This window comes from Halarcobacter mediterraneus, from assembly GCF_004116625.1.
GTDB lineage: Bacteria > Campylobacterota > Campylobacteria > Campylobacterales > Arcobacteraceae > Halarcobacter > Halarcobacter mediterraneus.
Genome location: NZ_NXIE01000002.1, coordinates 403,700 through 461,370, shown reverse-complemented (window position 1 = coordinate 461,370; position 57,671 = coordinate 403,700). Strand labels below are relative to the sequence as shown.

Below are 57,671 nucleotides of genomic sequence, written 5' to 3'. Positions count from 1 at the left end.
AATACTTTTAAATATAAAAATAATAAACCAATTGACTTAGAGCTTAAACTTGAAAAAGAACTCACTTCAAACTTATATGAAGAGTTTACTAAAATAATTGATTAGTATTTTATATTTATAGTAAACTTTGCTCCATTTTTTGTATTAGATACTTCTAAATAACCATTTAAATGTTTTTCCACAATATTTTTACTCATATATAAACCTAGACCAGTACCATGAAATTGATGTTTTGTAGTAAAGTATGGATCAAAGATTTTTGGTAAAATCTCTTTTTCTATACCTCCAGCATTATCTTCAATACTTATGGAAAAGTTATTTTTATCTTCAAATAAATTTAAAGTTATTGAAGCATTCTCTATTTCTCTTTCTACTAATACATCTTTTGCATTATTAATTACATTTATTAAAACTTGGGCTAATTCTTCTGCAATTGTTTTTACTTTTAAAGGTTTAGAATAATCAATATTATTAATTAATTTTATATGATGATTTTCCAAACTTGCTTTTACAATTTTTATAGTTTCATCAATTTTCTCTTGAAGTATTATTTCTTTTTCTTCATTATCTTCTTTTATAAAGTCTCTAAAAGTATCGATTGTTTCAGATAAATATTTTGCATTATTTACAATTGTATCTGTATATTCTGGAATATCATTCTCTTCTATCATATTAAATTCATGTTTCATTTTTAGTCCACTAGCTGCAGTACTAATTGTAGACAGTGGCTGTCTCCATTGATGAGCAATGTTTCCAATCATTTCCCCCATTTGGGCAAGTTTCATTTGTTCAAGTAGTTGTTTATCTTTTTGAATTATTTTATTTAAATTATCTTTTTGGATTAAAGATTTTGCAATTTGAAAATATATTGCAAATAAAGTCGTAGCAAGTAGAAAAATAACTAATACTAAAATAAGTTTATAAGTATAATTAAGATTTGAAATTATTTTTTCTTTACTTAAAATTGCTAAAAAAGCTTCTTGCTCTTGAGTTATAGTATTTATAATTGGGATTGTAGTTACAATAGTATCTTCTTTTTCAATTATAGTAGAATTTATTTTTTGATTCATTGCCTTTAAATATATTTTTTCTGAAACCTCTTTTTTAGGTTTTATTTCCATAATATCTTTTCTTGAAATTTTTTCTAGCTCTTTTAATATATTTTTATTGTGTAAATAGCCTTTAAAATTTGCTTCTTTATATAAAGAATCATATTTTAAAAACTCTTTTGAAAAACTATCTTCTTTGATAATAAAATTACTTAAAACATAATATTGTTTCATTAAAGATGATGTAAGACCTTGTTCACTAAAAGTAATATTCAAAAAACCTACAAAATCGTCTTCTACCATAATAGGGTAGATAAATTGAAAACCTGTATTTTTATTATTGACAATAAAAGAGTCAATAGGTTTTTTTGTTTTCTTTACTTTTTCCAAGGCTTTACTTTTCACTTCTCTTAGTTTTTCATTTGATGAGGAAGTCATATTCAAGAAAATAGTTTTATTTGGAAGAATAAATTCAATATTTGTAAGATGCTTCTTTTTTAAAGTTTTGAATCTTTCTAAAGTCTGTAAATATAACTCTTTTTTTATTTCTTGTTTTTCTTTTAGAGTTCGCTTGTTTAAATGATGAAATTTGTAATTTACATCTGTTAATTTTATAAGCCCTGTATAGATTACATAGGACAACTCTTTATATTGAGTATAAATAGTTTGGTAAGCCTTCTCATAATTGGCTGCTTTTTGTTGTAAATGATAACTTTTAGTTTTATTTGAAATGAAATCAAAAATGAAATAACTAACTATAGATAATAGAATAAATAAAAAAAAGAACTTTATTTTTAAAATAAAAAAGTCTTTATTATAAGAGTTTGAAATAATATATCCTTTATAATAACTTATATTATGTATTATACAAAAAAAGAAAAAAATTAATCTAAATTCTGTAATACATTTTCAAAATTTCCTATAATAATTTTTTCAACACTGCAAGCTAACATTAAATTTACAGGATAGTCAAAGTTTTCAATAATTCTACCATTTAAATCAACAAAGCCATCTTTACTTGACATTTTTTCATCATATGAAAATTGACCTTGATAAGAGCTTGTTCTCTTTAAATAAGCATAAACTTTTTTACCTAAAGCACTAGCATAACCACATTCCCAAGCTGTGCCACTATCACACTCTTTCCCTCTAAAAGAGTTTAAGTTTGCAATTACAATATCGCATGAGTCGATAAGTTTTTTATTTGCAATAAAAATATCTTGTGCAATTTTCTTTTTTTCTTGTTTGAAGTTAATTACATTATCCAATGGGTATAAACCTTCATATCCATATTTTTTACATAGTTCTGTGTATTCTTCTCCAATTTGTATTGAATCTTGCTCAAAAACATCTGGACCAGCAATGTAAATCTTTTTCATTAATTTTTTTTCCCATATAAAATTTTTTGACCATATTCATCAGTTAAAGGATATTTTTTTTCATTTTTTTTCATTTTCTCTATAATAGCTTCTTCTAAATTGATATTAAATTTCATACATAATCTTATTAGATAAACTGCAATATCTGCAAGTTCTTCTTTTGTATGCTGCTTTTTTTCTTCTGATAAGTTTTCTGCTTCTTTTAAATCAAGCCATTGAAAAATTTCTACTAATTCAGAGGCTTCAACACTAAGTGCCATTGCCAAGTTTTTTGGATTATGAAACTTTTCCCAGTCTCTTTGAGTGGAAAAATTTTTAATAATATCTTCTATTTGTTGCATATCCATAAATTAAACCTTTGTAAGTAATAATTATTATATAATACCAAAATTTTAAAAAAAGATACTAAATGATAAAAAGAGAATATATACAAAAACATAAACCAATAAAGTTTAAATTCTATCAGAATATTGATGATTTTATAGTTGAAGAAAATCCTATAAGATTTACACAACGTGGAAATTTTATTGTTATGAAAATAAAAAAACAAGAGTTAGGTACTTGGGATTTACTTGATACTCTAGCTAGAAATCTTAAAATTTATGAAAATGAAATTGGTTATGCTGGATTAAAAGATAAAAATGCAACTACAACACAATATATCTCTATTCCTAAAAAATATTCAAAAGAATTAAAAAAATTCAAACATAAAAAAGTGACTATTTTAGATACAGTTTTACACTCAAATAAATTAAGTATTGGTGATTTAGAGTCAAATAGTTTTACTATAAATTTACATGAAGTGCAACTAGAAGATTTAGGAAAGATTGAAAAAATATTGAAGCAAATTTCTAAAATTGGAATGCCAAATTACTTTGGATATCAAAGATTTGGAATAGATGCAGAAGAAAATTTTGAAAAAGCAAAAAATCTTATATATGGAGATCTAATAATAAAAGATAGAAAATTATCTAAAATGTTAATTTCTATGTATCAAAGTTATTTTTTTAATTCATGGTTAGTTGAACGATTAAAGTTAAGTGACGATGAATATAAACTTTTAGATGGCGATGTTTTTAAACAATATTCAAATAATAAATTTTTTACTCCAAAAAGTTTAAATGATTCTATTATTAAGGACTTTACAAATAAAAAAATTATGTTTACAGGATTACTTCCTGGAAGAAAAGTTTTTAGAAGTCTTAGTAAAGCAAGACAAATAGAAGAGAAGTTTGATGATTTGTATATTCAAGAAAAAGGATTAAGACGTGATGCTCTTGTTTATCCTAAAGATATTAGTGTAAATTATAATAAAGAAAATAAAGTTTGTACTCTAAGGTTTACTTTGCCCAAAGGCTCTTATGCAACAGTATTGATTGAGAATATTGCTAATAGGAATTTAAGAGTATAAAAAGCTTCTATTGAAGCTTTTTATGTGAATAAAGTATTTTATTTTAAAGTGATAAATTCATCATTATAATAAATTGTATCTTCTAAGGCAATTACTTTCTCTTCATTGTCAAAGTCAAAATCATATATTGCATCTGTCTTAAAATCTTTAGAGATTTTTATTAAAAAACCTTGAGACTCTAAAGCATATAATGATTCTCCATAAGCTAAAGCATAAAATTTTGCAAATTTATATTTCTTTCTATGCATAATATTTAAAGAAATATCCGTTTGGATAATTTGACCATCAATAGTTGCAATAAAAATCTCTCTATCTTTAGTTATAATATCTCTAATATTATAATCCTTTAAATTTAAAACACCATCTCCAACAGAGATAACTTTATTCCCTGTAGCAGCAACTAGAGTATCATCAATAACATCTAAAAAGATAATATTATTAAATTGTCCATTTGCATCAACAACAATATTTCTAACTACTTTATTTGTTTCATTTGCCACAACAACAATTTTCCCATCTAGAGTAGGGAAAAGAATAATATTACTCATAAAATAAGGATTTGCAATTCTAGTGTCATTTACAAAAGAGTGATTAAAATACTCTTTTAAAATAGCTTTTTCTTCATTCATATCATAAAGCATAATTGAATTATCAGAAAATAAAAGTGCAAGTTTATTTTCATTTAAACTTGCTGCTACTACAACTGCTCCGAGGTTGATTTTTTTGTCTCCAACTAAAACAGTATCTTTATAGTTTGAAGAAATAACAGTATCATTAACTATATTTAAAAATTGATAACCCTCTGGAATTTTGAAATTAGATACACCTCTTTTTGTAATAATTTCCTGATTATCTAGTGTTGCCCCATCTTTATTAAAAGAAAGGATATCTCCATTTAAAGAAGAAGATAAAGTTTGTTTATAATCTCCTAATGTATCCTCTGGTTCAAAGTACTCTTTTGATGAACAACCTACAAATATAAAAATTAAACTTATAAAAAATATTAAGTGCTTCACTTGTTATCCTTATTTTGTTACTAAAAAATGTTTTAATGAAGTAGCTAAATCATTAACTTGTGAATCTTCAGGAATTAATTTTAAAGTTGCTTTTGCATCTTCATATTTTCCTTCTTTAGCTTGCAGTAGAGCTTTATTAAAAATTGCGAACTCTTTTAATAAAAAATCTTTTTCCATAGAAACAGCATTTAATTTATCAATACTATTTTCATCTAAAGCTTTTTGATAAGCTGCAATTTCTTTAAAAAACTTAACTTCAATATCATAAGTTTTATTTTCTTTTTTAGCTTGAATATATTTTGCAATTTGAAAAAGCTGTTTATTGTTTTCTTCTAAAGTTTTTAATGCATCTTTATCTTGATTATTTTCAAGAAATTGATTGAATGCAATATTTGCTTCTTTTTTTTGTTTTTCTTGAATAGTTTTTGTAGTATATAAACCAATTGCAAGACCTAAAATAACAACAACTGCTAAAATAATTAACATTTTATATTTTTTATAAATTCTTTCAACTTTTACAAAGCTTTCCAGAAACTTCTCTTCACTACTTAGTTCTTCTTTTACATAGTCAACATTATCTTTAAGACTCATTTAAAACCTTCTACTAAATTTAGGTAATATAATACAAAAAAATTTATAAAACCTTACTTTTATAAATTTTTTTATATAATCGTACTCTTATTAAAAGAATGAAGGTTAATTTATGAATAGATTTTTATTAGTTTTATCAATAGTTATATTATTATCTCAAAGCATTTTTGCAAATGAGAAAAAAGAGGATGATTCAAATCAAACAAGATTCGAATCTTTATCAAAATTGACACAAGTTATAGGTACTGTTGAAAAGTATTATGTTGATGATATAAAACTTCAAGAAATAGTAGATAAGGCTTTAAAAGGACTTATGCAAGAATTAGATGCACACTCTACTTATTTAGATAAAAAGTCATCAAAAGAAATGGATATTCAAACTCAAGGAGAGTTTGGTGGTTTAGGTATTACTGTTGGAATGAGAGATGGTGCTTTGACAATCATTGCACCAATCGATGATACACCAGCATATAAAGCAGGTGTTAAATCAGGTGATATTATTTTGAAAATTGATGATAATTCTACTTTAAATATGACTTTAGATGAAGCAGTTGCTTTAATGAGGGGAAAACCAAAAACACCAATAGCTTTAACTTTAGTTAGAAAAGGTGAAAATAAACCAATCAAAATTGATATAGTAAGAGACATTATTAAGATAGAATCAGTTTTTGCAAAAAATATAGAAAATGAAAATTTATTATATTTAAGAGTTTCAAGTTTTGATAGAAATGTTACCAAAAAATTAGAAGAGGCAATTGAAGCTAACCCTAAAACGAAAGGAATCATTTTAGACCTAAGAAACAATCCTGGTGGATTATTAACGCAAGCAATAGGAGTTGTTGACTTATTTGTAAATGAAGGTATTATAGTTTCTCAAAAAGGAAGAAATACAGAAGAAGAAGAGAAGTTTGAGGCGAAAGCTTCTCAAACTATGACAGACGTACCTTTAGTAGTTTTAGTTAATGGTGGTTCAGCTTCAGCTTCTGAAATTGTAAGTGGTTCTTTACAAGATCATAAAAGAGCTATTGTAATTGGAGAAAAAACTTTTGGAAAAGGTTCAGTTCAAGCAATTTTACCAATTACACAAGATAGAAGTGAAAATATTAAAATAACAATTGCAAAATATTATCTTCCAAGTGGTAGAACTATTCAAGCAACAGGAATAACTCCAGATGTAATATCTCATGCAGGAGAAGTGGTTGCAGAAAAAAATGCAGAGTTTAAATTAAAAGAAGCAGATTTAAAGAAACATTTAGAAAGTGAATTAACTAAAGAAGATAAAGAGAAAAAAGATAAAGAAGAAGATACTAAAGAAAAAGAAGATAAAAAAACTATAACAGAAGAAGATATTTTAAAAGATAATCAACTTAATACAGCAATTGGTATATTAAAATCATTAATAATTATTAACAAATAATGGGAGAAATAGTCGATGAATATAAGTGAGATTGTAGCACTTGGTCTATGGCCTGAATCAAAAAAAACTACAAATAAAAAAGGACTTCCTGAGTTAGAAAACCTTGGGTATAATCTTTTTTATATAGGAAAAAATGCAGATTTATATACTTGTCCTGGAAATGAACCAAAAGTATTATTAGTAAGAAGTGACAGATGTTCTGTTTTTGATATTCCTTTAAACCTTGAAATAGAAGGAAAAGGTATATATCAAACTTCAATTTCAAATAATGGTGCAGAGTTTGCAAAAAAATCTGGAATAAAAACAGCTATTTTAGATGAAAAGATAGATGACTCTTTAGATATTTCTCCAAGATGCCAAGTAATGGAACTTTGTAAACCTCTGGAAGCTGAAATAGATGGTGATATTGTTCAGTTTGAGTTTATTTTTAGAAACTATTTGACAGGTTCTTTATATGAAGCATGTCAAAATGGAAAAGATCCATATGGATTAGAATTAGCACCTAATTTAAAACAATGGTACAAATTTGAAACACCAATTTTTACTCCTACTACAAAAGGGGTAAAAGATGAACCTTTAAACTCTACAGAAGTTAGAAAGAGATTCCCTGAAATTATTTCTAATTTAGAAAAACTGTTTAAAGACTTTACTGTATTTGCAGAAGAGAATGGAATTATTGTAGTTGATACAAAGTTTGAGATTTTTATTAACTCAAAAGGTGAATGGGTTCTTGGTGATGAAGTTCTAACTCCTGAAAGTTCGAGATTTATTGCAAAAAAAGATTTTGAAGCTCAAAATTATATTTCAATGGATAAGCAAATTCTTAGAAATTTTGCAAAAGATAATAGCTGGAAAGAACAGGCAAAAAGTTTAGAAGCTGGTCAAAAATTAGATGTTATAGTTCCAGATTCTATTAAGAATGAAATTTTAAGTGGCTATAGCACTATTCAAAATAGCTTGATTAAGTAATTTTGAAGTAAATTGCTATAAGATAATTTTAGATATAATCGCAAAAATATAAATAGAAGGTAATAAATGAAAGCAATCATAAATGTAGCATTAAAGCAAGGTGTTCTTGATGATCAAGGAAAAGCAACTCATCATGCGTTAGATACGTTAGGTTTTAAAGATATTGTAAAAGATGTAAGAATTGGTAAACAAATTATTATGGAATTAAATTCATCAAATGAAGATGAAGCAAAAGAAGAAGTAACAAAAATGTGTGAAAAACTTTTAGCAAACACTGTAATTGAAGATTATCAAATTGAGATAGTAGGTTAAGACAATGAATGTATCTGTACTACAATTTCCTGGTACTAATTGTGAATATGACACAAAATATGCTTTTGAAAAATTGAATTGTGATGTTACAATAGTTTGGCATAAGGATAAAGAAATTCCTGAAAACACAGACCTTTTGGTAATACCTGGGGGATTTTCATATGGTGATTATCTAAGATCAGGAGCAATTGCAAGATTTGCAAATATTATGGAATCAGTTCAAGAATATGCTTCTAAAGGTGGAAAAATTTTAGGTATTTGTAATGGATTTCAGATTTTACTTGAAGCAGGACTTTTACCAGGTGCTATGAAAAGAAATGACTCTTTACATTTTATTTCTAAATATAATCATCTAAAAGTAATAAATAATGACAATATTTTTTTATCATTGTTAAAAAAAGGTGATGTTGTAAATATTCCTGTAGCTCATCATGATGGTAATTATTTTATTGATGAAAAAGGATTAAAAGAGCTTGAAGAAAATAATCAAATTCTTTTAAAATATTGTGATGAAAATGCTGAACTAAAAAATATCAATGGTTCTGTATCAAATATTGCAGGTATTTGTAATAAAGAAAAAAATGTATTTGGATTAATGCCTCATCCAGAAAGAGCAATTGAAACTCTATTAGGTTGTGATGATGGACTTAATATGCTAAAAGGATTTTTAAAATAGTGAAAAAAATATTAGTAATAATCCTTCTTTTCATTTCTTTTATTTTTGCAAATAATGATTTTGTAAAAAATGAATCTTCTGTGTTTACAGATGATAACTTAGAACATGAAATTATAACTAATAATAATTTTTCACAAAATAATCAGTCTGCTGAAGGTGAAAATATGGAACCTTCAGTGGTGACAAAAAATCTTTATCTTTCATATAAAAAATATCCTGAACAAATTTATAAAAATCAAAGATTTGAAGTAGATGTTAAAGCTTTAATTACAAGAACTAATTATGATAGAATAGAAACACACTTTATAGATGGAATTAATATGATTCCTTTAAATGCTGAAGATTCTTGGAATTTAGCTCAAGGAACAACAAATATATATGAAAATAAATATTATTTTAAAGCCTATGAACCAAACTTTTTACTTCCTACAATTGAAGTAAAACTTTTTGATAATGATGTTTTAGTAGAGAGTAGAAAACTACTTCCTCCTAAGATAAACTTTTCAGAAATAGCAAAAGGGGATAAAAGATTTTCAAATATAATTGCAAATGAAGTAACTTTATTAGGTTCAAAAGCAAAACAATATACAAATAAAGAAGCCTTAGTGATTATTGATTTACAAGGTAAGTATTCAAATTTTGAAGATTTTCTTATACAAGGAGTTGAAGAACAGGGAATTACTTTAATTGAAGATAATTATCCTGAACAACATATGATATATTATGTAGTTATTCCTATTCATCAAAAATCTATTTCATTTAATTATTATAATAGTACTAAAAATAGATTAGAAAATATTAGTATCCCAATTAAATTTGAAGAAGAACTAGTGAGCACTCAAACTGATTTAAACCCAAATAATTCAAGTTTTGAGTTTTATAAAAAACTTGCTATAGGAGCTTTATCTTTAGTATTTTTAATTCTTTTTATTTGGAAGAGAAACTATTTATATTTAATAGTATTTTTAATTTTAGCAATAGCTTTTATGCTATTTGCAATGCCAAATCAGAATATAAAATTAAAAGAAAATACGGTAATTTATATTTTGCCTACAAAGAATTCTACAATTTTTCAACAAATCCCATCTCAAACTACTGTAGAAGAAATGAAAAGAAGAAACAATTTTGTTAAAATTATGTTTCAAAAAGATGATAATAAATATATTGGTTGGGTAAAGGAAGAAGATGTTATCAAGAATTAGAGGTTTTATCGTTCTTATACAATTCTCAATTACTGTTGCAATAGTTGTAGTTGCTATGTATTTATTTAAAAATAAAACCCATGAAATAATTAAAATATGGATGAAAGTCCAAACTTATTTATTAGGTATAAAGTTTCAGATAGAAGGTGAGTTAGATGATTCTTGTGATATGGTTATTATGAATCATCAAAGCTTATTAGATATTATTGTTATGGAACATCTTCATAATAAGCACTTAGCTTGGGTTGCAAAAAAAGAAATTACTGATTTATTCTTTTTTGGACATATTATAAAAGCTCCACAAATGATATCTGTAGATAGAGAAAATAAAGCAGGAATTATTCATTTATTAAAAGAAGCAAAAGACAGATTATCAAAAGGTAGACCTATAGCTATGTTTCCTGAAGGAACAAGAAGTGATGGAAAACATATGTTAAAGTTTAAACCTGGTGCTAAAATGATTGCAAATAAATTAAATCTTCGAGTCCAGCCAGCAATAATTTTAAATACAAAAAAAATTCTAGACTCAAGACGAGTAAAGCAAGAACCAGGGATAGTAAAAGTCATCTATTTAAAACCTGTACAAGCTCAAAAAGGAACAACTTGGTTTGAAGACCTAGAAGAAGAAATGAATAGAGTTTTCAAAGAAGAGCTTGAAAAAAATGACTTTTAGTTGGCAAACAGTTTTAGCTATAGGATTAGGTGGTTTTTTAGGTGCTGTAGCAAGAGCTTATGTTGTTCATCTTACAAATAAGCATTTCCCCATAGATTTTCCAGTAGGAATACTTCTTGTAAATATTGTAGGTAGTTTTATTATAGGATGTTTATTTGCTTTCGTTACACATAATTTACTTTCAGATATTACAAAATCTTTTTTAATAACGGGATTTTTAGGTGCTTTAACTACATATTCTACCTTTGCTATAGAAAGCTTTTTTTTACTTCAAACTTCATTTTTTTTAGGACTAACTAATATGTTCTTAAATCTTTTTGGTACAATCTTAGCTGCTGCAAGTGGATATAAACTTCTTCATTTTTTTATAAAATAGTACATTTTAATAGTTTTGCTTGTCATGTAAAGCTTTTCATTTATTTTTATATAATTCTAATTATGATAATGTATCTCAAAAATACTATAAAAGGTTAGCTCCTTATGATTGAACACTATAATGAGTTAGTATATTATATTTATCGAATGGTTGGAGATAAAGAAAAAGCCAAAGATATCATTCAAGAAGCATATAGCAGAATGTTAGTTATTGATAAAAGAACCCCAGTAAAAAATAAAAGAGCTTTTTTATATAAATTAGCAAGAAATATTGCAATTGACCAAGCTAGAAGAGAAAAAAATGCTTCAAGTATTATTTATGAAGAGGAAGAACATAGTATACCGATTGAAGAACAACCTGAAGAACAGGTTTGTCAAGCAAATCAGCAAGAATTACTACTTCAAATATTAGCTACCTTACCTGAAAAAAATCAACAAGCTTTTACTTTACATATACTTGAAGGCTTTTCAAGAAAAGAAATCGCTGAAAAAATGGGAGTAAGTGTTGGAGCAGTTGAAAAACACATAATTCGGGCAAGTGAAAAGTTGAAAGAAAAGATGCAAAGAAAATTAGGAATTAAATAATGAAAAGTATAAATGAAGAAGCAATCTTATGGCTTATTAAAGAACAAGAAGGATTATCTACCTGTGAGAAAAAAGAGCTAGAACAATGGCTAAATGAAAGTAAAGAACATAAAGAAGCCTATGTAAGTAATAAACTTATAAGAGAGACTTTTAAGTCTTTACCAAGTAATAAAAAAGAAGAATTAAAAGAAAAAGCAAATACAGGTATAAAAAGAGCAAAGTTTATACAAAAAATTAGATACTTTTCTACAGCTGCAATATTTCTTTTGGCAGTAGGAATTGGCTCATATAATTACTATATAGATTTTATAAATCCAAGTTTTTCTAAAGCATTAATATCAAACAATAAAATAGAAGATAAGTATTTACTCCCTGATAATTCTAAAATTGTATTAGATGTAAATTCAACTATGAATATAGACTATTATAAAAATAGAAGAGAAGTGATTTTTCCAAAAGGAAAAGCTGTCTTTTATGTGGCAAAAGATAAAAGCAGACCCTTTATAATAAATGCAAGTAATGCCCAAATAGAAGTTTTAGGTACAAGTTTTGAAGTAAGTAATCTAAATGATAAAGTAAGCATAAAAGTAAAAGAAGGAACAGTAAAAATATCTAAAAAAGAGTATGATAAAATCAAAACAATAATCATTTTGACAAAAAAAGAACAACTTACTTTAAATAGAAATGGAAAAGTTTCAGACTATGGAAAAATTGAACTAGAAAAAATAGCAACTTGGGAAAAAGGTTTTTTATCTTTTTATGGAACACCACTTAAGACTGTAATTAAAGAATTCTCAAGATATGTAGATATTGATGTAAAGTATGAAAATGAAGATGTAGCATATACAGCTATTACAGGAAAGTTTGCAATAAATGAATTTAATAAATTTCTAGAAGCTTTACCTAAAATCTATCCTTTAAAATTAGATAAAAACAATAGAAATATAAAGATTTCTCAAAATTAGTGTCTGATTTTTAAAACTCAAACGTCTTACTAATAGAAAGAATGATTTCAATAATTGTTCTTAAAATAAAAGGAGACTAAATGATTAAACTAAAATCAAGATTTATTGCTCCTGCTTTAGCTTTTGTTTTATGCACAAATCTAAATGCAGAGCAATTATACACAGTAGAAGATAAATCTCTAAGCCAAGCAATAGAGCAAATCTCACAAAAAGCAAATATTCCTTATATGGTAGATGCAAAACTACTTGAAGGGAAAACTGCACCAAATATAAAAGATGTAGAAGGTGTACAAAAAGCTTTAGACAAAGTTTTAGAAGGAACAAAACTAAAAGCTATAATAGAAGATGGAACTATTTTAATAAGAAAAAAAGAATTAAATAACAGTTCTAATAATGGAAATGATTTAGGAAATGTAGAAATTCTAGCAAATAGTTCTACGACTGAAGGAACAAACTCATACACAACAGAAAGTATGAGTACAGCTACAAAACTAAACCTCTCAATAAGAGAAACTCCTCAATCAGTTAGTGTTATGACAAGACAGCAAATAGAAGATTTTGGATATACAACACTTGATGCTGCTATGCAAAATATGACAGGTATAGTTTTAGAAAAAGGTTATGATGCAGGAGATTCTGCAAGATTTAATGCTAGAGGATTTGAAATATCAAATATTTTGTTAGATGGTATACCAACCAGTACAGAATCAAATGGAACTTATAATGCAAATAATGATTCTTTAGATATCTATGATAGAGTTGAAGTAGTGAGGGGAGCAACGGGGTTAACAACTGGTACAGGAACACCATCAGCAACTGTAAATTTAGTAAGAAAAAGACCAACAAAAGAGTTAAAAGGCAATGCTAGTATAAGTTATGGAAGTTATGATAATTTTAGAGGAACTTTTGATATTGGTGGAGCTTTAAATGAAGATAAAACTATAAGAGCAAGAACTATAATAACAGCTCAAGATAGAGATATGTTTTATGATAATGCTGAACAAAAAAACTATCAATTTTATAGTATAGTTGAAGCTGATATAACTGATGATTTAATGGCTACAGTAGGTTTTCATTATAGAAAAGTTGATAATACAGGCGGATATAATAGATTGCCAACAAATGAAGATGGAAGTTTTTTAGATGTAAGTAGAAAAACAAATTTATCAAATGATTTTGACTATTGGAAGCAAACAGATAAAACAGTTTTTTCACAATTAGAATATATCTTTAATAATGATTGGAAAGTAAAACTAGCAGGAAATTGGAAAAGACCTGAACAAGATATATTATTTTCAACTTTAAGTAGGCATTCTGGTAATTTATATCAAGGTACTCAAGGATATAAACTTGATAATAAACAAGACTCTTATGATTTATATTTAAGTGGACCATACTCTTTATTTGGAAGAAATCATGAATTAATGCTTGGTGCAGATTATAGAAAATTTGAAAATAGAAATTGGGGAGGTTGGTCTGATTATGAATGGACAAGTAATGGTCCTTTAGTAAATCCCTATAATTGGAACTCTTCTCTTGTATCAAAACCAAATATTAATATGGATAAATGGAAATATAAATTTGATGTAACTCAAAAAAGTACATATTTAGTAACTAGATTGAATTTAACTGATTCTTTAAATCTTATTTTAGGTTCAAGATTGAGTTGGTATAAAAATAAAAACTTAGGAACAAATAGTACATATAAAGCTACTGCTGAAGTTGTTCCTTATGCTGGAATTGTTTATGATTTAGATGATAATCATTCTATTTATACAAGTTGGACAGAGATTTTTCAGCCACAAAGTAGTAAAGATATAAATGGGGATTTATTAGAACCAATAACTGGAACAAATTATGAAGCTGGTATAAAAGGTGAATATTTTGATGGGGCATTAAATGCGAATTTAGCAACATTTTTAATCAAACAACAAAATAGAGCAACCGATGATTTAACTGGACCAAATCCTTGCCCTGGAAGTACTTATGGCTATTGTAAAAGAGCTTCTGGAGAAGTTGAAAGCAAAGGTTTTGAAACAGAAATTAGTGGAGCAATTACTGATAATTGGCAGTTAGTTGCAGGATATACTTATTTGAAAACAGAATATACAAAAGATGTAGATAGTAGTAATATTGGTAAGACTTTTGACACAACTTTACCAAAACACCAATTTAAACTTTCAACTACTTATAGATTGCCTGCTGAGTTTAATAAATGGATCGTTGGAGCAAATATCTATGCTCAAAATGATATAAAATCAAATGATTATGATAAGATAAAACAAGGTGGATATTATACTGTTGGAGTTAATACCAAATATCAATATAGCAAAAATCTTGATTTTTTACTAAATGTATATAATCTATTAGATAAAGAATATTATCAAACTCTAGGTTGGGATACTGGTGGAAATGTGATAGGTGCTCCTAGAACATTTTTATTATCTATGAATATGAGATTCTAAATATAAAGAGACTTTTGTCTCTTTATAAACTTGTAATAAAAATATATTATTCTACTTTTAAGCTCTATTTTTATAATTAATGATTATAATTCTCATTATGTTTAATGAGAGCTTGTCCACTTATGATTAAAAAATACTATAAAGAAATTTATATATATATCAAGAAATCTGTTTTTGACAGAGATTTAGCTGAAGATATTACTCAAGAAGCATTTGCCAGAGTTATTAAAAAAGCAGATTCCAAGAATATTGAAAATGAAAGAGCTTTATTATATAGAATTGCCAAAAATATTATGGTTGATTTATATAGAGAAAAAAATAGAATTGATAAAATAGCTTTTAATGAAGAAGAGTTTTTCCAAGAAGAAAATACTATAGAAAATCAAATAATAGAAGCTGAACAAAGAAGTCAACTTATGGAAGAAATTGATAAACTCCCCAAAAAAAGAAGACAGGCTTTTACCTTACATATGATTGATGGTTATTCAAGACAAGAAGTAGCTGAGATAATGAATATATCTTTTAATGCAGTAGAACAACATATAGCAAGAGCTAGTAATCAATTAAAAGAAAACCTAAGTAAAAATGAGGAAGAAAGTTTTGAATAAAAAATTGATTTTAGAAGAAGCTAGACATTGGTTAAGTTCTGAGCAAGAAGGTTTAGAACTTTACTCAAATGAAGAATTTCTTTCTTGGCTAAACACCTCTTTAGAACATAAACAAATCTTTGAAGAGGAAAAAGAGTTTCGAAATAAAATTTTTTCTTTGTCTTCTAAAGAGAAAGAAAAACTTTCTGAGAAAACAAAACAAGAACTAAAAAGAGCAAGAGCTTTTAAAAATATAAAAATATTAATACCTTTAGCAGCATGTATTCTCATAACCTTTGTTTTTTTATTTAAACCAAAAGAAATATATACTCAAGAGTTTTTTACTGAAAATAAAATACAAAAATTGAAATTACCTGATAAATCAAAAATTCTTCTTGATGCAAAAACTAAGATAAAAGTAGCTTTTTCAGATGAGAAAAGAGAAGTATTTTTAGAAGAGGGGAGAGTTTTATTTAAAGTAAGTTCAAATAAAGATAGACCTTTTTTAGTAAGAAATAATTCTATTATAGTTCATGTTGTTGGAACAAAATTTGAAGTATCAAAAGAAAAAGAGAAAGTAAATATTTCAGTACTCGAAGGTGCTGTAGCAATTAGATATGGGGAAGATGAATACTCAAAAATAATAACGCATTTAGAGAAAGGAGATATCTTAGATATTTCAAATTTTGGAAAAGTTAATAGTATGAAGAAGGTTTCTTTGTCTAAAATAGCAAACTGGAAAGATGAAAAAGTAGTTTTCAATCAAACCTCTTTAACTAATGCTATAAAAGAGTTTTCAAAATATACTAATAAAGAAATAGATGTAAATCTTAATTCTTCAAATATTTACCCTATAACAGGAGAATTTAGTTTATATGGTATTGATAAGTTTTTGGAATACTTGCCTTTAATTTATCCTCTTAAAATAGAGAAAAATAAAAATAAGATAAAAATTTTAGAAAAAAAATCATAATTTTGTCAGTAATTAGAACTTTTTACGACTTCTATTATAGAGAATAATTCTCAAAATCATACTAAAAGGAAAAATAGTGAAGTTAAGAAAAATATTAATGGCTTCTTCTCTTTCTATAGCACTTTGTAGTTCATTACTTGCAAATGAATTTACTATAGAAAATAGTTCTTTAGAAGAGGCAATTAAACAAATCTCAAAAAAAGCAAATATGACTTACATGGTGGATGGAAGATTACTAGAAGGTAAAAAAGCACCTGCTTTACAAAATATAGATGGTCTTGAAAATGTATTAAAAGAAGTATTGAAAGATACCAATTTAGAAGGAATTATTAAAGACAAAACTATAATAATACGAGAAAAAAAGATCTCTACAAGTAGTAATAATTTAGGTGTTGTTGATGTAATTGATGATAGTGATAAATTTAAAAATTCTTATACTATCAAAAACTCTTCAGGTTCAACAAAAATGAACTTAAGTTTAAAAGAAACTCCACAATCTATTTCAGTAATTACTAGTAAACAAATTGAAGACCAAAATCTTCAAAATGTAAATGATATTTTATTACAAACTCCAGGTGTTGTTTCAACTCAGTATGGACAACTAGGTGCTGGATATACTTCTTATTATGCAAGAGGATTTGAAATAACAAATGTTTTAAGAGATGGTATTCCTATTTCAGAAACAAATTTTGGAAGGGGTGGAGATTTCTTAGGTTTAGAAGATTCTGCAGTTTATGAAAAAGTAGAAATAATAAAAGGTTCTACAGGCCTTACAAATGGTAGTGGTAATCCAAGTGCTAGTATAAATTATGTAAGAAAAAAACCTACAAAAGAGTTTCAAGGAAATGCAAAAATTTCTTATGGAAGTTGGGATACTTATAAGGGAACAATTGATATTTCAGGTGGATTAAATGAAGATAAAAGTTTAAGGGGAAGGTTAGTAGCTTCATATGGTGAAGGTGATAATCAGCAAGATAGATATCATCAAGAAAATAGTTTAATTTATGGTGCTTTAGATTATGATTTATCAGATAATACACTTTTAACTTCAGGATTAACTTATCAAAAAACAAATATTGATAATGCAACGGCACATGGATTTCCTTTAATAACAAAAGATAATCCAGTACAAAAACAAACTACTTTCGGAAGATATGATAATGCTGCAGGAGATTATACATATAGTGATACTGAAAAATTAAATTTATTTTTAGGTATAGAGCATCATTTTAATAATGATTGGAAAGGTATAGCAAACTATTCTTATACAAAAGCAAAAAGTGATAGAGTATATGGAGTTGCTGGTTCGGGTAATATTTCATATACTACAGGAAAAATGTCTGTAACTTCGGGTAGATATGAAAGTACTCCTGATACTCATTCAATTGATTTATATACAAGTGGTACTTTCACTACTTTTGAAAAAGAGCATACTTTATCTTTTGGAGTAAATGGTTATAGTATAAAGTCAGATGATCCATCTTATGGAAGAGTTATGGATACCGTTGATATAAATGGCTGGAATGGAAGTGTTGCAAATAGAACAGCTATAGTCCAAAATGGAAGATCAGAAGTAGATGAAAAACAAATAGGGGCATTTGCTGCAATAAACTTTCAATTGATTGATCCATTAAACTTAATAGTTGGAAGTAGAATAAGTAATTGGGAAAGAATAAACAATAAAGGAACTGCAAGTGAACAATCACAAAAATATAATGGTGAATTTACACCATATATAGGATTAGTTTATGATATAAATGAAAACTTTTCTACTTATACAAGTTATACTTCAATATTTAATCCTAGCACAAGAAAAGATGAAAATGGTACTTACTTAGATCCAGAAGAAGGAAATAGCCTAGAATTTGGTTTAAAATCAGAATTTTATGATGGTTTATTAAATGCAAGTATTGCATATTTTATAACGAATCAAGATAATAAAGCTGTTGCAGATGGTTCAAATCTAACACCAGATGGTGGACAGGCTTATAAAAGTATTGATGGAGCAGAAGTAAAAGGTTGGGATTTAATAGTTAGTGGTCAAATTTTACCTCAATGGAATATTTCAGGTGGATATACTTACACAGATGCTCAAGATGAAGAGGGAGAACCTTTAAATACTGCTCACCCAAAACAAACATTTAAAATATTTACTAGTTATAATTATAATAAATTGACTCTTGGTGGTGGTATAAATTGGCAGAGTGAAATTTATAATTCTTCTTCAACAGGGCTTGCAAAAAGTTTAAATAGACAAGAATCATATACATTGGTAAATATAATGGCAAAATATAAATTAAATAAAGATATTAATGTGAATCTTAATATTAATAATCTATTTGATGAAGAATATGTGTTAAATACAAGTGGTAGCACATGGGGAGCTGAAAGAAGTTTCACTATTTCATTAAATTATAAATTTTAGACTAAAGTTTTTTGATTTTTTTGCACTCCTTTTAGCTTCTAATAAGGAGTGCCCTTTCTCATTTTTTTTAAGCTTCAAAAAGATATAATATCTCAAAATTATACATTAAGGATTTAACATGGGTATGCCAGGTGGTATGGAATGGGTTTTAATCGCTCTAGTAGTACTTTTACTTTTTGGAGGTAAAAAAATACCAGAACTTGCTAAAGGTTTAGGAAGTGGAATTAAAAACTTCAAAAAAGCTGTTAAAGACGATGAAGAAGTAGCTTCAACTGATAAAAATGAAGAAATAGAAAAAAAAGAAGAAGCTAAAGTTGAAGAACCAAAAAACGAAAATAAAACTGTTTAGTGTGAGTGAATATTGCAAACTGTAGTTAAAAATCATATAGAAAAAGTTTTAGAAAAAGAGATTGTTTTAGAAAAACCTAAGGATATATCTTTAGGTCACTTTGCAACACCTGTTGCTTTTTCTTTAGCAAAAGAGTTTAGAAAATCACCAATGATAATTGCTGAAGAATTAGCTCAAAAGTTTTCAGACTCTGGAATTTTTGAAAAAGTTGAAGCTGTAAAAGGGTTTATTAACTTTACTCTTTCAAAAAAGTTTTTAGAAGATGAATCTAAGAAGGCTTTATTGGCAGAAGATACTTTTGCTAAAGAATCTTCAAAGAATGAAAAAATACTTTTAGAATATGTAAGTGCAAACCCGACTGGACCATTACATATAGGACATGCAAGAGGAGCCGTAACAGGTGACGCTTTATCTAGGCTTGGAAAACATTTAGGTTATGATATTATCACTGAGTATTATGTAAATGATGCCGGTGCACAAATGGATTTATTAGGACTTTCATTAGCCCTTGCAGGACAAGAAACTATTTTAAATCAAGAAGTTGAATATCCTGAAAAATATTATAGAGGTGATTACCTTTTTGATATTGCTAAAGAAGTTGAAAAAGAATTAGGAAGTGAAATCTTTACTGATGAATCAAGACAAATGGAATTAGCACTTTTTGCAAAAGAAAGAGTTCTTGAATTAATCAAAAAAGATATGGCTGATTTAGGCATTGTATTTGACAATTATGTTAGTGAAAAGTCTCTTTACTCATCTTGGGAAGATACAAAAGAAGTATTACAAAAAAATGGCTCACTTTATGAAAAAGATGACAAATTATGGATTAAATCTTCAGAATTAGGAGATGATATTGATAGAGTTGTTGTAAGAGATAATGGAATACCTACTTATCTTGCAGGTGATATTATTTATCATAAAAATAAATATGATAGAAATTTTGATAAATATATTAATATTTGGGGTGCAGATCATCACGGATATATTGCAAGAGTTAAAGCAGCAATTGAGTTTTTAGGAAATGATCCTAAAAAACTAGAAGTATTACTTGCCCAAATGGTTCAGTTACTAAAAGGTGGAGAACCTTATAAAATGAGTAAAAGAGCAGGAAATGTAATCTTAATGTCTGATATTGTTGAAGAAATAGGTTCTGACGCCCTAAGATTTGTTTTTTTAACAAAAAAGAGTGATACTCATTTAGATTTTGATATTGATAAATTAAAAAATCAAGATAGTTCAAATCCTATATTTTATATTAATTATGCATATGCAAGAATTAATCAAGTATTTAAAAAAGCAGAAAAATCTTTTGAAGATGTAATTGAAATTTCTTATGAAGATTTAAATAATGATAGTATAAACTTGGTTTATGAATCATTGTTATTACCTAATGTTTTAAATGAAGCTTTTAACAAAAGGGATATGCAAAAGATAACTGATTATTTATACTCTTTAGCTTCTTCAATACATAGGTTTTATAATGAATACAAAATTGTTGGTAATGAAAATGAAGATAAGTACTTAAAAGTATTAAGTCTTTGTTCTCTTTCTATTAAGACAAGTTTAAATTTATTAGGAATTACCCCTAAGGAGACTATGTAAAATGAAATGGTTTATAATAATTTTTGCAATAATAGTTGGAATAGCTTTAATCACTGGATATACCGGTGGGGCTAAAGATGCTGCAGGAAATTATAATAAAATTTTAACAGGTAAATAAAAGGGTAAGAAAAATTTCTTACTCTTTTTTAATTTCTTTCTTTTATTTCAGAAAGAAAATCTTCTAATGAGTATTTTTCTCGTGCTTTTTCACTCATTAAATTAATAAACATATCACCTAAATCACAGATTGTCCAATCATCATTTTCATCTACTCTTAAAAACTCTTCATTTAAAGGTTTAAGTTCTGTTTTTAAATGATTTAATAATGCAAATGCATGTTTAGGATTTAAAGTTGTTGCAATTACAACATAATCAACAATATAATCTTTTTCTTTTAAATCGATTACTTCGATATTCTCAGCTTTTTTGTCTTCTAGTACATTTTTAATTACTTCTATTCTTTTGTTCAAATTTTACCTCTTTTTCTCCAGATTTTTTTTACTTCATGTCTAATCTTTTTAGGGATGTATTCAATCTTAAAAGTATTTCTTAATTCAGTAGAACTAATTTTGATATTTACTTTTAATTTTTTAGCTTGTTCCTCAACTTTAAAATCATAACCCTCTCTTGTAACAACAACTAAAGTCACAAGCTCTTTAATCTCTTTATAACTATCCCATAAGTGGAAATTTTTATAATTGTCTGCACCAATAATTAAATATATTTTTGAAGGATTATATTTCTTTTTTATATATTTAATCGTTTCAATAGAATAAACAGGTCTGTTTTGTTTTATTTCATATTTTGAAACTTTTATATTTTCTTTATTTGAAAATAATTTTTTTAAAAGGTTAAATCTTGATTTTGCATTCAAAAAAGATTTGACTTTTAAAGGATTTAAAAATGCAGGAACAATAATTAATAGGTCTATATCAAGTTTTTTAATTGCTTTTTTTACAATAGTTTGATGACCAATATGTGGTGGGTCAAAACTTCCACCAAAAATAGCAATTTGCACCTATTCTTTCCCTTTGATTTATAATTAAATTTTATTATAGCAACTTTTGGATAAAATATCTACCAAAATATAATAAACAAAAGGGTAGATATGGCTGTTAAAGTTGCAATTAATGGTTTTGGAAGAATTGGAAGATGTGTCGCAAGAATTATTGCACAAAGAGAAGATGTGGAATTAGTTGCTATAAATGATACTGCAACGCCTGAGATGTTAGAATATATTACAAAATATGATACTGTACATGGTACATTTGATGGTGAAGTAAAAGTAGAAAATGGTTTTTTAAAAATGGGGAATATAAATGCAAAACTTTATTCAACTAGAGATGCAAAAGAGTTAACTTTTACAAGTGAGTGCGGTGCAGAAGTAGTTTTAGAATGTACAGGTGCATATTTAACTCAAGAAAAGTGTCAAGTTCATATTGATAATGGAGCTAAAAAAGTAGTAATGTCTGCTCCGGCAAAAGATGATACTCCAACATTTGTATTAGGTGTAAATGAAGCTTCTTACGAAGGTCAAACTATTATTTCAAATGCTTCTTGTACCACAAATTGTTTAGGACCTATTGCAAAAATTATTGATGATGCTTATGGTATAGAAAAAGGTTTAATGACTACAATTCACTCATATACGAATGATCAAAATATTTTAGATGTAAAACATAAAAAAGATAAAAGAAGAGCTAGAGCTGGTGCACAAAATATGATACCAACATCAACAGGTGCTGCAAAAGCTATGAAACTTATTATGCCACAATTAGATGGGAAGTTACATGGACAAAGTGTTAGAGTTCCTACACCAAATGTATCTATGGTAGATGTAAACTTTGTAGTAAATACAAAAACTACAAAAGAAGAAATAAATGCATTACTTGAGTCAAAAGCAAAAGAATTAGCAGGAATCGTAGCAGTTGATAATGATATGCTAGTATCTTCAGACTTAGTAGGAAATACAAACTCTACAATAGTTGCAAGTGATTTAACTCAAGTAATTGGTGATGATATGATTAAGGTAATGACTTGGTATGACAATGAGTGGGGATACTCTTCTAGACTTATTGACATGGCAGTTTTTGTTGCAAATAAATAAGGAAAAGAATGAAACTACAAGAAATTAGAAATATCGATATTGATGGGAAAAAAGTATTTATAAGATGTGATTTTAATGTTCCTATGGATGAATATAATAATATTACAGATGATAGAAGAATAAAATCAGCTTTAAATACTATTAGATATTGTATTGATAGAGATTGTTCTATTATTTTAGCTTCGCATTTTGGAAGACCAGAAAAACCAGGTGATGAAAAATATTCTCTAAAACCTGTGGCAAAGAGGTTACATACTTTATTAAAACAAGAAATAAAAATTGCAAAAAATGTAGTAGAAGATGATACTTTAGAATTAGCAAAAAACTTACAAGCAGGAGAAGTTTTACTTCTTGAAAATTTAAGATATCATTCTGGTGAAAAGAAAAATGATCCAGAATTTGCTGAAAAACTAGCTTCAATGGCTGATGTTTATGTAAATGATGCCTTTGGAGTGTCTCATAGAGCTCATGCATCGGTTCAAGCTATAACTGAGTACTTTGATATAAAACATAAAGCTGCAGGATTTCTATTAGCGAAAGAAATTAAATTTTTTCATAATATTGTACAAAATCCAAAAAGACCTTTTGTTTCTATTGTTGGTGGTTCAAAAGTATCAGGAAAACTTGAAGTTTTACATAATTTAATCACTAAAGTTGATAAAATACTTATTGGTGGAGGTATGGCTTTTACCTTCTTAAAAGCACAAGGATATGAAGTAGGAAAATCATTAGTAGAAGATGATTTAATTCCTGAGGCTTTAAAAATACTTGAAGAAGCAAGACAATTAGGTGTAAAACTTTATTTACCTGTAGATGTAGTCGCTGCAGAAGCTTTTGATGCAGAAGCAATGGCAAAACTTGTAACTACACAAGAAATACCTGAGTCTTGGATGGGACTTGATATTGGACCTGCTACAGCACAATTATTTAGACTTGCTTTAGGAGATGCAAATACAATTTTATGGAATGGACCAATGGGTGTTTATGAAATGGAAAAATTTGCAAAAGGTAGTACTAGGATTTCAAATACTGTAGCTCAATCATATGCAACGACTGTAGTTGGTGGTGGAGATACTGCTGACTTAGTAAGAGTTACAGGAGATGAAGAAGACATGACTTTTATTTCAACAGGTGGTGGAGCTTCTTTAGAGTTAATAGAAGGAAAAGTTTTACCAGGTGTTAAAGCTTTGGTTTTAGAGGATTAATTAATGGCAATAATTGCTTCAAATTTTAAAACAAACCATACAAGAGAAACAACAGTAGAGTTTATTGCTAAATTAAATGATTTTTTAACAGAAAAAAAAATAGATAATGAAGTATATGTTTTCCCTACAGCTACTTCATTAAACTCTTTTGAAACTTTAAGCACATTAAATATAGGCGTTCAAAATGCCTATCCTACAAAAAATGGTTCTTTTACAGGTGAAATAGGAACAGAACAATTAGATGAATTTAATATTAAAACAATTTTAATAGGGCATTCTGAAAGAAGACATGTTTTAGGAGAGTCACAAGAAGAAATCACAAAAAAGTTTAACTTTTACAAAGATTTAAATTATAAAATAGTTTATTGTATTGGAGAGCCTTTAGAAGTAAAAGAACAAGGTATTGAACAAACTTTAGAGTATCTTTATGAACAATTTGTTGGAATCGATGTTAATTATGAAAATTTAATTTTAGCATATGAACCAGTTTGGGCTATAGGAACAGGTGTAACTGCAACAAATGATGATATTAAAGCAGTACATAGTGTAATAAAAGAAAAAATTGATAAACCTTTACTTTATGGTGGTTCTGTAAAAGTAAATAATGTAAAAGAAATTTGTTCTCTTGATGGAGTTGATGGAGCATTAATAGGAACAGCTTCTTGGAATATTGATGATTTTAAACAAATTATAGAAAATACAAAGGATTTATAAGATGATAATGAAAGGTAAAAAAGGTGTAATTTTAGGTGTTGCAAATAACAAATCTATTGCTTATGGAATAGCAAAAGCTTGTGCAGATCAAGGAGCACAAATTGCATTTACTTATTTAAATGATTCTTTGAAAAAAAGAGTTGAACCAATTGCACAGGAGTTTGGAAGTGCTGATTATGTATATCCTTGTGATGTATCAAATCCAGATGAAATAAAAGCTTTAAAAGAGTCTATTGAAAAAGATTTAGGACAAATTGATTTTATTGTTCATTCAATTGCTTTTGCTCCTAAAGAAGGACTTTCTGGAAGATTCATGGACATTTCAAAAGAAGCTTTTGATATAGCAATGGATATTTCAGTTTATTCTTTGATTGAAGTAGTTAGAGAATTGAAACCTCTATTATCAGAAAACTCATCAATATTAACCTTGACTTATTATGGTGGTGCAAAATATATTCCAAACTATAATTTAATGGGAGTTGCAAAAGCAGCACTTGAAATGACTACTAAGTATTTAGCAGAAGATTTAGGAAAAGATGGAATTAGAGTAAATGCAATTTCAGCAGGACCTATTAAAACTTTAGCTGCTGCAGGAATTGGTGATTTTAGATTTATGCTTAAATGGAATGAAGCCCATTCTCCACTTAAAAAGAATGTAACTATTGATGAAGTTGGTAATTCAGGAATGTACTTATTAAGTGATTTAAGTTCTGCTGTAACGGGAGAAATTCATTATGTAGATTGTGGATATAATCTTATGGGGATGCCTGCAGTTGAGTTTGAAGATGGTAAGCCAAGGATTGCATGGAACGGTACAGATAAGTAGCTTATAAGCGTCAGCTTTTACTCAATACCTGCGTTGTCAAGTAAATTTTAAAGACTCACTTACAGAAGTAAGCTCCTCCTTAAAATTTACTTTCCGCCTTGGTCCAGAATAAAATCTAACACTTCTAACTTACTTATGTGAAAATAAACAAAATTTTAAATTTAAATTCCTAAGAATTTAGATTTAAAATTTTAAAAAAGTATAGGAAAATTATGAGTATAAATTTCAAAGAGTTAGCAAATAAATATCAAACACCTTATTATGTGTATGATTTTGATTATATTTCAGGGCAATACAATGAATTAAAAAGTGCATTTAAAGCAAGAAAATCTTTACTTGCATATGCAGTAAAAGCAAACTCAAATTTAAGCGTTATAAAGCATTTAGCAACTCTTGGTGCAGGTGCAGACTGTGTTTCTATAGGAGAAGTTAAAAGAGCTTTAAAAGTTGGAATTGAACCATATAAGATTATTTTTTCAGGTGTTGGAAAAATTGATTCTGAAATAAAAGAAGCTTTAGAACTTGGTATTTTAATGATAAATGTAGAAAGTGCTGCAGAACTTGATAGAGTAGAACTTATTGCAAAAGAATTAGGAAAAATTGCAAGAATTTCAATTAGAGTTAATCCAAATATTGATCCTCAAACACATCCATATATTTCAACTGGATTACATGAAAATAAATTTGGTGTAGATATAGATACAGCAAAAAGAATGTATATTCAATGTAAAAACTCGGAAAATCTTGAACCTACTGGAATACATTGTCATATTGGTTCTCAGTTAACACAACTTGAGCCTATAAAAGAGTCAGTTCAAATTGTTGCTGATTTAGTTAGAAATTTAAATGCAATCAAAATAGAATTATCTTTCTTTGATGTTGGTGGAGGCTTAGGAATTGTTTATGATGATGAAAAGTTAATTGATACAAATGAATATGCCCAAGCTATTTTAGAGTGTTTATTTGGACTTGATATTACTGTTGTTTGTGAGCCTGGAAGATTTTTAGTTGGAAATTCAGGGGTATTTATTACAAAAGTACTTTATGAAAAAGTAAATGGAGAAAAAAGGTTTGTAATTGTAGATGGGGCAATGAATGATTTAATTAGACCTGCTTTATATAATGCTTATCATAAAATTGAAGTATTAAATGATAATAAAGAGTTTAGTGATTGCAACTTAGTTGGTCCTGTGTGTGAAAGTGGAGATTTCTTTGCAAAAAATATTGAATTACCAAAAACAGAACATAATGATTTAGTTGCTATTTATTCAGCAGGTGCATACTGTTTTACAATGGCTAGTAACTATAATACAAGAGGAAAAGTTGCCGAAATTGCTGTTGAAAATGGACAAGATAGATTAATAAGAAAAAGAGAAACTTTCGAAGATATTATTGCTTTAGAAGAAGATTACCTAAAGTAAAAAGGAAAAATATGAGTGAAGCTGGTTTAGAAGAATTAAGAGATAAATTAGATTCTATTGATAATAAATTATTAGAATTAGTAAATGAAAGAATGGAAATAGTTCATCAAGTAGGACTTTTAAAAGCTCAAAGTGGTGGAGCAATTTATAGACCTGAAAGAGAAAAAGCTATTATAGATAGACTTGAATCTTTAAATAAAGGAAAATTAAATAGAACAGCTATAGAAGCACTATTTTTAGAAATATTTGCAATTTCAAGAAATCTTGAATTACCAGAAAATATAGCTTATTTAGGACCTGAAGGAAGTTTTACTCATCAAGCAGCAGAAGGAAGATTTGGTGCAATGAGTTCATATATTTCAATATCTTCCATCAAAGGAATTTTTAGAGAAGTTGATACTAAAAAAGCAAAATTTGGTGTTGTTCCTATTGAAAACTCTTCAAATGGTATTGTAACAGATACAATAAATTCTTTAAAAGAGTATAATTTAAAAATAGTTGCAGAAGTGGTTTTAGATATTCATCACACTTTAGCTTCAACTTGCGATAAAATAGAAAATATTAAAAGAATATATTCAAAAGATATTGCATTTGAACAATGTAGAAAGTTTTTAACAAACTTTGGACTTAATGAAGTAGAATTAATACCAATTGAATCTACAACAAAAGCTGCAAAAATAGCTTCGAAAGAACCTTTTAGTGCAGCAATTTGTCCTCATGTTGGAGCAAAATTACATAATTTGCCAATTCTTTTTGAAAATATTGAAGATAAAGATAATAACAAAACTAGATTCTTTATAATTAGTGATTTTGAGAATGCTCAAAGTGGAAATGATAAAACTTCAGTATTAGTAGAACTTCCTGATAAGCAAGGTTCTTTAGTAGAATTTTTAACAGATTTTAATAATGCAGGAATCAATTTAACAAAAATTAAGTCACATATAGTAGAAGGTAATTCAATCTTTTTTATAGATTTTGATGGACACCAAAAAGATGATAATGTTAAAGATGTTCTTGAAAAACACAAAGAAACTGTAAAAGTATTAGGTTCTTATGTAAAAGAGATAAAAGATATATAATTATAGGAAAAATAGAATGAAATTTAATAAAGTATTAGATAATTGTAAAATATATGAAGCAGGAAAACCAATTGAATTAGTAGTAAGAGATTATGGGGTTGATCCAAAAGATATTATAAAATTAGCTTCAAATGAAAACCCTTATGGAACATCACCTAAAGTAGTTGAAAAAATTGCTAACTTATCTAAAAATATGTTTATGTATCCAGATGATTCAATGTATGAATTAAAAGAAGCATTAGCTAAAAAATTTAATTTAACAAGTGAAAATTTTATTATTGGTTCAGGTAGTGACCAAGTAATTGATTTTTTAGTAAAAGCAAAATGTGATGAAAATTCTAAAATACTTGTTTCTAAAACAACATTTGCTATGTATGAAATATATGGAAGACAAGCAGGTGCTACAATTTTAAAAACTAAAGATGATGAACATAATCTTTCACAGTTTGAAGAACTATATAAAAAAGAAGGTGCTGATATTATCTTTTTATGTTTACCTAATAATCCTTTAGGTGAATGTTTAGATAAAGATGAAGTATATAAATTTTTAGCAAAAATTGATAAAGAAACTTTAGTAATAGTTGATGGTGCATATCAAGAGTATGCAAAATATAAAGATGTTAAAAAAGCAATTGATCCAGCAGATTTAATAGAACACTTTCCAAATACGGTATATCTAGGAACATTTTCAAAAGCTTATGCTTTGGGTGGAATGAGAGTTGGATATGGAATAGGGCAAATAAATATTATTAAAACTATGTATAAACTAAGACCTCCTTTTAATATTAGTACTTTATCTTTAGCAGCAGCAATTGAAGCTTTAAAAGATGAAGAATTTGTTCAAGAATGTATAGCTTTAAATTTTAGTGAAATGAAAAGATATGAAGAGTATGCTAAAAAAAGAGGTTTTTCTTATATTGAAAGTTTTACAAATTTTATCACTATTAAGTTTGATAGTGATTATATCTCATCGGAGGTTGCTCAAAAACTTCTTGAAAAAGGTATTATTGTTAGAGACTTGACAGGATATGGATTAAATGCTATAAGAATAACTATAGGTTCAAGAGAACAAAATACAAAAGTATTTAATACTTTAGATGAGGTTTTTAAAGATTTACAAAAGCAAGAGAATATATAAAATATTATGGAATTAGAAGATAAAAGTTTAGAGGAATTAGAAGAAGTTTGTTCTGATATTAGAGAACGAATTATAGATGTCGTATCAAGAAAGGGTGGACATTTTTCATCAACTTTAGGTGCAGTAGAATTAACTGTAGCTATGCATAAAGTTTTTGATGTAAAAAAAGACCCTTTCATTTATGATGTATCTCATCAATGTTATGCTCATAAACTTTTAAATGGAAGATGGGAAGAGTTTGAAACAATTAGACAGTATAAAGGCTTAAGTGGATTTACAAAGCCTAAAGAAAATGATGCTGACTACTTTGTTGCAGGACATAGTTCAACCTCTATTTCTTTAGCTGTTGGAGCTGCAAAATCAATAAAATTAAAAAATGAAGATAGAATGCCTGTAGTTATGATTGGTGATGGTTCTATGACTGCAGGTATGGTTTATGAAGCTTTAAATGAATTAGGTGATTTAAAACTTCCTGTTGTAATAATATTGAATGATAATGAAATGTCTATTGCTAAACCAATTGGAGCAATTTCAAAATATTTATCAAAACTTCTTGCTGGAAAATATTATCAGAACTTTAAAGGGAAAGTTGATTCTTTTATTAGAAAAAATATGCCAGAAGGTACTACATATATTGCAAAAAGAATGGAAGAAGCAATGAAACTAATCACTCCTGGGATTATTTTCGAGGAAATGGGAATTGATTATATTGGTCCAATAGATGGACATAATTTAGAAGAAGTAATTGAAACTTTAGAAATTGCAAAAAACATGAATAAACCTGTTATTGTACATGCAAGAACAGTAAAAGGAAAAGGTTATAAAATAGCTGAAGGACAACATGAACATTGGCATGGAGTAGGTCCATTTAATGTTGAAGATGGAGAATTTACTAAAAAATCATCAGCTAAATCTGCAACAGCTGTATTTGCAGATGCTTTAATTGATTTAGCCTCAAAAAATGAAAATGTAGTTGGTGTAACAGCTGCAATGCCAAGTGGAACAGGTATTGACAAGCTTATTGAAAAATTTCCTGAAAGATTTTGGGATGTTGCAATTGCTGAACAGCATGCAGTTACTTCAATGGCTGCAATGGCAAAGGAAGGTTTTAAACCTTTTATTACTATTTATTCAACATTTTTACAAAGAGGATTTGATCAAATTATTCATGATGTATCATTAATGAACCTTCCAGTTGTTTTTGCTATAGACAGAGCTGGAATTGTTGGAAATGATGGAGAAACACACCAAGGTGCTTTTGATATTTCATTTTTAAGATTTATTCCAAATATGATTTTATGTGCTCCAAGAGATAATGAAACTTTAAATTATTCTTTAGAGTTTGCATATAAAGCCACAAGTCCTTGCGCAATAAGATATCCAAGGGGTGCTTTTGGAAAAGTTGATTTTCCTTCATCTAAATTTGAATTAGGGAAAGCTCAATTATTAAAAGAAGGAACTTCAAATAAATTATTTATTGGTTATGGAGCAGGAGTTTCAAGAGCCTGTCAAACTGAAGAATTACATGATGAAAATATTGCAATCTTAGATTTAAGATTTGTAAAACCTCTTGATGAAGATTTATTAAAAGAACTTGCTTTAAAGTATGAAAAGTGGTATGTTTTCTCAGATTCTCAAAAACAAGGTGGCGTAGGAAGCGCAATTTTGGAATTTGCAAATAGGGAAAAACTTTGTATAAATCTTATCTCTTTTGAGTATGAAGATGATTTTATCCAACATGGAGATACAAAACTTGTAGAAGAGGGATTAGGCCTTCATCCTAAGCAATTAGTAGAAAAGGTTAAATAGTTTTAATTCTATTTATACAAAAGGGTATTTCCTTCCTTTTTTCAAGAACCTAAGTTTTCTACTATATAAATTGTAGTAACTTTTCGGCACATAAGCCCATAGCTGTGCTTTCATATCCCTTAACACTTTTTATATAAGGTTTGCAAAAGCCTTCAACCATAATTGCCCCTGCTTTCCCAAAACATTCCCCAGAGTTAATATATTCGTCCATATGTTTTTCATCAAACTTTCCAAACTCATATGTCGTAATAGAAATATCAATTACTTCTTTTTTCATTGATTTGTAAATCATACAAGTGATGACTGATGTTTCACTTTCACTTTGAAGTTCTAACATTCTTTTTGCATCTGCTTTATCTTTTGCTTTTCTAAGAAGCTCACCACTTGAAGTTACAACTGAATCTGATACAAGTAATGGCATATCATTTACTCCATATTTCTTATATAATTCGTTAAATTTACCCTTAGTAGCTTCATAGCAAAAAGATTTGGGATTTGTAGTTTTTATTAAATCTTCATCAAAATTTCCACCATTTTGAATAAAATCAATCCCAAATTTTTTTAAGATAAGTGCTCTTGTAGGAGAGTTTGAACCAAGTCTAAGCAATCTAAATTCCTTTTTGCTCGTATTATATTACATTTTTTCATAAATCTTTTTGATTTAAAATGCTGATTGTACAACTCCTCCATCAGCTCTTAAAATAGCTCCATTTGTTGCACTTGATAAAGCACTTGCAATATATACAATCATGTTGGCATCTTCCTCAACTTGAGCAAATCGTTGTAAAAGTGAAGTAGGTCTTACATTTTTGAAAAAGTCTTTTTCTACTTCTTCAAAAGTTTGATTGTTTTGTTTCCCTAAATTTTCCATAAATTGTGCAACACCTTCTGATTTTGAAGGTCCTAGTATAATTGAATTTGAAGTAACATTTGTTCCTTTTGTAAGTTCTGCAATACCTCTTGCAACAGAAATTTGAGCAGTTTTACTCATACCATAATGAATCATTTCTTTTGGAATCTGTAATGCTGATTCACTTGAAATAAAGATAATTCTCCCCCAATCTTGTTCTATCATATTTGATAAATAATGTTGAGAAAGTCTTATTCCACTCATTACATTTATATTAAACATATCAAGCCATTCATTTTCTGTGATATCTTCAAAGTTTTTTGGTTCAAATACACCAAGATTATTTATTAATATATCCAGATGAGGTATTTTAGAAATTAAATAGTTGCAGCCTTGAATATCTTTTAGGTTTGCAACAATTCCTTTTATTTCTACTTCAGGGAATTTATTTTTTAATTTTTGAACAGCTGTACTTACTTTAGATTCTGTTCTTCCATTTATATATACATTAACACCTTCTTCACATAATTTTTTTGCAGTTGAAAATCCTACTCCTTGTGTTGAACCTGTAACTAAAGCAATTTTCCCTTTGATTTTTAAATCCATATTTATTACTCCTATATAATTTTAATTATTCTATTTAAAAATATTCGTTTTTAATTCGCAATATTCTTTGAATGATACTCTTTAATGATTTAATAATTGGATTTTATATCCTGTATTATTTTGATTTAATATTAAATCTTTATGTATTTTATTTCTAAGTCTAAATAAAACTGACCTAAAAGCAGCATATCCAGCTGGTTCATCTTGCCAAATTGCATATTCAATTTGTTCTTGGGATACTAAATGTCCAGGACTTTTACATAAAAGCTCAATAATCTTTAACTCTTTATGGGTTAATTTTACAGGTTCATCTCCATAATAGAGTATATTTTTTTCTCTATCATAAAGGTAGCCATATTTTAATTGTATCGTTCTATACCTTTTTTCTGTAGACATATTTAATTGATGAATTAATGTCTTATTTACATTTTCAATTGCACCTAGTTTTGTAGAAGTTGAAGAGTCATTAGATGCTTTTTTTAATGCAATTTCAATAGAGGCTCTAAGGGCATCTTTTTTAAAAGGTTTAATTATATACCCATATGCTAAAGCCTCTGAAGCTTTTTGAATAGTTGTTAATTCTGAATTAGCTGTCAAGAAAATAACAGGAGTTTCAGGAAGAATCGCTTTTAATTCTTTTGCTAATTCAATGCCTGTTGTAGGACCTTTTAAATAAATATCCATTAAAATTAAATCAGGTTTAATACCTTTTTCTAAAAGTTTCATAGTCTTACATTTATTAGGTGCTATACCACAAGGCTCATATCCAAAATCAAGCAATGTTTCTTTTAGATTTAATGCTATAATTGATTCATCTTCAACAATTAAAATTTTTATTTTTTTCATAGTTCTTCCTCCTCTTCTTCATTTGGGAAAATTATATTACATTCTAAGCCTCTATTATTTCTAAATTCAATAGTTCCATCAAGTTGATCTTCTACAATTGAATGAATAAGTTGCATTCCTATAGAGTCTGTTCTATATAAAGATTTAATATTTTGAATACCTTCACCATTATCTCTTATTGTCATATAAATGTTGTTATCATAATTTCTAATATGAATACAAAGTAAATTATTTCTACTCTCCTTAAAGGCATGTTTTAACGAATTAACAGAGAGTTCATGAATTAACATTCCAATTTGAATACATCTATTTGTAGAAAATATTAATTGGTCTATATTTAAATCAACATCTAATTTTGTATTATTTGAAATATATAATTCTTTAATGTCTTCAATTAATCTTTTTATATAATTTTTTAAATTTATATGTGCAAGATTTTCTCCTAAATATAAAAACTCATGAACTAAAGCCATTGTACCTATTCTACTTTTACTTTGTTTTAAAATATATTTAACTTCATCATCTCTAGCTCGTCTAAGTTGCATAGCAAGTAAAGATGATATTATTTCCATATTATTTTTAACTCTATGGTGAATCTCTTTTAGTAAAATTTCTTTTTCATCAAGGGATTTTTGAAGAGCTATATTCATATTTGTGATTTTATTTCTATTTTCAATCCTTTGGCTAATATCTCTTCCAAAAGCACAGATATATTTATTATTCATATATTCAAATCCATGACCAGAAACTTCAACGGGAAAAACCTCTCCATTTTTTCTTCTTTGTGTTGTTTCTAAGAACCAATTTGGAGTATTTTTTATTTTATGCATTATTTCTATTGCAGTTTGGCGATTAAAATTTGGTTCAAATTTTTCTAAAGGATGACCTATTAACTCCTCTTTTGTATATCCTAACATCTCACAAGCTGCGTCATTTATATATATTATTTTTGCATCAAGGGTAAACCAATATATTGCATCAACAGAATTATTTAAAGCAAATTCATAGGGCATTAATCTCTCCTTGTCTTTTATCTTAAGTTCCTTATAGGATTTATCAATAGTATTAATTACTTTTTGTAGATGATTAATTATTAAAAAAAGAATAGTAATTGTAAATAGAAAAAAGATAAATATATAAGTAAATAACTCTTCATCTTCCGAAGGGTTATGCTCAAAATAAATATCAAGTCCTTGGGTTATAAATATAATGAATATACTAAAAAGTAAAAATAAGGGTAATACTTTTAGTTTGAAAATTGATTTAAAAAAATTATTCATATAAATCCTTTTTAATTTATGACATTTTAACAAAATTTTCATATTTAATTTTTTTTCGCGACAAAAATGCGATTTTATTCTTTTAGCATTCACTTGTTCAAAAAAAGTAAAACAAACTTATGAGGAGGTTGTATGTATGAATTGATGCCAAACAAAAAGAAATTTGTACAAATTATCGAAATAAAAGAAGATGGATTTGTAGAGTTTTATTTTGCAATTGGTGAAGCTTCAATGTATGTTGAATTACTTTTACCATTTAAAGCATTTATCCAATTTTGTAGCAATAATAGAGTCTCTTTTTTTTCAAAAGAACAAGAAAGAGAACTTTTAATTGATAATCAAAACTGGAAATATGGCTTAAATTAATTAAGGAGAAAAAATGGAATTAAATATTGCAAATATTGAGATTGAACCAAAAAGACATACTTTTGGTCATATTATTGAGAGATTTGGAGAAGATAGACCTGCTTCAAGATATGAAGAAGCAATGTATGATGCTCAACCAACAGAAAGTTTTCATTACAGACCTCAGTGGGAACCAGAGTTTGAAATTTATGATAAAAATAGAACTCAGATAAAAATGGAAGATTGGTATGATTTATTAGACCCTAGAAAGTTTCATTATATGTCTTATGTTTCTACAAGAGCGAGTCAAAATAGTGCAAATGAACAGAGTTTTGATTTCGTAGGAAAAAGAGAATTAGCTCAATTTATACAACCAGAACATTTAAATAAAGTTTTTGAGTATTTAACACCATTAAGACATTATGAATATGGTGCAAATATGAATAATCTAGCAATTGTAGATAGAGTTTATGGTACGGCTATGATGTCTGCTTGCCTTTTCCATGCAGAAGATAGATTAGGAATGGCTCAACATATAACTAAGATGATTTTATTACTTTCAAATAATGAAGTATCAAAACTTGATGAGGGTAAAGAAAATTGGCTTTCTTCTTCTAAATGGCAAGGTTTAAGAAAAGCAGTTGAGGATTCATTTATTGTTAAAGACCCAATTAGACTATTTGTAAAACAAAATGTTGTATTTGATAGTTTTGTTATTCCTTTAATGGTTAATGAATTCTCAAAAGAGTTATTTAAAGAAAATGAATCCACGGTTGCAATGCTAACAGAATTTATTACTTCATGGTATGAAGAAACAATAAAGTGGATAGATAATGTTATTCAAGTGATGGCTAAAGAATCTGATGAAAATAAAGAGTTATTAAAAACTTGGATAGAAGAAGATATTTCTATTATAGAAAAGGTTATGGAAGACTTAACAACATTTAGTGAAAGTAAAGAAAACTTGATTTTAGAAGTTAAAGAGTCTTTATTACAAAGATTGGCTAAATCAGGAATAAATTTATAAAAAGGAAAAAATATGTCATCAAGTGTAGCATTATTATGTTTACAGGCAACAGAAGATGGAAGAGCTATTGCCCAAGCTATAAAAGAAGATAATGAGGGTGTAATAATTACTAATAAACCTGCCATGATTCAAATTGAAAGAGAAGGTAGAATCGAAGTAAATGCATCAACAGTATCAGAAGTTTTAGGTAGAGAATGGGATCCTGAAGAGTTGCAATTAGTATTGATTTCTTTAGGTGGTCAAGTTGAAGAAGATGATGAACAATTTGTAGTTTACTGGGATAACTAAAAAGGAGATATTATGAGTATAAATCAGAGAAAAAAAAGATTAAATAAAAAAGAACAATATAAATATATGACAAGACTTGGTTGGGATCCAACTTATCAAAAGTCTGAAGATGTTTATCCATATTTAAAAATGGAAGGTATTAAAATACATGATTGGGAAGCTTGGGAAGATCCTTTTAGAATGACTATGGATTCGTATTGGAAATTACAAGCTGAAAAAGATAAAAAACTTTATTCTATTATTGATGCTTTTGCTCAAAATAATGCACAAAAAAATATTTCAGATGCGAGATATGTAAATGCCTTAAAACTATTTTTAACAGGAGTAACACCTTTAGAATATAAAGTTGTACAAGGTTTTTCTCATGTTGCAAGAGCTTTTAGAGGAGAGGGTGCTTCTATTGCTTGTCAAATGCAAGCTATTGATGAATTAAGACACTTTCAAACTCAAGTTCATACAATGAGTCATTATAATAAATATTTTGATGGTTTCCATGATTATGCTAAAGCACATGATAGAGTTTGGTATCTTTCTGTTCCAAAATCTTTTGGTGATGATGCAAGTACAGCAGGACCATTTGAGTTTTTAACAGCAATCTCATTCTCTTTTGAATTTGTTTTAACAAGTTTATTATTTGTTCCATTTATGAGTGGAGCTGCATATAATGGAGATATGGCAACTGTTACATTTGGGTTCTCTGCTCAAAGTGATGAATCAAGACATATGACTTTAGGTTTATCTGCAATTAAATTTATCTTAGAGCAAGATCCAGATAATGTTCCAATTGTTCAAGAGTGGATGGATAAATGGTTATGGAGAGGATATAGATTATTAGGCCTTGTAGCAATGATGATGGATTATATGTTACCAAATTCTCCAACTTCATGGGCAGAGTCAGTTGAGTTGTATATTGAACAAAACTGTATTGCTTTATATAAAGATTTAGAGAGATATGGAATTGAATTACCAACAGATACAATAAATACAATTATTGCAGAAAAAGGTCACTTATCTCACCAAGTATGGAATATTTTCTATAACCATACAAATGCAGCTGCTTTTCATACATGGATGCCTGATGAAGAGAAAATGAATTGGCTAAGTGAAAAGTATCCAGATACTTTTGATAAATATTATAGACCAATGTTTGAAAGATATATTGAATTAGAAAAAAAAGGTGAAAGATTTTACTCTGAGACTTTACCTATTATTTGTCAAACTTGTCAAATTCCTTTAGGTTTTACGGATATAGAAGGTGGAAACCCTCATGTTTATACCCATGAAACCTCAGAGTTTAATGGTGAGAAGTTTCATTTTTGTTCAAAAGGTTGTAAGCATGTATTTGAGAAACAACCTGAAAAATATACTCAAGCTTGGTTACCTCCTCATCAGATTTTCCAAGGGAATTGTGGTGGAGCAACTATCCCTGAGGTATTAAAATGGTATAAAATTGAAAATGGTGTAGATAATTTAGATTACGTAGGTTCTCCTGATGAAGCTATGTGGAATAAACTAAAAAATAATTAAGGAGATAAAATGTCAATAAAATCAATCGGAGAATATCCAATCATAATGAAAGATTCAGTTGAAAACTTTAATGGGAATCAAGTAGTATATTTATATTGGTATGGACATAGAGTTGTCTCTTCGCCAAGAGCATTTCCTTTACCTCCAGAAATGCCTTTTGGAGCAATTATTTCAGATTTGATACCAATTACATATAAAGTTGAACCAGATTATGAGGATTTAGATTTTGAAAATCTAGAAGTGATTTGGGAAGTAGATGGAAAAGTTATTGAACCAGATTTTTCAAAAAGTTTAAAAGAAAATGGTGTTGGTCATAAGTCTTTTATTCAATTTACAACACCAACTTTAACAGGAAAAGTAGGAGCATAAAATGGCTTGTAAATTAGAGATAGAACCAACTGGTGATATTGTTGATGTTCAAGAAAATCAAACTTTACTTGATGCAGCATTAAGACAAGGGGTATATTTACCCCATGCTTGTAATCATGGTTTATGTGGCACTTGTAAGGTTGAAATTCTTGAAGGAGAAGTTGATTATGGTGCTGCATCTTCTTTTGCTTTAATGGATGCTGAAAGAGAAGATGGTTATTGTTTAGCTTGTACAGCAACAGTAGAAGAAGATGTTGTTATAGAAGCAGATATTGATGTTGATGTTGATGCAAGAAGTATTCCTGTAAAAGATGTTTGGGGTACTGTTATAAAAAGAGAAATGTTAACTCCAAGAATTTTAGGTCTTTGGTTAGAACTTGATGAAGAGTTAGATTTTCAAGCTGGACAATATATAAATTATCATGTACCAGGTTTTGAAGAACCAAGAGCATTTTCTTTGGCAAATGAACCAAGTAGTGGAAAAGTAATTGAATTAAATATTGGAATAATACCTGATGGAGAAGCAACACCATGGATTCATCAAAATGTAAAAGTTGGAGATAGAAGGAAAATAACCGGACCATTTGGAAGATTTTTTGTTAAAAAATCAGCAAATAAACCTATGATTTTCTTTGCAGGTGGTTCAGGTTTATCAAGTCCTAAATCTATGATTTTAGATGAGTTAGAAAATGGATGTACTCAAGATATTACTTTATTTCATGGGGCTAGAAATGAAGAAGAACTTTATTATGCTGATATGTTTAGAGATTTAGAAAAAAAGCATAAAAATTTTAGATATATTCCAGTTTTATCTGACAATAAGGATTCCTCTTGGAAAGGTGAAGTTGGATTTACAAATGATGTGGCTAAAAAAATGTATGAAGGAAAATTTGATGGTAATAAAGCTTATTTATGTGGACCTCCTATGATGAGTGATGCATGTATTAAAGTTTTAATGCAAGGAAGATTATTTGAAAAAGATATTCATACTGAAAAGTTTTTTTCAAAAGCTGATTTACATTCTGATGCAATAAGAAGTCCTCTTTTTAAATCTATTTAAAAGATACAATTTTTAATTGTATCTTTTCTTTAATAATAGACTTTATTCTTAAAGTCCTTTAGAATTTGCTACTTTAGGTATTTTTTATAAATACCGTAAAAGTAGTTATAGAATACGAGGTTCCTTTAAAATAGGAACTATTTAAAAGGATAACTTATGTTAGATATGCAAACAATAATATATTTCTTATTATTAGGTTCTTTTGTTGGTATTATATCAGGTCTTTTTGGAATAGGTGGAGGAGGAATTATAGTTCCTATTTTAACTGTTATATTTTTAAGTCATGAGACAATTGATGAAAGTAATGTTGTTCACTTAGCCTTGGGAACTTCAATGGCTATTATAATTATTACTTCTATTTCTAGTATTAAAGCTCAACAAAAGAAAAAAGCAATTATTTGGGAAGTTGTCAAAATGATGGTTCCTGGAATTATAATAGGAACATTTATAGCTACATTTATAGCTTCTAAATTGGATTCTTTTTACTTATCTATAATTTTTGCTTGTTTTATGTTGTATTCTTCAATTGTAATGTTTATAGGGAAAAAACCTAAACCTGAAAGTAAAATCTTTAGTGCAAAAACACATATTATTTCAGGTGGATTAATTGGGGCTTTATCTTCTTTAGTATCTATTGGTGGTGGAATTATGAGTGTTCCATATTTGCTAGTTCAAAATATTGATATAAAAAAAGCTATTGCAACTTCTTCTGCTATAGGTTTTCCTATAGCTATTTCTGGTACTTTAGGGTATATTATTAATGGTTGGGCTCATACTTCTATGGATACTTATACTTTAGGTTTTGTTTCACTCCCTGCCTTACTTTGTGTAGCAAGTGCAAGTTATCTAACTGCTCCTATAGGAGTTATGTTAGTTCATAAAATAAACGTAGATTTAATGAAAAAACTATTTTCTTTTATTCCTTTAGTTTTAAGTATAAAAATGTTGTTTTCATTAATTTAATTATATTGTAAAATCATAATTATTTATGATTTTACAACATTTGTATTTTATACCCTGAATTATTTTGGTTTATTATTAAATCTTTATGTATTTTATTCCTTAGTCGAAATAAGACAGATCTAAAAGCTGCATACCCAGCAGGTTCATTTTGCCAAATTGCATATTCAATTTGTTCTTGGGAAATTATTTGACCTGGACTTTTACAAAGTATTGAAATAATAGCTAATTCTTTTGTTGTTAACTTAACTAATTCATCTCCAAAGTATAAGTTTTGTTTCTCTTTATCAAAAAGATATCCATATTTCAATTTTACTGTTCTTGATTTACTTTCTAAATCTAATTGTAATTGTTGTTCTAAAGATTTATTTATATTTTTTATTGAGTTTAGATCTAATGAAGCTTTTCTATCTTCATAAGCTTTTTTCATTGTTACTTCAATTGTTGCTTGAAGATGATTTTTCTTATATGGCTTTATTAAATAACCATAAGCTAATGTTTCTGAAGCTTCTTTTATAGTTGCAAGTTCTGAATTTGCAGTTAAAAATATAATAGGCACATTTTTTAATGTATCTTTTAGCTCTTTGGCAAGCATAATTCCTGTAGTGGGACCTTGAAGATAAATGTCCATTAATATCAAATCAGGAGTTTTTTTATTTTCATCTAAAAGCTTTAATGTATTACATCTGTTATTTGCTATTCCAAAAGCTTCATATCCTAACTCTATTAGTACTTGTTTTAAATTTAGTGCAATTATTGGTTCATCTTCAACTATTAAAATTTTTATTTTATTCATTTAATCTCCTTTTTTGGGAAAATAATATTACATTCTAAACCATTATTATTTTTAAACTCTATTGTTCCATGAAGTTGAAAATCTACTATTGAATGAACTAATTGCATTCCTATAGATTCAGATTTTTCAAGTTCTTTTATATCTTTAAGACCTTCTCCATTATCTCTTATTTTTATATGAATTTTATCTTCTATCAATCTCATATGTACGCATAAGAGATTTTCTCTATTTTCTTTAAAGGCATATTTTAAAGCATTTACACATAATTCATGTAGTAACATTCCAACTTGAATACATCTATTTATTGAAAACTCCATAACATCAAGATTTAAATCAATTTGAATATGAGTGTTTTGTGAAATATATAACTCTTTAATGTCTTCAAGCAATCTTTCTATATATTCATTTACATTTATAAAGGCAAGGTTTTCTCCAAGGTATAAAAACTCATGAACTAATGCCATTGAATGAATCTTACTACGGCTTTCTTTCATTGCATCTTTAAACTTTTTATCATCTGATTTGTATGCTTGCATATTAAGTAAAGAAGATATGATTTCCATATTATTTTTAACCCTATGGTGTATCTCTTTTAATAAGATTTCTTTTTCTTTTAAAGAGTTTTCTAGTTCTTTATTTATAGTTGTAATTTTATTTCTATTTTTTATTCTTTGTGTCATATCTCTAGCAAAGGCACAAATATACTCTTTGTCATTGTAGGTAAAGGCATGACCAGAAACTTCAACAGGATAAGAACTTCCATCTTTTCTTCTATGTGTTGATTCAAGACGCCAATTTGGAGTATTTTTTATATCTTGCATACAATTAGGTGAGGTTTCTCTTGTAAAATTTGGGTCTACATCTTCTAAGTACATATGTTCAAACTCTTCTTTTGTATATCCAGACATTTTACAGGTAGCTTCATTTACATAAATAAATTTTCCATCTAAAGTAAACCAATGAATAGCATCTACAGAGTGGTCAAGGGAAAACTCATAAGGAGCTAATCTATCTTTTTCTTTTTGTTTTAAGTCATTATAAGCTTTTTCTACATTTCTTATAACTTTTTGCATATGATTAATGGTTAAATAAATTATAATACCAGTAGAAATAATAAATAAAATATTAAAAGTCAAGATACTGTTTGTTGAAATAGTATTATTCTCTAAAATAAGATTTATAATTTTATCTAAAAAAAATATACCAGTTAAACCTACCAAAATATAGGTTATTGAAAATCTTTTTGCAATTTTATTTGTATTTAAAAAGAAAGTATTTTTAAGCATTTTTCACCTTTTTTTAATTATATCATAGAAAAAAATCTTTGTTAAATGAAGCGAATAATTTGCGAATAATATTTTATATAATGTTTGAGAATTTTTTTTAGGAGTTAGATATTGAGATATAAAAAAGTTGGAATAGTAGGTGTTGGTAACGTTGGTTCTACGATTGCATATAATTTAGCATTGAAGAATATATGTGATGAAATTTTATTAAAAGATTTAAGAGAAGATTTTACAAAAGCAATGGCCCTTGATATTTCACAAGCAGCAAGTTCGGTTAACTCAAAAACTTTAATTCAAGACATAACGAAAGATGAAGAGTTTAAAGCTTGTGATATTGTTGTTATTACAGCAGGAGTTCCAAGAAAACCAGGAATGAGTAGAGATGATCTATTATATACAAATGCAAAAATAATGAATACAATTGTTCAAAATATTGTTAAATATAATGAAGATGCCATTTTAATAATAGTTTCAAATCCTTTAGATGCAATGGTTTATACCGCATTAAAAGTTTCTAAATGGACTAGAAATAGAGTAATAGGAATGGCAGGAATCTTAGATAGTTCAAGAATGGCACATTTTATAAAAAAGAAAATAGGAAATAAAAAAGTTGAAGCTATGGTTTTAGGTGGGCATGGGGATGAAATGGTTCCACTTATTAAAGAAACAAAAGTTGAAGGTGTTTCTTTGGATGAAGTTTTAAATGAAAATGAAATAAATGATGTTTTAGAAAAAACAAAAAATGGTGGTTTAGAAATAGTAAAACTATTAAAAAATGGTTCAGCTTATTATGCTCCAGCTCAAGGTGTTATTTTAATGTTAGAAGCAATACTAGAAAATAAAGAAGTAATTTTACCTTGTGCTGTTAAATTAGAAGGTGAATTTGGTTATGAAAATGTAGTTACTGGTGTACCTATTATTTTAGGTAAAAGTGGAGCAAAGAAAATTATAGAAAAACAACTAACAAAAAAAGAAAAAGAACAGTTTTCCAGCTCTATATCTTCTGTAAAAACTTTAATAGATAAATTAGAAGAGAATAGTTCAAATTAGCTATAAAAAGGAGCTTTTATAAGCCCTTTGCCTTTTAATTTTCAAATTTTTATGAAATCTTTCCTATTGCGATTAATCTGCGAATTTTTTAAAGTAAAGTTCTCATAGTTAAAAAGTTGATTGACTTTTTAAGAGTACTAGTTAGGAGGGCATACTATGAAATATAATATTTTGGTTAAAGATAAAGCTAGAAACCATACTTGTAATGAAAACAAAAACTTGATGGATGGATTAAGCATCTATGAAAATCTAGTTCCTAAAGGCTGTCATAATGGTGCCTGTGGTGTATGTAAAATTCATATTTCAAATGGAGATTATTCAAAATTAAAAATGAATAGAAAACATATCTCTGAAGAAGATGAAAACAATAACATTGTTTTAGCTTGTAAGGTTTTACCAAAAACAGATATGAAAATAGAATTCCTTCCTAAAACCATATCAAATATTGATAAAAATGTATATATCTTAGGAAACTAATTTTAAGGAGAAAAAATGAGTGGAGTTATGAGACTTGGACATATTGACTTAAATGTTTTAGACATAGATAAGTCAAGAACTTATTATGAAAACATTATGGGTATGAACGTAGTAAGGGAAGATGATAATGGAACATTATATCTTAAGTGTTGGGATGAGTGGGATAAATATAGTTTAATTCTTAGACCAAGTGAAGAAGCTACTTTTAATACAGCAGCATATAAAGTTGAAAAAGATTCTGATATTGATGATTTAAAAGAAAAAATAGAAGCCTATGGAGTTTCAACAGAACTTTTAGAAGCAGGTGTTTTAGCTGAGTGTGGAAGATCATTAAAGTTTACTGCACCAAGTGGTCATATTTTTCATTTATACGCAGAAAAAACTTTTGTTGGAAAAGATGTAGGTGATACAAACCCAAGACCTTGGCCTTTTGAAGGAAAAGGAATAAAAGCCCATTGGATTGACCATGTTTTATTAATGTGCGAAGGTCCTGAGAACGTTATGGCGGGAACAAAGTTTTTTCAAGAAGTTTTAGAATTTAATTTAGCAGAACAAGTATGTGTAGGTCCAGAAGGTTCTTTACAAGCTGCAACATGGTTAGCAAGAACTTCTACTCCTCATGATATTGCTTTTGTTGCAGGACCTAAAACTGGTATGCATCATTTTGCATTCTTTCTAGATGGGTGGAATGATATTTTAAGAGCTGCTGATGTTATGGCTATGCATGATGTAAAAATAGATGTAACCCCTCAAAGACATGGAATAACAAGAGGAGAAACAATTTATTTCTTTGATCCATCTGGACATAGATTAGAAACCTTTGCAGGATTAGGTTATTTAATGCAACCAGATATGCCAACAGTTACCTGGACAGAAGATGAATTATGGAGAGGGATTTTCTACCATACAGGTATTGAAAATGGTGCATTTACAACAGCATATACTCTCTCTGCATATAAATAGGTTTTTTTATGAATACTATAGTTGAAAAAACTATATCAAGACAAGCGGCAATGGAAGCTTGTCTTTGTGCAGTTGAAAAAGCAGAAGAGTTAAAAATAGCAATTAATGTATCTGTTACTGATAATAAAGGCTTAGAGATGGCATTTTTAAGAATGGAAAACTCTTTTATTCATTCTATAGAAATTGCTAAAGACAAGGCTTATACCAGTTCAAGTTTTGGTTTTCCAACAGCTCAATGGACTACAATTTTCAAAAGTATGCCTCATTTGGAACAAGGATTTTCAAATAGGGAACGATTAATTCCTTTTGGAGGAGGGATGCCGATTTTTGAAAAAGGTATAAAAATAGGTGCAATTGGTGTTTCAGGTGGAACAGAAGAAGAAGATATTATTTGCGCAAAATACGCAATTACAAAAATAGGATTAGAAAATGAATAAAGTACAACACTATATAAATGGACAATTTATGGATTCATCTTGTGGTGAATTCTTTGAAAATATAAATCCAATGAATGGAAAAATTTTATCTCAAGTGGCATTAGGTAGAGAAGATGAAGTTAATGCAGCAGTTGCTGCTGCTAAAGCTGCACTAACTGGCGAATGGGGCCAAATGAAGTTAAACGATAGAATAGCTATGATGTATGAAATAGCAAATGAAATCGATAGAAGATTTGATGATTTTTTAGAAGCTGAGTGTTTGGATACTGGTAAACCATACTCAATTGCTAGACATATTGATATTCCAAGAGGTGCTGCAAACTTCAAAGTATTTGCAGATACTATGAAATCTCATGCAGAAGAAGTATATAAAGCAGATACTCCTGATGGAAGAAATATGCTCAATTATAGTGTTAGAAAACCAAAAGGTGTAATAGGAGTAATCTCTCCTTGGAATCTACCTTTACTTCTTATGACTTGGAAAGTTGGTCCAGCAATGGCTTGTGGTAATACAGTAGTTGTAAAACCATCACAAGTTACACCAACTACTACATCACTTCTTGGTGAAGTTATGAGTAAAGTTGGAGTACCTGCTGGTGCCTATAATGTTGTTCAAGGTAAAGGAAGTGTTACTGGAAATTTACTAACTTCTCATAAAGATGTAGATGCAATTACTTTTACGGGTGAAACAAAAACTGGTGAAATGATTATGCAAGCTTGTTCTCATGGAGTTAGAGATGTATCATTAGAACTTGGTGGTAAAAACCCAGCTATTGTATTTGCTGATTGTGATATGGAAAAAGCTATTCGTGAAACTACAAGATCTTGTTTTGCAAATTCAGGACAAGTATGTTTAGGAACAGAAAGAGTTTATGTACAAAGACCTATCTTTGATGAATTTGTTGAAAAACTTAAAGAATCAGCTTCAAAATTAAAACTTGGGCAACACAATGATGAATCTGTAGATATGGGACCAGTAGTAAGTGCAGCTCATAGAGATAAAGTATTAGAATTTTATGATATTGCAAAAAAAGAGGGTGCAAATATAATTCTTGGTGGCGGAGCTCCTAAAATGGAAGGTGAATTAGCAAATGGTTTTTTTGTTGAACCAACTATTTGGACAGGTTTACCTGAAGATGCAACTGTAGTAAAAGAAGAGGTTTTTGGACCTTGTTGTCATATTGCACCTTTTGATACTGAAGAAGAGGTGATTAAAATGGCAAATGATACAAATTACGGTTTAGCGTCTACAATTTTCACAGAAAATTTAGATAGAGCCCATAGGGTTGCAAGTGAAATAGAATCTGGTATTGTATGGATTAATTCTTGGTTCTTAAGAGATTTAAGAACACCATTTGGTGGAATGAAAGGTTCTGGTATTGGTAGAGAAGGTGGACATTATTCACTTGAATTCTATACAGAATTAAAAAATGTATGTATAAAGATGTAAGGGTTAAGTTATGGCAATGAATACTGAAAAAATTGAAAAGTATGGAAATGAATTATATGAAGCATTAAAAGGAAACTATACAATTGAGCCAATCTCTAATAGAGAGCCAGACTCAACTATAGAAGATGCTTATGCAATTCAACACCATTTTTTAACTAGAAGATTAGAAGATGATAAATCAAAAGTCATTGGTAAAAAAATAGGTGTAACATCAAAAGTAGTTATGAATATGCTAGGTGTTCATCAGCCAGATTTTGGATATCTTTTATCAGATATGATTTTTAATGATGGTGATGTAATTGATGTAACAAATAAAATGATTCAACCAAAGGCAGAAGGTGAAATAGCTTTTGTTTTAAAAGAAGATTTAATGGGGCCAGGTGTAACAACAGCAGATGTTTTAAAAGCTACAAAGTTTGTTATGCCTTGTTTTGAAATAGTTGATTCTAGAATTAAAGATTGGAAAATCAAAATTCAAGATACAGTTGCAGATAATGCTTCTTGTGGTTATATGGTATTTGGTGGTAAAGGTGTTGACCCAAGAGATGTTGATTTAACTACTTGTGGAATAACTTTAGAAAGAAATGGTGAACTACTACATACAGGTGCAGGGGCAGCAGCTCTTGGAAGTCCTGTAAATGCAGTAGCTTGGCTTGCAAATACTCTAGGTTCTTATGGTGTTGGATTAAAAGCTGGAGAGGTTATTTTATCAGGAGCTTTATGTGCAATGGTAACCATTGAAGCAGGAGATAATATGACAATTAATATTGGTGGAATCGGTTCTGCTTCGTGTAGATTCGTATAAGGTAAAGGATTAGAAATGGAAAAAATTAATTGTGCTTTAATTGGGTCTGGAAATATTGGAACAGACTTGATGTATAAACTTCAAAGAAGTGAGATTTTAAATCCTTTATGGATGGTAGGTATTGATCCTGAGTCTGATGGATTAAAAAAAGCAAAAGATGCTGGAATGAAAATAACCCATGAAGGTGTTGATGGTTTACTTCCCTTCATAAAAGAAGATGGAGTAAAAATTGCTTTTGATGCAACATCTGCTTATGTTCATGGAGAAAATAATAGAAAATTAGCTGAACAAGGAGTTATGGTTATTGACTTAACTCCTGCTGCTATTGGACCATTTTGTGTACCTTCTGTTAATATTGATGAATTATTAGCTCAAAATACACAAAATGTAAATATGGTAACTTGTGGTGGACAAGCAACTATTCCTATGGTTGCAGCTGTTTCTTCTGTTCAAGAAGTTGATTATGCTGAAATCATTGCAACTGTTGCTTCAAAATCAGCAGGTCCTGGAACAAGGGCTAATATTGATGAATTTACAGAAACAACAGCCCTTGGAATTGAAAAAGTTGGAAATGTAAAAAAAGGTAAAGCAATTATTATTTTAAATCCAGCGGAACCTCCACTTATGATGAGAGATACAGTTCATTGTCAAACAGTTGATGAGCCAAATAAAGAAGAAATTACAAAATCTGTTCAAGAAATGGTAAAAAAAATTCAGCAGTTTGTACCTGGATATAAGTTAAAAAATGGACCAGTATTTGATGGTAATAAAGTTTCTATCTTCCTTGAAGTGGAAGGATTAGGAGATTATTTACCAAAATATGCTGGAAACTTAGACATTATTACAGCAGCTGCAACAAACATAGCAGAAAAAATGGCTGAAAAAATTAAAGGAGCATAACATGAATTTAAAAGGTAAGAAAGTAACAATTCATGACATGTCTTTAAGAGATGGTATGCACTCTATTAGACATCAATTTACATTAGAAGAAATGGCTTCTATGTCTAAAGCTATGGATGAAGCAGGTGTTCCTATGATTGAAGTAACACATGGAGATGGTTTAGGTGGAAGTTCTCTTAACTATGGATATGGAAAACATACAGATGAAGAGTGGATTGAAACAGCAGTATCAAGTGTAAAAAATGCAAAAGTTTCTGCTTTATTACTTCCTGGAATTGGAATTGTAAAAGATTTGGAAAGAGCTGTAGAAAAAGGAATATCAACAGTTAGAGTAGCAACTCATTGTACTGAAGCTGATGTATCAGCACAGCATATAAAAGCAGCAGTTGAAATGGGACTTGATACAGTTGGATTTTTAATGATGGCACATATGGTAACTCCTGAGAAGTTATTAGAAGAGGCTTCTAAAATGGTTTCTTATGGTGCGAATTGTATCTATGCTACAGATTCAGCTGGATATATGTTACCTGATGATGTAAGTGAAAGAATAGCAATACTTAAAAAAGAGTTTGGAGATGATATTGAAATAGGTTTTCATGGACATAATAATATGTCAATGGGCGTTGCAAACTCTTTAGCGGCAATTGAAGCAGGAGCTACTAGAATAGATGCTTCTTTAGCAGGTTTTGGAGCTGGTTCTGGAAATACAGCAACTGAAGTTTTAGTTGCTGTATTAAATAGAATGGGGGTAGAAACTGGAATTGATTTACATAAAATAGAAGATGCAGCAGAAGATATTGCTCTTCCTATTATGGGGAAACCAACAAGAATTTCAAGAGACTCTATTACACTTGGGTATGCAGGAGTTTATTCTTCATTCTTATTATTTGCAAGAAGAGCTCAAGAAAAATATGGAATTGATGCAAGAACACTTTTATTAGAACTTGGAAGAAGAGGAATGGTAGGTGGTCAAGAAGATATGATTGAAGATTTAGCATTAGATATGGCAAAAGAGAGAGGATAATATAATGAGTTTAGATAAAGCAACTATAGAAAAACTTGCACATCATTGTGAAGATGCTGAATTACAAGCATATGAGATAACTAAAATTACAGATGATTATCCAGATATGACCTATGAAGATGCTTATGATATTCAATGGACTGCAAGAGCAAATAAAGAAGCTAAAGGTCATAAAATTGTAGGTATGAAAATGGGTCTTACCTCACAAGCAAAAATGAAGCAAATGGGTGTACCAAATCCTTGTTATGGATATTTAGCTGATTATTTTTCATATGGTGATGGAGCAGAAATTAAGATTGATGAATTAATTCATCCAAAAGTTGAAGCAGAAATTGCATTTGTTTTAAAAAGTGATTTAAGTGGACCTGGTTGTCATATTGGAGATGTTTTAGCTGCAACTGATTTTGTTATGCCTGCTGTTGAGATTATTGATTCAAGATATAAAGATTTTAAATTTGATTTAAAATCTGTTATTGCTGATAATTCATCATCTTCAAGATATGTAACAGGTGGACAAGCAAGAAGTATTGATGGACTTGATTTGAAAACTCTTGGAGTTGTTATGGAAATCAATGGTGAAATTGTGGAATTAGGAGCAGGAGCTGCTGTTCTTGGACATCCAGCCACTGCAATTGCTATGCTTGCAAATATGTTAGCAGAACGTGGCGAAAAATTAAGAGCTGGAGAGTATATCCTTTCAGGAGCAATTACAGCTGCAACAAGTGTAAAAAAAGGTGATAATGTAACAGTGAAGTTTCAAGATTTAGGTACAGTATCATTTAGATTTGTGTAGAAGTAGGGACAATTTTTAAGGAGAATCCATGCCAATAGCAACAATAAACATTATTGAAGGTCGAACAGATGAGCAAAAAGAGAAGCTGATTGAAAAAGTAACTCAAGCAATTCATGAAGCAATAGATGCTCCTATTCCAAATATAAGAGTTATGTTAAATGAAATGCCAAAACAACATTTTGGTATAGCAGGACAAAGTGCAAAAAAACTAGGAAGATAAATGCAATTAAAACTTAGTGTATTAGATCAGTCACCAATTCATGATAATAAAGAGCCTAAAGAAGGTTTACATGATACTTTAAAATTAGCAAAGGCTTGTGAAGAATTTGGTTTTTATAGATATTGGTGTGCAGAACATCATGATACACCAGGATATGCAAGTGCTAGTCCAGAAATTATGGTTGGTGCAGTTGCAAGTGTAACTTCTAAAATAAAAGTTGGAAGTGGTGGAGTTATGCTAAATCATTATAGTGCATATAAAGTAGCAGAAACATTTAATGCTTTAAATGCACTTTATGGAGATAGAATTGATTTAGGAATTGGTAGAGCAAATGGTGCAAATTTTTTAAGTGCAAGAGCTTTACATAATAAAAATAGTGATTCATATACAAAAAAAACTTATGATTTAATAGGGTTTTTAGATGATACTATTGCCGAAGATGAATGTTTTCATGAAGTTGGAGTTTCTCCAAAACAAGATAGTTTTGTTCCTGTATATTTATTGGGTTCTAGTGATGGAAGTTCATCTTTAGCTGCTCAAGTGGGAGCAGGGTTTTGTTTGGCTTTATTTATAGGAACTCATGATAGACCAAAGCAAATAATAGACACTTATAAAAAACAATTTAGACCATCAAAGAATTTTTTAAAACCTAAAGCAATGATAGCTGTAGCTTGTATTTGTGCCCAAACAAAAGAAAAAGCAATAGAAATTGCCACAACTCATACTTATTGGAAAGTGCAAGCTTTTAGACATAGTGTAAGAGATGGACTATTTTCTCCAAAAGATGTAGAAAAACTTTATGAAGAGTTGTCTTATGAAGATAAACTTTATTATCATGAAACTATGGAAACAATGATTTTAGGAACACCAAAAGAGTGTAAAAAACAAATAGAAAGATTAGCAAAAGAGTACGAAGTTGATGAGGTTATGATTGTAAATGTAACTTACTCTTTTGAGGATAGATTAAATTCATATAAACTCTTAGCTCAAGAGTTTAATTTAGATAAAGGAAGATAAAAATGTCAAATTCAGAAATAGCAAAAAATATAAAAACAGGCAACTTTAATACTAACTATCATGATGTAGGTGAGGGGGAAGCTATAATTTTCATTCATGGTTCAGGTCCAGGAGTTTCAGCTTATGCAAATTGGAGATTAGCTATGCCTGAATTAGCAAAAAAATTTAGAGTTATTGCTCCAGATATGGTAGGTTTTGGTTATAGTGATAGACCTGAAGGAATTACTTATGGTATGGATATTTGGGTTCAGCAAATTATTGATTTAATGGATGCTTTAAATTTACAAAAAGTAAAATTAGTAGGAAACTCATTTGGTGGGGCTTTAGCTTTAGCTTTAGTTATAAAATATCCTGAAAAGTTTGATAGAGTTGTTTTAATGGGTGCAGTTGGTGTACCTTTTGATTTAACATATGGTTTAGATAAAGCTTGGGGATACACACCGAGTTTTGAAAATATGAAAGAATTACTTGATATTTTTGCATATAGTAGAGAACTTGTGACAGATGATTTAGCAAAAATGAGATATGAGGCTAGTATAAGACCTGGTTTTCAAGAATCTTTTTCATCTATGTTTCCAGCACCAAGACAAAATGGTGTTGATTTAATGGAAAGTGATGAAAATGATATTAAAAAGATTGATAAAGAGGTTTTAATAATTCATGGTAGAGAAGATAAAGTAATTCCTTTACAAAACTCTATTAGATTAAATCAACTTATATTAAAATCTCAACTTCATGTATTTGGACAATGTGGTCACTGGACACAGATTGAACATAAAGATAGATTTAATAAATTATTATTAGATTTTTTTATCGAACAATAAGAAAGTTCCTTTAAAAAGGGGCTTTTTTTTAAGGAAGTAAAATGAATTTTATAATTTTAGGTGCTGGTGGAATAGGTTCATTTTATGGTGCAAAACTTATAAACTCTGGACATAATGTTTTATTTATAGCAAGAGGAAAACATTTAATTGCACTGCAAGAAAATACTTTGAAGTTAAAACATCCAAGATTTAACTTTAACAAAAAAGTTAATGCCTTGGAATTGTCTGAATTAAATACTTTATTTTTACAAAAAGTTGATGCTATAATTATTACAACTAAATCTACTACTACAAATTCAATTGCAGAACAATTAGCTTCTAAACTTAATTTTATAGAAGAAATTCCTTTTATTGTTTCTTTACAAAATGGAGTTGAAAATGAAGAGATACTTTGTAAATATTTTCCTAAAGAAAAAGTTATTGGTGGACTTTGTAGAAAAATAGGCGCACATATTTTAAAACCTGGGTTAATTGAAGCAACAGGAGATGTAGAGACAATAATCGGTGCAATGAAATTAACAAATAAAAGTAAAGCTTTTTTACTTGATTTTACAAATATTTTAACTAAAGCTAATACTTTATGTATGATAACTGATAATATAAAATTTGAATTATGGAAAAAATTAATTATAAATAATGGTGTAAATGCTATTTGTGCACTTTTGAAAATAGAAACTGGTATTTTAATGCATCATAAAAAACTTTCAAAAATAGTTTTAAATCTTATGAAAGAAACAGCAAGTGCTGCAAAAGTAGATGGAGTACTTTTTTTTGATGAAGATATAAATCAAATGTATGAACTAATTAAAAAGTTTGATTCAATTAAACCTTCAATGTTAGTTGATGTTGAAAATAATAGAAAAATAGAACTTGAAGAAATATGTGAAATTGTAATAAAAAACAATGAAAAACAAAATCTTGATTCTCCTTATACTAGAACAGTATCAACACTTTTAGAATATACATATATAGAAAATAAAAAAGAATTATAAAATGATTTTTCAGGTTTTAACTATAGTTTTTCCTATTTTATTTATTAGTTCTATAGGTTTTATATATGCTAAATTTCAAAAAATAAGTATGGAAATACCTAATAAAATAAATCTTGATATTTTTATTCCTATACTTATATTTTATGCTATAAGTGAGAAACTTCCTTCTATTTCTATTTTGGGGTATTTCTCTTTGGGTACGGTGATTGTTGTTTTTGGTTCAGGACTTATTTTATATCCTTTTATGAAATTATTAAAAATAAATCCAAGAACATTTCTTCCTACAATGATGTTTAATAATTCAATAAATTTGGGGCTTCCTTTAGCTCTTTTAGCTTTTGGAGAAGAAGCAATGGCTATGTTTATAGCCTTGTCTTTAGTCCAAGTAATAGGACAATTTACCATTGCTGTTATTATGTATGGAGGAAGGTTTGATTTAATAAAACTTTTAAAAAACCCTGTTATTATTGCCACTATTGTAGGTTTATATTTTAATTATTTTGAGTATCATTTACCTAATATTTTAATTCCTTCTATTGAAATGTTATCTAAAGTAGCAATACCTTTAATAATATTTTCTCTTGGAGTTAGACTTTCAAATGTAGAGTTTAAACATTGGAAAATTGGAATTATAGGAGCTTTTCTTTGTCCATTATCTGGTTTGATAATGGCATACTTAGCTATTAATATTTTTGAATATACTCAAGTTCAAAAAAATTTATTAATACTTTTTAGTGTTTTACCGCCAGCAGTTTTAAATGCAATTTTAGCTGAACAGTATAAAAATGATTCTCATTTAGTAGCTTCTGTTGTGGCTTTAGGAAATATATTTAGTATTTTTTATATACCTATAGTATTATATTTTTTATTTTTAAATTAAAAGGTTTTTTATGAAATATTATGTTTTAGTAATTTTAGCCGTATTATTTTGGTCTGGAAATTTTATATTTGGACGATATATCTCTTCAGATATTCATCCTTTACAATTAGCATTTTATAGATGGTTTTTTGTTTTACTTTTATTAATGCCTTATATTATAATGAGGTATAAAAACCTTTTATTGCAATTTAAAAAACATTATGGAATGTTGATTCTTCAATCAGCTTTGGGAATCTCAGCTTTTAATACTTTTTTATACTATGGTTTACAAACAACGACAGCAACAAATGCTTTATTAATCAATTCAAGTACTCCTATAATAATCATAGTAATGTCAATGTTTATCTTAAAAAAACATATTACAAAGTTGCAATTTACAGGAATCATTTTATCTACTTTGGGAGTAGTATATTTAGTATTAAAAGGCGAACTTTTAAATATAGTTGAATTTGAGTTTACAAAAGGCGACTTTTGGATAATAGCTGCTTGTACTGATTGGGCTTTATATTCTGTTCTTTTAAAATATAAACCTAAAGATTTAAATGCTTTCGAGTTTTTTGGGATAACTACTTTAATAGGAACTATTATATTGTTTTTTGTATTTTTATTTTCAGATCAACAGTTTAGTTTAGAGTTTATAAATAAAGGTGAGGTTTTCATAGCTTTATCTTATATAGTAATCTTTCCATCCATTTTATCATTTTATTTTTGGAATATCTCAACAGCTCAACTAAGTGCAAATGTAACAGGACAATTTGCACATATTATGCCAATATTTGGTGCTATATTAGCTTATTATTTCTTAGGAGAAGTCCTTGAAGGATATCATTTTATAGGAATTGTTTTAATTGCAACAGGAATATATCTTTCAACTTTTTTAAAAAGGAATTAAATTAATAATTCCTTTTTTTGCGAGGAATAAACGAATTATTTTTTGTACTATAGTTTTAAAATATATAAAGGTGTAGTTATGAAAAATTATTTAGCCTTACACTTTGTTTTAGTTAATTTAACATTATTTGTACTTATTTTGTATCATTTGTATTTAAAGGTTTGACAGATAAAACCATGTTTTCTTAAAATAGTTTTGAAAACATGGTGGTCGTGCCCTTTTTTTGGAGGAGTAAAAAAGAGCACTAATTAAACTAAAATTTATAAGATAAATATACTCTTGTAGTATCAGTATTTTCAGAAATTAGTTTTTGAACTTTTACATGTTCAAAGTCTACTTTTACTAGTAAATTTTTATTTATAGGATAAATAGCCATTGCACCCATAGCTGTTACATCACCTAAAGCATGGGAGTCAGAAAATGATTTTCCTGCATAAGGTATAAATGTAGCACCGAAAGCAGGAACAACAATTGCTCCAACAATAGTATCTGTGTCAGCTCTTGTTGGTACTCCTCCATCATGTACAGGCATAGCAGTAAATGGTGTATCTGTTGCACCTTCTCCTGCACCTGTAAATACTGCGCCATTGTTATCAGTAGATGAGTTATAAGCAAGTAAATATCCTAATTTTCCTAAACCTAATGGACCTGTAGCTTTAAGTCCAAAAAGTTCTCCATCTTGTGCATTTGAAGCTTGAGATTTATCTGTAGAGTTTAGATATTGTGCCGATACTGTATGATGTCCTAATTTATAATCTGCTTGAAAATAAAAGGCATCTTTATCTCCTGTGCTTGTTTTTCCATCAATATTTAAAAATTGTGCTTGAAGTGTTAGATTTTCAATAGAATTATTTTTTGCATAAATAGTATATGCTCCATCTTCTACATCTTCAAAGTCTGCAACATCTCCAAGTCCATCACTTTGAGCTTGCCATTTATTAATATATCCAGCAACAATTTTAGTATCTGGTAAATCAGTATTTGTTAAAAGATAAGCTTCAAATGAATCTTTTATAATAGCTTCAGAAGATTTATTTTCTAATCCTGTACTAACTAAAGGAGTATAAATAAACTGTCTTCCAACTTTTAGTGAAGTATTTGAAAGGGTATATTGTAAATATGCTTCTGATAAAACTGCTCCCGATGCATCAAAGTAGTGGGCCCTTTTACTAACACCATTTACATTAAAAGGCGAACTATTGTTATTATCTACATCATCACTTAATACAGAAGAAGCTTGAAAAGTTATTCCAGCTTTAAATCCATAGAAATCCCCTGTTACTATTCCTATATTTCCACCAATAGCTAATACACTATCAGATTCACTTGCCCCTAAAAAATTTGAATTTACATAAGCAGTTTTTATCTCCCCTTTAACCTCCATATTTTCAAATGCTTCTGAAACTTTGTCAGCTAAAAGAGGTGTTGCTATTGCCATTGAAGCAATTAAACTTAAACATGAGAATTTTTTCATTTTGTTTGCCTTTGTTAGAATAAATTTTCAAGATAAAGAACCTTTCTTTAATTTTAAATTCGCAAAAAACTATTAAAGAAAAGACTTATATTGAATTGCAATACTATATTTAAATGAAATCGCACTTTAATCGCAAAATTAAAAGTAAAATGGAAATCTTTATTGCTTTGTGCTATTATTCCAGATTAAAACTATGTAAGGTTATATTATGACAAAAGAGTATTTTGCAGGTATAATTATTTTTATATCTTTTTTATTAACAAATTATAGTTATTTTATTGATGAGAGTTTTTTTGTTTATGCAGGAATATTAGCTTGGTTGGCTCTTTTTTTATTAATAAGAAAAAGTTCTAATATGAAACTTCTTTTGAGTCTATTTTTTCTATCAATAATATTTTTTTCTTATTCTATACTAAATGATTTTAATATAGATTTTGTAAAAGCAATATCTGTAAATCAATATCTTTTAACACTTTTAATAGGTGTTGGTTTTCTAAGATTAGTGGCAAGTCCTAAAGTAAAAACAGTAAAATCTTTACCCTCTGGAAAAGCAAGTTTTTTTAAAACTTATTTAGGAGTACATTTATTCGGTTCAGTAATAAATTTATCAGCCTTGATTTTAGTTGCAGACAAACTTTATAAAAAAGCTAATTTAACAAAATATCAAATTATAGTATTAACAAGAGCTTTCTCTTCTGATGCTTATTGGTCTCCTTTTTTTGTAGCTTTTGCTGCTGCTTTAACTTATGCTCCTAACTTATCAATGCTTACTATTTTATCAAGTGGTTTGTGTTTAGCATTAATCGCTTTTTTTGTAACTTTTATAGAAGTAAAAAAAGATGAAACAGCTTTAAAGGAGTTTAAAGGTTACCCTATAGAGTTTGAAACTTTATATTTACCTTTTTCTTTGGCC

Annotated in this window: 62 protein-coding genes (2 of these 62 running past the window's edge); 48 read left to right on the top strand and 14 right to left on the bottom strand. The window is 28.2% G+C overall.

Annotation, left to right across the window (positions count from 1 at the left end; genetic code table 11):
- On the top strand, nt 1-105 hold the end of the coding sequence (locus tag CP965_RS06445; protein WP_228712684.1) for a DUF3427 domain-containing protein. The gene continues 2,688 nt to the left of window position 1, outside the view; the window shows 105 of its 2,793 coding nt (coding positions 2,689-2,793); its start codon lies off the left edge, out of view; its stop codon occupies nt 103-105.
- Here CP965_RS06445 and CP965_RS06440 read toward each other — a convergent pair.
- The 3 genes from CP965_RS06440 to CP965_RS06430 form a co-directional block, all read right to left on the bottom strand.
- Nucleotides 102-1,691, bottom strand: a complete 1,590-nt coding sequence (locus CP965_RS06440; RefSeq protein WP_129061258.1) for a sensor histidine kinase — start codon at nt 1,689-1,691, stop codon at nt 102-104. The genes CP965_RS06445 and CP965_RS06440 overlap by 4 nt on opposite strands.
- A 242-nt stretch (nt 1,692-1,933) precedes the next feature.
- Nucleotides 1,934-2,428: a nucleoside 2-deoxyribosyltransferase gene (locus CP965_RS06435; protein ID WP_129061257.1), complete on the bottom strand. Its 495-nt coding sequence runs from the start codon at nt 2,426-2,428 to the stop codon at nt 1,934-1,936.
- Nucleotides 2,428-2,775 (bottom strand): nucleotide pyrophosphohydrolase, encoded by a 348-nt coding sequence (locus CP965_RS06430; protein WP_129061256.1) that lies wholly within the window; start codon nt 2,773-2,775, stop codon nt 2,428-2,430. Before CP965_RS06430 ends, CP965_RS06435 begins: the two co-directional genes overlap by 1 nt.
- A 62-nt stretch (nt 2,776-2,837) precedes the next feature.
- Here CP965_RS06430 and CP965_RS06425 point away from each other — a divergent pair, with 62 nt between their 5' ends.
- The gene (locus CP965_RS06425; RefSeq protein ID WP_129061255.1) at nt 2,838-3,839 is read left to right on the top strand and encodes a tRNA pseudouridine(13) synthase TruD; all 1,002 of its coding nucleotides are present in this window, start codon (nt 2,838-2,840) and stop codon (nt 3,837-3,839) included.
- A gap of 38 nt (nt 3,840-3,877) precedes the next feature.
- Here CP965_RS06425 and CP965_RS06420 read toward each other — a convergent pair whose 3' ends face one another.
- Both CP965_RS06420 and CP965_RS06415 read right to left on the bottom strand, forming a co-directional pair.
- Nucleotides 3,878-4,855, bottom strand: coding sequence for a hypothetical protein (locus CP965_RS06420; protein ID WP_129061254.1), 978 nt, complete (start codon nt 4,853-4,855; stop codon nt 3,878-3,880).
- A gap of 9 nt (nt 4,856-4,864) precedes the next feature.
- Nucleotides 4,865-5,446 (bottom strand): tetratricopeptide repeat protein, encoded by a 582-nt coding sequence (locus tag CP965_RS06415; protein ID WP_129061253.1) that lies wholly within the window; start codon nt 5,444-5,446, stop codon nt 4,865-4,867.
- 112 nt (nt 5,447-5,558) lie between these two features.
- Between CP965_RS06415 and CP965_RS06410 the strand changes: the two genes are divergently transcribed.
- The 15 genes from CP965_RS06410 (at nt 5,559) to argS (ending at nt 21,021) form a co-directional block, all read left to right on the top strand.
- A complete protein-coding gene (locus tag CP965_RS06410) occupies nt 5,559-6,863 on the top strand; it encodes a S41 family peptidase (protein WP_129061252.1) in 1,305 nt (434 codons plus the stop codon).
- A 15-nt stretch (nt 6,864-6,878) separates the two neighbouring features.
- Nucleotides 6,879-7,832, top strand: coding sequence for a phosphoribosylaminoimidazolesuccinocarboxamide synthase (locus tag CP965_RS06405; protein WP_129061251.1), 954 nt, complete (start codon nt 6,879-6,881; stop codon nt 7,830-7,832).
- Nucleotides 7,833-7,898: 66 nt separating this feature from the next.
- Entirely contained in the window at nt 7,899-8,144 is a 246-nt protein-coding gene (purS, locus tag CP965_RS06400; RefSeq protein ID WP_129061250.1) for a phosphoribosylformylglycinamidine synthase subunit PurS, read from the top strand.
- Between the two features lie 4 nt (nt 8,145-8,148).
- A complete protein-coding gene (gene purQ, locus CP965_RS06395; RefSeq protein WP_129061249.1) occupies nt 8,149-8,820 on the top strand; it encodes a phosphoribosylformylglycinamidine synthase I in 672 nt (223 codons plus the stop codon).
- Nucleotides 8,820-10,022: a hypothetical protein gene (locus CP965_RS06390; RefSeq protein ID WP_129061248.1), complete on the top strand. Its 1,203-nt coding sequence runs from the start codon at nt 8,820-8,822 to the stop codon at nt 10,020-10,022. The genes purQ and CP965_RS06390 overlap by 1 nt, the downstream gene beginning before the upstream one ends.
- Nucleotides 10,006-10,695, top strand: a complete 690-nt coding sequence (locus tag CP965_RS06385; RefSeq protein ID WP_129061247.1) for a lysophospholipid acyltransferase family protein — start codon at nt 10,006-10,008, stop codon at nt 10,693-10,695. The genes CP965_RS06390 and CP965_RS06385 overlap by 17 nt, the downstream gene beginning before the upstream one ends.
- Nucleotides 10,685-11,071: a fluoride efflux transporter CrcB gene (gene crcB, locus CP965_RS06380; protein ID WP_129061469.1), complete on the top strand. Its 387-nt coding sequence runs from the start codon at nt 10,685-10,687 to the stop codon at nt 11,069-11,071. The genes CP965_RS06385 and crcB overlap by 11 nt, the downstream gene beginning before the upstream one ends.
- 104 nt (nt 11,072-11,175) lie before the next feature.
- Nucleotides 11,176-11,655 carry an RNA polymerase sigma factor gene (locus CP965_RS06375; RefSeq protein ID WP_129061246.1) on the top strand — a complete coding sequence of 160 codons (480 nt, stop codon included), beginning with the start codon at nt 11,176-11,178 and terminating at the stop codon, nt 11,653-11,655.
- Entirely contained in the window at nt 11,655-12,620 is a 966-nt protein-coding gene (locus CP965_RS06370) for a FecR family protein (protein ID WP_129061245.1), read from the top strand. The genes CP965_RS06375 and CP965_RS06370 overlap by 1 nt, the downstream gene beginning before the upstream one ends.
- An 80-nt stretch (nt 12,621-12,700) precedes the next feature.
- Complete coding sequence (locus CP965_RS06365) at nt 12,701-15,085, top strand: TonB-dependent siderophore receptor (protein WP_129061244.1); 2,385 nt, start codon at nt 12,701-12,703, stop codon at nt 15,083-15,085.
- A 122-nt stretch (nt 15,086-15,207) separates the two neighbouring features.
- Nucleotides 15,208-15,693: an RNA polymerase sigma factor gene (locus CP965_RS06360; protein ID WP_206732262.1), complete on the top strand. Its 486-nt coding sequence runs from the start codon at nt 15,208-15,210 to the stop codon at nt 15,691-15,693.
- Entirely contained in the window at nt 15,686-16,645 is a 960-nt protein-coding gene (locus tag CP965_RS06355) for a FecR family protein (protein WP_206732261.1), read from the top strand. The genes CP965_RS06360 and CP965_RS06355 overlap by 8 nt, the downstream gene beginning before the upstream one ends.
- 76 nt (nt 16,646-16,721) lie before the next feature.
- Nucleotides 16,722-19,070, top strand: coding sequence for a TonB-dependent siderophore receptor (locus CP965_RS06350; protein ID WP_228712683.1), 2,349 nt, complete (start codon nt 16,722-16,724; stop codon nt 19,068-19,070).
- Nucleotides 19,071-19,188: 118 nt separating this feature from the next.
- Nucleotides 19,189-19,419, top strand: a complete 231-nt coding sequence (tatA, locus tag CP965_RS06345; RefSeq protein ID WP_129061241.1) for a twin-arginine translocase TatA/TatE family subunit — start codon at nt 19,189-19,191, stop codon at nt 19,417-19,419.
- 12 nt (nt 19,420-19,431) lie between these two features.
- The gene (argS, locus tag CP965_RS06340) at nt 19,432-21,021 is read left to right on the top strand and encodes an arginine--tRNA ligase (protein WP_129061240.1); all 1,590 of its coding nucleotides are present in this window, start codon (nt 19,432-19,434) and stop codon (nt 21,019-21,021) included.
- 146 nt (nt 21,022-21,167) lie between these two features.
- Here argS and rsfS read toward each other — a convergent pair whose 3' ends face one another.
- Together rsfS and nadD are read right to left on the bottom strand one after the other, a co-directional pair.
- Nucleotides 21,168-21,491, bottom strand: a complete 324-nt coding sequence (gene rsfS, locus CP965_RS06335) for a ribosome silencing factor (protein WP_129061239.1) — start codon at nt 21,489-21,491, stop codon at nt 21,168-21,170.
- Nucleotides 21,488-22,039 (bottom strand): nicotinate (nicotinamide) nucleotide adenylyltransferase, encoded by a 552-nt coding sequence (nadD, locus tag CP965_RS06330; RefSeq protein WP_129061238.1) that lies wholly within the window; start codon nt 22,037-22,039, stop codon nt 21,488-21,490. The genes rsfS and nadD overlap by 4 nt, the downstream gene beginning before the upstream one ends.
- 90 nt (nt 22,040-22,129) lie before the next feature.
- On the opposite strand from nadD, the gene gap reads away from it, so the two are divergent.
- The 8 genes from gap to dxs all read left to right on the top strand — a co-directional run bounded on the left by gap (nt 22,130) and on the right by dxs (nt 31,320).
- Entirely contained in the window at nt 22,130-23,128 is a 999-nt protein-coding gene (gap, locus tag CP965_RS06325; protein WP_129061237.1) for a type I glyceraldehyde-3-phosphate dehydrogenase, read from the top strand.
- A gap of 8 nt (nt 23,129-23,136) precedes the next feature.
- Nucleotides 23,137-24,333: a phosphoglycerate kinase gene (locus CP965_RS06320; RefSeq protein ID WP_129061236.1), complete on the top strand. Its 1,197-nt coding sequence runs from the start codon at nt 23,137-23,139 to the stop codon at nt 24,331-24,333.
- 3 nt (nt 24,334-24,336) lie between these two features.
- Complete coding sequence (locus CP965_RS06315) at nt 24,337-25,047, top strand: triose-phosphate isomerase (RefSeq protein WP_129061235.1); 711 nt, start codon at nt 24,337-24,339, stop codon at nt 25,045-25,047.
- Nucleotide 25,048: 1 nt separating this feature from the next.
- The gene (gene fabI, locus CP965_RS06310) at nt 25,049-25,873 is read left to right on the top strand and encodes an enoyl-ACP reductase FabI (protein WP_129061234.1); all 825 of its coding nucleotides are present in this window, start codon (nt 25,049-25,051) and stop codon (nt 25,871-25,873) included.
- A 212-nt stretch (nt 25,874-26,085) separates the two neighbouring features.
- On the top strand, nt 26,086-27,294 hold the full coding sequence (gene lysA / locus CP965_RS06305; RefSeq protein WP_129061233.1) for a diaminopimelate decarboxylase: 1,209 nt from the start codon (nt 26,086-26,088) through the stop codon (nt 27,292-27,294).
- Between the two features lie 11 nt (nt 27,295-27,305).
- Nucleotides 27,306-28,373: a prephenate dehydratase gene (gene pheA, locus CP965_RS06300; protein WP_129061232.1), complete on the top strand. Its 1,068-nt coding sequence runs from the start codon at nt 27,306-27,308 to the stop codon at nt 28,371-28,373.
- A 16-nt stretch (nt 28,374-28,389) separates the two neighbouring features.
- Nucleotides 28,390-29,511 (top strand): histidinol-phosphate transaminase, encoded by a 1,122-nt coding sequence (hisC, locus tag CP965_RS06295; protein WP_129061231.1) that lies wholly within the window; start codon nt 28,390-28,392, stop codon nt 29,509-29,511.
- A gap of 6 nt (nt 29,512-29,517) precedes the next feature.
- Nucleotides 29,518-31,320 carry a 1-deoxy-D-xylulose-5-phosphate synthase gene (dxs, locus tag CP965_RS06290; RefSeq protein WP_129061230.1) on the top strand — a complete coding sequence of 601 codons (1,803 nt, stop codon included), beginning with the start codon at nt 29,518-29,520 and terminating at the stop codon, nt 31,318-31,320.
- 61 nt (nt 31,321-31,381) lie between these two features.
- Here the strand turns inward: dxs and maf are convergent, their stop codons facing one another.
- From maf to CP965_RS06270, 4 genes are all read right to left on the bottom strand, one after another.
- On the bottom strand, nt 31,382-31,927 hold the full coding sequence (gene maf, locus CP965_RS06285) for a septum formation inhibitor Maf (protein ID WP_129061229.1): 546 nt from the start codon (nt 31,925-31,927) through the stop codon (nt 31,382-31,384).
- A gap of 54 nt (nt 31,928-31,981) precedes the next feature.
- The gene (locus CP965_RS06280) at nt 31,982-32,776 is read right to left on the bottom strand and encodes an SDR family NAD(P)-dependent oxidoreductase (RefSeq protein WP_129061228.1); all 795 of its coding nucleotides are present in this window, start codon (nt 32,774-32,776) and stop codon (nt 31,982-31,984) included.
- An 81-nt stretch (nt 32,777-32,857) separates the two neighbouring features.
- Nucleotides 32,858-33,622: a response regulator transcription factor gene (locus CP965_RS06275; protein ID WP_129061227.1), complete on the bottom strand. Its 765-nt coding sequence runs from the start codon at nt 33,620-33,622 to the stop codon at nt 32,858-32,860.
- On the bottom strand, nt 33,619-34,902 hold the full coding sequence (locus CP965_RS06270; RefSeq protein WP_129061226.1) for a sensor histidine kinase: 1,284 nt from the start codon (nt 34,900-34,902) through the stop codon (nt 33,619-33,621). The genes CP965_RS06275 and CP965_RS06270 overlap by 4 nt, the downstream gene beginning before the upstream one ends.
- A 132-nt stretch (nt 34,903-35,034) precedes the next feature.
- Between CP965_RS06270 and CP965_RS06265 the strand changes: the two genes are divergently transcribed.
- From CP965_RS06265 to CP965_RS06235, 7 genes are all read left to right on the top strand, one after another.
- Nucleotides 35,035-35,268 carry a phenol hydroxylase subunit gene (locus tag CP965_RS06265; RefSeq protein ID WP_129061225.1) on the top strand — a complete coding sequence of 78 codons (234 nt, stop codon included), beginning with the start codon at nt 35,035-35,037 and terminating at the stop codon, nt 35,266-35,268.
- Between the two features lie 13 nt (nt 35,269-35,281).
- Nucleotides 35,282-36,274, top strand: coding sequence for a ferritin family protein (locus CP965_RS06260; protein ID WP_129061224.1), 993 nt, complete (start codon nt 35,282-35,284; stop codon nt 36,272-36,274).
- A 12-nt stretch (nt 36,275-36,286) separates the two neighbouring features.
- Nucleotides 36,287-36,562, top strand: a complete 276-nt coding sequence (locus CP965_RS06255; protein ID WP_129061223.1) for an MmoB/DmpM family protein — start codon at nt 36,287-36,289, stop codon at nt 36,560-36,562.
- Nucleotides 36,563-36,574: 12 nt separating this feature from the next.
- Nucleotides 36,575-38,089 (top strand): YHS domain-containing protein, encoded by a 1,515-nt coding sequence (locus tag CP965_RS06250; protein WP_129061222.1) that lies wholly within the window; start codon nt 36,575-36,577, stop codon nt 38,087-38,089.
- Nucleotides 38,090-38,098: 9 nt separating this feature from the next.
- A complete protein-coding gene (locus CP965_RS06245) occupies nt 38,099-38,458 on the top strand; it encodes a phenol hydroxylase subunit P4 (protein WP_129061221.1) in 360 nt (119 codons plus the stop codon).
- Nucleotide 38,459: 1 nt separating this feature from the next.
- On the top strand, nt 38,460-39,518 hold the full coding sequence (locus CP965_RS06240) for an NADH:ubiquinone reductase (Na(+)-transporting) subunit F (RefSeq protein ID WP_129061220.1): 1,059 nt from the start codon (nt 38,460-38,462) through the stop codon (nt 39,516-39,518).
- A 156-nt stretch (nt 39,519-39,674) separates the two neighbouring features.
- The gene (locus CP965_RS06235) at nt 39,675-40,481 is read left to right on the top strand and encodes a sulfite exporter TauE/SafE family protein (RefSeq protein WP_129061219.1); all 807 of its coding nucleotides are present in this window, start codon (nt 39,675-39,677) and stop codon (nt 40,479-40,481) included.
- A gap of 31 nt (nt 40,482-40,512) precedes the next feature.
- On the opposite strand, the gene CP965_RS06230 is transcribed toward CP965_RS06235, so the two are convergent.
- Nucleotides 40,513-41,274 (bottom strand): response regulator, encoded by a 762-nt coding sequence (locus CP965_RS06230; protein ID WP_129061218.1) that lies wholly within the window; start codon nt 41,272-41,274, stop codon nt 40,513-40,515.
- Nucleotides 41,271-42,560 carry a sensor histidine kinase gene (locus tag CP965_RS06225; RefSeq protein WP_129061217.1) on the bottom strand — a complete coding sequence of 430 codons (1,290 nt, stop codon included), beginning with the start codon at nt 42,558-42,560 and terminating at the stop codon, nt 41,271-41,273. The genes CP965_RS06230 and CP965_RS06225 overlap by 4 nt, the downstream gene beginning before the upstream one ends.
- A gap of 111 nt (nt 42,561-42,671) precedes the next feature.
- Between CP965_RS06225 and CP965_RS06220 the strand changes: the two genes are divergently transcribed.
- From CP965_RS06220 to CP965_RS06150, 15 genes are all read left to right on the top strand, one after another.
- Nucleotides 42,672-43,610, top strand: coding sequence for a malate dehydrogenase (locus CP965_RS06220; protein ID WP_129061216.1), 939 nt, complete (start codon nt 42,672-42,674; stop codon nt 43,608-43,610).
- A 156-nt stretch (nt 43,611-43,766) separates the two neighbouring features.
- The gene (locus CP965_RS06215) at nt 43,767-44,087 is read left to right on the top strand and encodes a 2Fe-2S iron-sulfur cluster binding domain-containing protein (protein ID WP_129061215.1); all 321 of its coding nucleotides are present in this window, start codon (nt 43,767-43,769) and stop codon (nt 44,085-44,087) included.
- A gap of 15 nt (nt 44,088-44,102) precedes the next feature.
- Nucleotides 44,103-45,050, top strand: coding sequence for a catechol 2,3-dioxygenase (locus CP965_RS06210; protein ID WP_129061214.1), 948 nt, complete (start codon nt 44,103-44,105; stop codon nt 45,048-45,050).
- A gap of 8 nt (nt 45,051-45,058) precedes the next feature.
- On the top strand, nt 45,059-45,487 hold the full coding sequence (locus tag CP965_RS06205) for a GlcG/HbpS family heme-binding protein (protein WP_129061213.1): 429 nt from the start codon (nt 45,059-45,061) through the stop codon (nt 45,485-45,487).
- Nucleotides 45,480-46,937 carry a 2-hydroxymuconic semialdehyde dehydrogenase gene (locus tag CP965_RS06200; RefSeq protein ID WP_129061212.1) on the top strand — a complete coding sequence of 486 codons (1,458 nt, stop codon included), beginning with the start codon at nt 45,480-45,482 and terminating at the stop codon, nt 46,935-46,937. The genes CP965_RS06205 and CP965_RS06200 overlap by 8 nt, the downstream gene beginning before the upstream one ends.
- Nucleotides 46,938-46,947: 10 nt before the next feature.
- On the top strand, nt 46,948-47,742 hold the full coding sequence (gene dmpE, locus CP965_RS06195; protein ID WP_323807968.1) for a 2-oxopent-4-enoate hydratase: 795 nt from the start codon (nt 46,948-46,950) through the stop codon (nt 47,740-47,742).
- A 15-nt stretch (nt 47,743-47,757) separates the two neighbouring features.
- The gene (locus CP965_RS06190) at nt 47,758-48,642 is read left to right on the top strand and encodes an acetaldehyde dehydrogenase (acetylating) (protein ID WP_129061211.1); all 885 of its coding nucleotides are present in this window, start codon (nt 47,758-47,760) and stop codon (nt 48,640-48,642) included.
- A 1-nt stretch (nt 48,643) separates the two neighbouring features.
- Nucleotides 48,644-49,666, top strand: coding sequence for a 4-hydroxy-2-oxovalerate aldolase (gene dmpG / locus CP965_RS06185; protein WP_129061210.1), 1,023 nt, complete (start codon nt 48,644-48,646; stop codon nt 49,664-49,666).
- Nucleotides 49,667-49,670: 4 nt separating this feature from the next.
- On the top strand, nt 49,671-50,459 hold the full coding sequence (gene dmpH, locus CP965_RS06180; RefSeq protein ID WP_206732260.1) for a 2-oxo-3-hexenedioate decarboxylase: 789 nt from the start codon (nt 49,671-49,673) through the stop codon (nt 50,457-50,459).
- A gap of 28 nt (nt 50,460-50,487) precedes the next feature.
- On the top strand, nt 50,488-50,679 hold the full coding sequence (locus CP965_RS06175; protein WP_129061208.1) for a 2-hydroxymuconate tautomerase: 192 nt from the start codon (nt 50,488-50,490) through the stop codon (nt 50,677-50,679).
- Nucleotides 50,680-51,696 carry an MsnO8 family LLM class oxidoreductase gene (locus CP965_RS06170; protein ID WP_129061207.1) on the top strand — a complete coding sequence of 339 codons (1,017 nt, stop codon included), beginning with the start codon at nt 50,680-50,682 and terminating at the stop codon, nt 51,694-51,696.
- 2 nt (nt 51,697-51,698) lie between these two features.
- Complete coding sequence (locus CP965_RS06165; protein WP_129061206.1) at nt 51,699-52,520, top strand: alpha/beta fold hydrolase; 822 nt, start codon at nt 51,699-51,701, stop codon at nt 52,518-52,520.
- A gap of 41 nt (nt 52,521-52,561) precedes the next feature.
- The gene (locus tag CP965_RS06160) at nt 52,562-53,512 is read left to right on the top strand and encodes a ketopantoate reductase family protein (RefSeq protein WP_129061205.1); all 951 of its coding nucleotides are present in this window, start codon (nt 52,562-52,564) and stop codon (nt 53,510-53,512) included.
- Between the two features lies 1 nt (nt 53,513).
- Entirely contained in the window at nt 53,514-54,392 is an 879-nt protein-coding gene (locus CP965_RS06155) for an AEC family transporter (RefSeq protein WP_129061204.1), read from the top strand.
- Between the two features lie 10 nt (nt 54,393-54,402).
- Nucleotides 54,403-55,284 (top strand): DMT family transporter, encoded by an 882-nt coding sequence (locus CP965_RS06150; protein ID WP_129061203.1) that lies wholly within the window; start codon nt 54,403-54,405, stop codon nt 55,282-55,284.
- A 253-nt stretch (nt 55,285-55,537) separates the two neighbouring features.
- Here CP965_RS06150 and CP965_RS06145 read toward each other — a convergent pair whose 3' ends face one another.
- A complete protein-coding gene (locus CP965_RS06145) occupies nt 55,538-56,758 on the bottom strand; it encodes a hypothetical protein (RefSeq protein WP_129061202.1) in 1,221 nt (406 codons plus the stop codon).
- Between the two features lie 208 nt (nt 56,759-56,966).
- Here CP965_RS06145 and CP965_RS06140 point away from each other — a divergent pair, with 208 nt between their 5' ends.
- A protein-coding gene (locus CP965_RS06140) for a tellurium resistance protein TerC (protein ID WP_129061201.1) crosses the window boundary here: on the top strand, nt 56,967-57,671 show its 5' portion. The gene runs 579 nt beyond the window's last position; the window shows 705 of its 1,284 coding nt (coding positions 1-705); its start codon is at nt 56,967-56,969; its stop codon lies beyond the right edge, outside the window.

What these genes read in the sequence shown, in the direction of transcription:
- CP965_RS06245 (WP_129061221.1), top strand. Translation starts at nt 38,099, where the DNA reads ATGTCAATAAAATCAATCGGAGAATATCCAATCATAATGAAAGATTCA.
- CP965_RS06165 (WP_129061206.1), top strand. Translation starts at nt 51,699, where the DNA reads ATGTCAAATTCAGAAATAGCAAAAAATATAAAAACAGGCAACTTTAAT.
- CP965_RS06255 (WP_129061223.1), top strand. Translation starts at nt 36,287, where the DNA reads ATGTCATCAAGTGTAGCATTATTATGTTTACAGGCAACAGAAGATGGA.
- CP965_RS06205 (WP_129061213.1), top strand. Translation starts at nt 45,059, where the DNA reads ATGAATACTATAGTTGAAAAAACTATATCAAGACAAGCGGCAATGGAA.
- dmpH (WP_206732260.1), top strand. Translation starts at nt 49,671, where the DNA reads ATGAGTTTAGATAAAGCAACTATAGAAAAACTTGCACATCATTGTGAA.
- CP965_RS06235 (WP_129061219.1), top strand. Translation starts at nt 39,675, where the DNA reads ATGTTAGATATGCAAACAATAATATATTTCTTATTATTAGGTTCTTTT.
- CP965_RS06190 (WP_129061211.1), top strand. Translation starts at nt 47,758, where the DNA reads ATGGAAAAAATTAATTGTGCTTTAATTGGGTCTGGAAATATTGGAACA.
- CP965_RS06240 (WP_129061220.1), top strand. Translation starts at nt 38,460, where the DNA reads ATGGCTTGTAAATTAGAGATAGAACCAACTGGTGATATTGTTGATGTT.
- CP965_RS06415 (WP_129061253.1), bottom strand. Translation starts at nt 5,446, where the DNA reads ATGAGTCTTAAAGATAATGTTGACTATGTAAAAGAAGAACTAAGTAGT.
- purS (WP_129061250.1), top strand. Translation starts at nt 7,899, where the DNA reads ATGAAAGCAATCATAAATGTAGCATTAAAGCAAGGTGTTCTTGATGAT.
- CP965_RS06280 (WP_129061228.1), bottom strand. Translation starts at nt 32,776, where the DNA reads ATGGATTTAAAAATCAAAGGGAAAATTGCTTTAGTTACAGGTTCAACA.
- CP965_RS06145 (WP_129061202.1), bottom strand. Translation starts at nt 56,758, where the DNA reads ATGAAAAAATTCTCATGTTTAAGTTTAATTGCTTCAATGGCAATAGCA.
- CP965_RS06275 (WP_129061227.1), bottom strand. Translation starts at nt 33,622, where the DNA reads ATGAAAAAAATAAAAATTTTAATTGTTGAAGATGAATCAATTATAGCA.
- CP965_RS06270 (WP_129061226.1), bottom strand. Translation starts at nt 34,902, where the DNA reads ATGAATAATTTTTTTAAATCAATTTTCAAACTAAAAGTATTACCCTTA.
- CP965_RS06150 (WP_129061203.1), top strand. Translation starts at nt 54,403, where the DNA reads ATGAAATATTATGTTTTAGTAATTTTAGCCGTATTATTTTGGTCTGGA.
- CP965_RS06315 (WP_129061235.1), top strand. Translation starts at nt 24,337, where the DNA reads ATGGCAATAATTGCTTCAAATTTTAAAACAAACCATACAAGAGAAACA.
- CP965_RS06375 (WP_129061246.1), top strand. Translation starts at nt 11,176, where the DNA reads ATGATTGAACACTATAATGAGTTAGTATATTATATTTATCGAATGGTT.
- CP965_RS06410 (WP_129061252.1), top strand. Translation starts at nt 5,559, where the DNA reads ATGAATAGATTTTTATTAGTTTTATCAATAGTTATATTATTATCTCAA.
- CP965_RS06320 (WP_129061236.1), top strand. Translation starts at nt 23,137, where the DNA reads ATGAAACTACAAGAAATTAGAAATATCGATATTGATGGGAAAAAAGTA.
- fabI (WP_129061234.1), top strand. Translation starts at nt 25,049, where the DNA reads ATGATAATGAAAGGTAAAAAAGGTGTAATTTTAGGTGTTGCAAATAAC.
- CP965_RS06425 (WP_129061255.1), top strand. Translation starts at nt 2,838, where the DNA reads ATGATAAAAAGAGAATATATACAAAAACATAAACCAATAAAGTTTAAA.
- crcB (WP_129061469.1), top strand. Translation starts at nt 10,685, where the DNA reads ATGACTTTTAGTTGGCAAACAGTTTTAGCTATAGGATTAGGTGGTTTT.
- CP965_RS06365 (WP_129061244.1), top strand. Translation starts at nt 12,701, where the DNA reads ATGATTAAACTAAAATCAAGATTTATTGCTCCTGCTTTAGCTTTTGTT.
- CP965_RS06230 (WP_129061218.1), bottom strand. Translation starts at nt 41,274, where the DNA reads ATGAATAAAATAAAAATTTTAATAGTTGAAGATGAACCAATAATTGCA.
- CP965_RS06175 (WP_129061208.1), top strand. Translation starts at nt 50,488, where the DNA reads ATGCCAATAGCAACAATAAACATTATTGAAGGTCGAACAGATGAGCAA.
- hisC (WP_129061231.1), top strand. Translation starts at nt 28,390, where the DNA reads ATGAAATTTAATAAAGTATTAGATAATTGTAAAATATATGAAGCAGGA.
- CP965_RS06260 (WP_129061224.1), top strand. Translation starts at nt 35,282, where the DNA reads ATGGAATTAAATATTGCAAATATTGAGATTGAACCAAAAAGACATACT.
- CP965_RS06210 (WP_129061214.1), top strand. Translation starts at nt 44,103, where the DNA reads ATGAGTGGAGTTATGAGACTTGGACATATTGACTTAAATGTTTTAGAC.
- dmpE (WP_323807968.1), top strand. Translation starts at nt 46,948, where the DNA reads ATGGCAATGAATACTGAAAAAATTGAAAAGTATGGAAATGAATTATAT.
- pheA (WP_129061232.1), top strand. Translation starts at nt 27,306, where the DNA reads ATGAGTGAAGCTGGTTTAGAAGAATTAAGAGATAAATTAGATTCTATT.
- gap (WP_129061237.1), top strand. Translation starts at nt 22,130, where the DNA reads ATGGCTGTTAAAGTTGCAATTAATGGTTTTGGAAGAATTGGAAGATGT.
- CP965_RS06435 (WP_129061257.1), bottom strand. Translation starts at nt 2,428, where the DNA reads ATGAAAAAGATTTACATTGCTGGTCCAGATGTTTTTGAGCAAGATTCA.
- CP965_RS06225 (WP_129061217.1), bottom strand. Translation starts at nt 42,560, where the DNA reads ATGCTTAAAAATACTTTCTTTTTAAATACAAATAAAATTGCAAAAAGA.
- CP965_RS06405 (WP_129061251.1), top strand. Translation starts at nt 6,879, where the DNA reads ATGAATATAAGTGAGATTGTAGCACTTGGTCTATGGCCTGAATCAAAA.
- CP965_RS06215 (WP_129061215.1), top strand. Translation starts at nt 43,767, where the DNA reads ATGAAATATAATATTTTGGTTAAAGATAAAGCTAGAAACCATACTTGT.
- CP965_RS06160 (WP_129061205.1), top strand. Translation starts at nt 52,562, where the DNA reads ATGAATTTTATAATTTTAGGTGCTGGTGGAATAGGTTCATTTTATGGT.
- CP965_RS06250 (WP_129061222.1), top strand. Translation starts at nt 36,575, where the DNA reads ATGAGTATAAATCAGAGAAAAAAAAGATTAAATAAAAAAGAACAATAT.
- purQ (WP_129061249.1), top strand. Translation starts at nt 8,149, where the DNA reads ATGAATGTATCTGTACTACAATTTCCTGGTACTAATTGTGAATATGAC.
- CP965_RS06155 (WP_129061204.1), top strand. Translation starts at nt 53,514, where the DNA reads ATGATTTTTCAGGTTTTAACTATAGTTTTTCCTATTTTATTTATTAGT.
- CP965_RS06360 (WP_206732262.1), top strand. Translation starts at nt 15,208, where the DNA reads ATGATTAAAAAATACTATAAAGAAATTTATATATATATCAAGAAATCT.
- dxs (WP_129061230.1), top strand. Translation starts at nt 29,518, where the DNA reads ATGGAATTAGAAGATAAAAGTTTAGAGGAATTAGAAGAAGTTTGTTCT.
- dmpG (WP_129061210.1), top strand. Translation starts at nt 48,644, where the DNA reads ATGAATTTAAAAGGTAAGAAAGTAACAATTCATGACATGTCTTTAAGA.
- CP965_RS06265 (WP_129061225.1), top strand. Translation starts at nt 35,035, where the DNA reads ATGTATGAATTGATGCCAAACAAAAAGAAATTTGTACAAATTATCGAA.
- CP965_RS06430 (WP_129061256.1), bottom strand. Translation starts at nt 2,775, where the DNA reads ATGGATATGCAACAAATAGAAGATATTATTAAAAATTTTTCCACTCAA.
- CP965_RS06370 (WP_129061245.1), top strand. Translation starts at nt 11,655, where the DNA reads ATGAAAAGTATAAATGAAGAAGCAATCTTATGGCTTATTAAAGAACAA.
- CP965_RS06200 (WP_129061212.1), top strand. Translation starts at nt 45,480, where the DNA reads ATGAATAAAGTACAACACTATATAAATGGACAATTTATGGATTCATCT.
- CP965_RS06170 (WP_129061207.1), top strand. Translation starts at nt 50,680, where the DNA reads ATGCAATTAAAACTTAGTGTATTAGATCAGTCACCAATTCATGATAAT.
- tatA (WP_129061241.1), top strand. Translation starts at nt 19,189, where the DNA reads ATGGGTATGCCAGGTGGTATGGAATGGGTTTTAATCGCTCTAGTAGTA.
- CP965_RS06385 (WP_129061247.1), top strand. Translation starts at nt 10,006, where the DNA reads ATGTTATCAAGAATTAGAGGTTTTATCGTTCTTATACAATTCTCAATT.
- lysA (WP_129061233.1), top strand. Translation starts at nt 26,086, where the DNA reads ATGAGTATAAATTTCAAAGAGTTAGCAAATAAATATCAAACACCTTAT.